This is a genomic window from Streptomyces sp. NPDC059785, from assembly GCF_042732375.1.
Taxonomy (GTDB): Bacteria; Actinomycetota; Actinomycetes; order Streptomycetales; family Streptomycetaceae; genus Streptomyces.
Genome location: NZ_JBHWHV010000066.1, coordinates 1 through 56,016 on the forward strand (window position 1 = coordinate 1; position 56,016 = coordinate 56,016).

Consider the following 56,016-nt stretch of genomic DNA (forward strand, 5'->3'; position numbering starts at 1 on the left):
TTGATAGGCCAGATATGGAAGCCCGGCAACGGGTGGAGTTGACTGGTACTAATAGGCCGAGGGCTTGTCCTCAGTTGCTCGCGTCCACTGTGTTGTTCCCAGACAACGAACGGTTGTGCTGGCTGAACAGTTTCACTAATCAATTGAAGAGTGTGCTTGTTCGCTGCCCGTTCAAGACCCCGCTGAGTTGTGGGGTGTCTGAAAGGGTTTCGGTGGTCATAGCGTGAGGGAAACGCCCGGTTACATTTCGAACCCGGAAGCTAAGCCTCACAGCGCCGATGGTACTGCAGGGGGGACCCTGTGGGAGAGTAGGACGCCGCCGAACAATATTTGGAGGACCCTTGGTCCCAGCGACTCGCTGGGACCAAGGGTCCTTTTTGTTTTTCCGAAGCGCGCCGGGTACCCGGCTGCGTGAGAATGACTTGCGGTACCGAAGACAGGAGTCACCATGTCCACCAACTCTCCCGACGAGCGACCGGAGCGCGATCAGCGCCGCCGGGACAGTGGTGACCGCGGCGGCTACCGCGGGGGACCGCGCCGTGACGACCGGGGCGACCGTCGTGACAACGACCGTCGTGACAGCGGCCGTGCCGGCTACGGCCGTGGTGGCTACGGTGGCGGACGCGACGACCGTCGTGAGGGCGACCGAGGCGGTGACCGCGGCGGTGACCGCGGCGGCTTCCGGGGTGGTTTCCGTCGCGATGACCGGCGGGATGACCGTCGTGGGGACGACCGCGGTGGCGACCGCGGTGGGTTCCGTCGTGATGACCGGGGTGACCGTGGTGGTTTCCGGGGTCGGGACGATCGGCGGGATGAGCGGCGTGACGATCGGTTCGGTGGGCCGCGGCGCGATGACCGGGACCGTGGTTTCCGTCGGGACGGGGATCGTGACCGTCCTGCCTTCCGTCGGGACGACGACCGTGGTGGTTTCCGCCGTGACGACCGGCGGGATGACCGTCGTGGGGACGACCGCGGTGGCGACCGCGGTGGGTTCCGTCGTGATGACCGGGGTGACCGTGGTGGTTTCCGGGGTCGGGACGATCGGCGGGATGAGCGGCGTGACGATCGGTTCGGTGGGCCGCGGCGTGACGACCGGGACCGTGGTTTCCGTCGGGACGGGGACCGTGACCGTCCTGCCTTCCGTCGGGACGACGACCGTGGCGGATTCCGCCGTGACGACCGCCGTGACGACCGGCGGGATGACCGTCGTGGGGACGACCGCGGTGGCGACCGTGGCGCGTTCCGTCGTGGTGATGACCGAGGCGACCGTGGCGGCTTCCGTCGCGACGACCGCGACCGTGGGGACCGCGGGGACCGTGGTGGTTACCGGGGTCGGGATGACCGGCGTGACGACCGTCGTGGCGACGACCGCGGCGGCGACCGTGGCGGATTCCGTCGTGACGACCGAGGGGACCGTGGTGGGTTCCGTGGACGTGACGACCGGCGCGACGACCGTGGGCGCGGGCCGCGTCGTGACGACCGGGGCGGGCGTCCCGGTGGGTTCCGGGGTCGCGATGACCGCCGGGACGACCGCCGTGGCGACGACCGGCGCGGCGACGACCGGCGTGGCGGTGGGCGCTTCCGTGACGAGCGGGACCGCGACCGCGACCGTGAGCCGATCAAGCGGCTGCCGATCCCCGATGACGTCACGGGCGAGGAGATCGACAAGGACGTACGGCAGGAGCTCCAGAGTCTGCCGAAGGGGCTTGCGGAGGACGTCGCCAGGAACCTGGTGATGGTCGCCCGGCTCATCGACGAGGACCCGGAGAGCGCGTACGGATACTCCAAGGTGGCTCTTCGGCTGGCGTCCCGCGTGGCCGCCGTCCGTGAGGCGGCCGGCTTCGCCGCGTACGCGAACCAGAAGTTCAGCGAGGCGCTCGCCGAGTTCCGGGCCGCGCGGCGGATGACCGGCAACACCGATCTGTGGCCCGTCATGGCGGACTGCGAGCGGGGCATGGGCCGGCCCGAGAAGGCGCTGGACATGGCCGGTGCGCCCGAGGTGCACAAGCTTGACAAGGCCGGCCAGGTCGAGATGCGGCTCGTGGCCGCGGGTGCCCGGCGGGACATGGGGCAGCTCGACGCCGCCATCGTGACCCTGCAGAGCCCCGAGCTGGCCTCCCACTCCGTGCAGCCGTGGACCGCGCGGCTCCGGTACGCGTACGCCGACGCGCTGCTCGCCGCCGGGCGGGAGGACGAGGCGCGGGAGTGGTTCGCGAAGGCCGTCGAGTCCGACAAGGACGGCAGCACGGACGCCTCCGACCGGCTCGCGGAGCTGGACGGCGTCGAGTTCGTGGACGCGCTTGTCGAGGACGACACGAAGCCCGCCGCCGGGCCCCAGGCCGACCGGGACGACGACACCGACGCCGTACGGGACGAGGAGCCCGAGCCGAAGTCGGAGACGGCCCCGGAGACGGAGACGGGGTCCGAAGGCCAGGGCGGCCGCGAGCAGTAGTCGCGACAAGCTGCAACAGCAGCGGTGATGGACGGGCGGGCTCCCTGGAGCCCGCCCGTCCGTATTTCAGAGGGTGAGGGTCCGCAGGACCAGGCCCGTCGCCGGCTTCGGGCCGAACGATGTCGACTTGCGGGGCATCTTGACGCCCTGGCGGGCCAGTTCGCGTACGACTTCCTCGCGGACCGGGTGCATCAGGACGGCCGTACCGCCGTCGCGTTCCGCCTTTTCGACCGTGGCGGCCGTGTCGTGGATGTACGCGATGTGCTCCGGTGAGTCCTCCGGGATGCCCCAGACGTGTTCGAGGAGCGTCGCGTGCAGGACCGCCGCGTCGAGGGTGCGCCAGGGCTCCGGGCGGTCGGCCGGGACCGTACGGGCGAGGAGGTCCGGGGCGGGGCGGTCGACGAGGTGGAAGGTGCCGTCGCCGGCCAGCAGGAAGGCGTTGCCCTCGGCTGCCGCCCCGGCGAGCGCGTCCAGCGCCTCGGCCAGGGGCGCCCGTACCTCGCGTACCCGGAAGAGGCCGGTGAGGGCGGCGCGGGCGGCGGCCGGGGGCAGGCGGTTCAGGAGACGGTGGATGGCGCGGACGCGGAGCGGGTAGCGGGCGGTGTCCACCAGGAGCACCAGGCCGTGGTCCCAGGCGCTCGGCGACGGGTGTTCGGCGCGCAGCCGCAGATAGGTGGCCCAGCGGTGGTGGCCGTCCGCGATGAGCGCCTGGTGGCGGTGGAGATCCGTCCGGATCCCGGCCAGCTCGGCGGGGTCGGTCACGGCCCACAGGCGGTGGCTGAAGCCGTCCTCCGTGGTGGTGGAGAGCAGCGGGGCGCGTTCGGTGACGCGTTCCACGACGGCGGCGGCGCCGGTCGCCCCGCCGTTGCTGCGGTAGGTCAGGAGCAGCGGTTCGAGATTGGCCGAGGTGGCCCGCATCAGGTCCGCGCGGTCCGCGACGATGTGCGGCATGACGTCCTCGTGCGGGAGCACCACGCCGTCCGCGGCCTCGGACAGGCGCAGGGCGCCGATGACACCGCGCTGGAGGATGCTCCCGTCGCGCTGTTCGTAGACGTACAGGCCGGGCTCGGCGTCGACGGCGAGTACGCCCTCGGCGAGCCAGCGGCGCAGGGTGTCGGCGGCCTGCTGGTTGCGGGCCGCGGGGTCGGCGTCCTGCGGCAGGATCAGCCGGACGATGTTGTGCGGGTCCGCGGACTCGAGGTGGAGCAGGCCGTCGGGCCGTACGACGACGTCGTACGGAGGAGAGGTCACGGCGGAGATGCTGCCGACCCGGTCGGGGTCGTAGCGCAGACCCCGGAACGGGGACAGGTCCAGGCCGTCGGACGTCGGTGTTTCCTCCACAGGACCTGCGTCATTCATTGAGGCATCGTAAGTGCGTCGGCGGCATGCGCGATGATCGGGGGAAAGGGATCGAACGAGGAGCGATGTGTAATGAGCCAGACCGTCAGGACGCGGCCCGACGCCGGCCGGCAGCCCCTGAGCGAGGCGTACGACACGGCGCTGCTCGACCTGGACGGGGTGGTGTACGCGGGCGGCAAGGCGATCACGCACGCCGTGGAGTCGCTGGGGACGGCGGCGGCGGGCGGCATGCACCTCGCGTACGTCACCAACAACGCGCTGCGGACGCCCGACGCGGTGGCCGCCCACCTCACCGAGCTGGGGATTCCGGCCGCCGCGGACGATGTGATCACCTCCGCGCAGGCCGTGGCCCGGCTCATCAGCGAGCAGGTGCCGGCCGGGGCCCGGGTGCTGGTCGTCGGCGGGGAGGGGCTGCTCGTCGCGCTGCGCGAGCGGGGACTGGAGCCGGTGGAGTCGGCCGACGACGATCCCGTGGCGGTCGTACAGGGGTACGGCGGACCGGACCTGCGCTGGGGGCGTTTCGCGGAGGCGAGCTACGCCGTCGCGCGCGGGGTGCCGTGGTTCGCGTCCAACACCGATCTGACGATCCCGAGCGACCGCGGTATCGCCCCGGGCAACGGTGCGGCGGTGGAGGTCGTACGCATCGCGACGGGGGCGGAGCCGCAGGTGGCGGGGAAGCCGTTGCCGCCGATGCACCGGGAGACGATCCTGCGGACCGGGGCCGAGCGGCCGCTGGTGGTCGGCGACCGGCTCGACACGGACATCGAGGGCGCGTTCAACGGCGGGGTGGACTCGCTCCTCGTCCTGACCGGTGTCACGGACGGCAGGCAGCTCCTCGCCGCGCCGCCGCAGCACCGGCCTACGTACGTCGACGCCGACCTGCGCGGGCTGCTGACGGGGCAGCCGGAGGTGGCCGAGGCGGGCGCCGGGTTCTCCTGCGGGGGCTGGACGGCGACGGCGGGTGCGGAGCGGGTGGAGCTGGAGGGTGAGGGGGAGCCTCTCGACGGGCTGCGGGCGCTGTGTGCGGCGGCTTGGACGGCGGCGGGGGGCGGGGGCTGCGAGCTGGATGGGGGGAAGGCGTTGGCTCGGCTGGGGCTGTGACGGTGGGGCATCGGCGGGGCATCGGCGGGGCATCGGCGGGGCATCCCGTCCGGGCGGCTGGTGGTCGGTGTCGGTCGTTCGGCCGGTGGGTGGACGCTCCTCCGGTGGGTGGGTCGGGGCCGTGCCGGTACATCCGCCCGTCGCTCCCGCGGTCACCTAAGGGGTTCCAAGGGTTCTGTGGGTGTGCGACCACGTGATCGACGGGCATTTGATGTACCGGCACGGCCCCTTCCGCGCGATGGCGGGTGCGGGTCCGCTGGGCAGCGGGCAGCGGGCAGCGGGCAGCGGGCAGCGGGCAGCGGGCAGCCGGCAGCCGGCAGAGGGCAGAGGGAGGGGGCCGGGGCCGGGGCCGGTGGAGAAGTTGCGCGGGAACCGGACAAGTTGGCAGGATAGGCTAACCTAACTGGGTGTTGGTCGACAGTCCTCCCGAACAGCGCGCGGAGACGGCACCCGCGCCCCCGACCCGCCGGGCGATACGGCCCCTCGGGCTGCTGGTCTCGCTGATCGTGCTGGTGCTCGTGGCGCTGGCGAGCATCGCGATCGGCGCGAAATCGCTGCCCATGGACCAGGTGTGGCACGGGCTCTTCCACGCTTCGGGCACCTACAGCGACGTCGTGGTCGACGAGCGGATCTCGCGTACCGTCCTCGGACTGCTCGCCGGTGCCGCGCTCGGCCTCTCCGGCGCCGTGCTCCAGGCGCTCACCCGCAATCCGCTGGCCGATCCCGGTCTCCTCGGGATCAACGCCGGGGCGTCCGCCGCGGTCGTCACCGCGATCACGTACTTCGGTGTGACCTCGCTGACCGGCTACGTCTGGTTCGCCTTCTTCGGGGCGGCGGCGGTGGGGGCGCTGGTGTGGTTCCTGGGCGGCAGCCGGGGGGCGACCCCGATGCGGCTCGCGCTCGCGGGGACCGCGATCAGCGCCGCGCTCTACGGCTATCTCCAGGCCGTGATGATCATGGACGACGCGGCGCTCGGCAAGATGCGGTTCTGGACCGTCGGCTCGCTGTCCTCGGCCAGTGACACGACGATCAAGCAGGTGGCGCCGTTCCTGGCGGTCGGCATGGTCCTCGCGCTCGCCCTGGCCCGGCCGCTGAACGCGATGGCCATGGGCGACGACACCGCCCGCGCGCTCGGCGCCAATCTGAACCGCACCCGCGCGCTGTCCATGCTCGCCGCCACCGTGCTGTGCGGCGCGGCGACCGCCGCCTGCGGTCCGATCGTCTTCGTCGGGCTGATGATCCCGCACGTCGTCCGCTCCTTCACCGGGCCCGACCTGCGCTGGATCCTGCCGTACGCCACCGTGCTGTCGCCGGTGCTGCTGCTCGGCGCCGATGTCGTCGGCCGGCTGGTCGCCCGCCCCGCGGAGCTCCAGGTCGGCATCGTCACCGCGGTGCTCGGCGGCCCGGTCTTCATCTTTCTCGTACGACGGCGGAGGACGGCGCAGCTATGAGAACCACACGTACCGCCGCCAAAACCGTACGGAACCCGGCCCTGCGTACCAAGGGCGGTCTGTCGCTCCGGCTCGATGTACGGGCGTTCACGGTCGTCGTGCTGCTGCTCCTGGCGCTGGTCGCCGCGAGCGTCGTGCTCATTGGCACGGGCGACTTCCCGATCCCGGCCGCCGACGTCCTCAAGACGCTGGTCGGCAACGGGGACGCGGGGCAGGAGTTCATCGTCACCGAGCTCCGGCTGCCCCGGGTCGTCGTCGGCATCCTGGTGGGCGCCTGCCTCGGTCTCGGCGGCGCGCTCTTCCAGTCCATCTCCCGCAATCCGCTGGGCAGCCCCGACGTACTCGGCCTCGGGCAGGGCGCCACGGCCGGCGCGCTCATCATGATCGTGCTCTTCTCGGGCAGTGCCACCGAGGTGGCCCTCGGCGCGCTCGTCGGCGGCCTGGTGACCGGGCTCGCCATCTATCTGCTCGCCTGGAAGCGGGGTGTGCACGGATACCGGCTCGTCCTGGTCGGCATCGGTGTCGCCGCGATCGTCACGGCGGTCAACGGCTATCTGCTGACCAAGGCCGACATCGTCGACGCGGCCCGTGCGGTGGTCTGGATGACCGGGTCGCTCAACGGCCGCGACTGGGCGCAGGTCTGGCCGCTCCTGGTCATGTGCGTCGTCCTCGTACCGCTCGTCCTGGGCAACGCACGCGGGCTGCGCATGATGGAGATGGGCGACGACGTCGCGTACGCGCTGGGGGTGCGGGTCGAGCGGACGCGGCTGCTGCTGATGCTGTGCGCCGTGCTGCTCACCGCGGGCGCCACCGCCGCCGCCGGTCCGGTCGGCTTCGTGGCGCTCACCTCGCCGCAGCTCGCCCGGCGGCTGACCCGCTCGCCGGGCCCGAACCTGGTCCCGTCGATGTGCATGGGCGCCACCTTGCTGATCGTCGCCGACTGGGCCTCGCAGCGGGCCTTCGGCGCCGACCAGCTGCCCGTCGGCGTCGTCACCGGGGTGCTCGGCGGTGTGTACCTGCTGTGGCTCCTGGTCACCGAGCGCAGGGCGGGCCGGATATGAGCGCCGACAGAAAGCCGGACACCAACCAGGGCGGGCCGACCGCGCACACCAAGAGGAGCACCAGCACTGTGAACCGCCTGTCCGCCGACAACGTCACCCTCGGCTACGACCAGCGCGTCATCGCGGAGAAGCTGTCGGTCGAGATACCCGACCAGTCCTTCACCGTGATCGTCGGCCCGAACGCCTGCGGCAAGTCCACGCTGCTGCGCGCCCTCTCGCGGATGCTGAAGCCGTCCGAGGGGCGGGTGCTGCTCGACGGGCAGACGATCCAGTCCATGCCCGCCAAGAAGGTGGCCAGGACCCTCGGGCTGCTGCCGCAGTCGTCCATCGCGCCCGACGGGATCACGGTCGGGGACCTGGTGGGCCGCGGCCGGTACCCGCACCAGGGCCTGCTGCGCCAGTGGTCGGCCGAGGACGAGCGGATCGTCCAGGAGTCGATGGCCTCCACCGGCGTCGCCGAACTGGCCGAGCGCTACGTCGACGAACTCTCCGGCGGCCAGCGCCAGCGCGTCTGGATCGCCATGGCGCTCGCCCAGCAGACGCCGCTGCTGCTGCTCGACGAGCCGACCACGTACCTGGACATCCAGCACCAGATCGACGTGCTCGACCTGTGCGCCGAGCTTCACGAGGAGCAGGGCCGCACGCTCGTCGCCGTGCTGCACGACCTCAACCACGCCGCCCGGTACGCCACCCACCTCATCGCCCTGCGCGGCGGCGAGATCATCGCCGAGGGCGCGCCCAACGACATCGTCACGGCGGAACTGGTCGAGGACGTCTTCGGGCTGCGCTGCCAGGTCATCGACGACCCGGAGACGGGTACGCCGCTGGTGGTGCCCGCGGCCCGGAAGGCGCGGGGCGCCACCGGGGCGGGCGGCGCGGTGAAGGCCGGTGGCTCCACGGACGCGGGCGGCGCCGCGAAGGCCGGAGCGGTGGCGCAGGCGGCCGAGGGCTGAGAAAGCGGAGGGCCCGGCGGCGCGCGGAGACCCGGGCCGCAGGGCCCTAGGGCGTGTTGCGAAAGTCCCGTCGTTCGCCCGAAGGGCGGGTCGCGCGGCGTCAGGTGCGTGCTCTCGGCGTGCCGGGCGGAAGCCCTCGTACTGGACGTACTCGGGCTTTCGCCGGGTGCGGCGAGAGGGCGTGCATGGCGTCGCGCGGCAGGCGGGACTTTCGCAACACGCCCTAGAGCAGGCTCCGCAGCCGGAACAGGTCCCTCAGGCCCGCCTCCAGCTTCACCCGGCCCGAACCCCACGCCTTCGCGAAGTTCAGGTCGCCGTCCACCAGCGCGACCAGGTCGTCGCCCGTCATCGCCAGCCGGATCTGGGCCTTCTCGCGGGGCGGGCCCGGGTAGGTGTCGAGCACCTCGATCCGACCGTCCTGGAGGCGGCCGGCGAAGGTGACGTCGGGATCGGTGATACGGCAGCTCAGCGAGCGGTTCAGGGATGCGGCGCTGCGCACGTCCCCGTCGGCGCCCGACAGGTTGTCCGAGAGCTTGTCGAGTGCGGCGCGGCACTCCTCAATCGTCGCCATCGTGATCGACGGTACCCCAGCGCTTCGCGGTAGCGTCGGGGCATGAGCGACTCAGTGCCCTGGGCCGGGGGCCCGCAGGACCCGGCCGCCGCCCCGGCCGCCCCCGGAGGGAAGACGGCCGCCGGTGCGGACGAGGTCTCCGGGCACGAGCCCGAGCGTCCGGATCCCCCCGCCGGCCCCGGGCCCGACCCGTCCGCCCCCGCCCCCCTGCACGTCCCCCGCACCCCCACCGGCAACGCCGACGTGGATGCGTACCTCGGCCGGCTGGCCGACGCCGACCACCTGGCGACGGACGGACACGTCGAGGTGTACGAGGATGTACACCGAGGGCTGCGCGACGCGCTCACCGCCCTCGACACCCGTCCGGGACCCCCGGGACCTCCAGGGCCTTCCGGATCTCCGAAACCGCCGTACGACCGCAGGAGCTGAACCGAAAGTGGCAGGAGTGGCACGCCGCCGCCTCGACGCCGAGCTGGTCCGCAGGAAGCTCGCCCGTTCCCGCGAGCACGCCGGCCAGCTGATCGCCGCCGGCCGGGTGAGCGTGGGCAAGACCCTCGCGACCAAGCCCGCCACACAGGTGGAGACCGCCGCCGCCATCGTGGTCGCCCAGGACGACAACGACCCCGACTACGTCTCGCGCGGCGGGCACAAGCTGGCCGGCGCCCTGGCCGCCTTCGTACCGCAGGGCCTGGTGGTCGAGGGACGGCGGGCGCTGGACGCGGGCGCGTCCACCGGCGGCTTCACCGATGTGCTGCTGCGCGCGGGCGCCGCCCACGTCGTCGCCGTCGACGTCGGCTACGGACAACTCGCCTGGTCTCTTCAGAGCGATGAACGCGTCACCGTCAAGGACCGTACGAACGTACGCGAGTTGACGTTGGAAGCGATCGATGGGGAGCCCGTGGATCTTGTGGTCGGAGATCTGTCGTTCATCCCGCTCGGACTGGTGCTGCCCGCTCTGGCGCGGTGCGCGGCGCCGGACGCCGATCTGGTGATGATGGTGAAGCCGCAGTTCGAGGTGGGTAAGGAGCGGCTGGGCAGCGGCGGTGTGGTCCGCAGCCCGGAACTGCGGGCCGGGGCCGTGCGCGGGGTGGCCGAGCGCGCCTGGGAGCTGGGGCTCGGGGTGCGCGGCGTGACCGCGAGCCCGCTGCCCGGACCCTCCGGCAATGTCGAGTACTTTCTGTGGCTGCGTGCCGGGGCGCCTCACCTCGACCCGGCCGACGTCGACCGAGCAGTGGCGGAGGGGCCGCGTTGACCGTAACCGGAGCTCGTACTGTTTTCCTGCTGGCCCACACGGGCCGGCCCGCGGCCATCCGCAGCGCCGAACTCGTCGTCGAGGGGCTGCTGCGCTCCGGGATCGGCGTGCGGGTCCTGGAGGCCGAGGCGGCCGATCTGCCGCTGCCGCCGACCGTGGACCTGGTCAAGGAGGCCACCCCGCAGTGCCTCGACGGGTGCGAACTGCTGATCGTGCTCGGCGGCGACGGCACGCTGCTGCGCGGCGCCGAGTTCGCCCGCGCGTCCGGCGTCCCGATGCTCGGCGTCAACCTCGGCCGGGTCGGCTTCCTCGCCGAGGCCGAGCGCGACGACCTCGACAAGGTCGTCGACCGCGTCGTGACCAAGGCGTACGAGGTCGAGGAGCGGATGACCGTCGACGTCGTCGTGCACCGCAACGGCGACATCGTGCACACCGACTGGGCGCTGAACGAGGCCGCCGTGCAGAAGGTGTCCGCGGAGAAGCTGCTCGAAGTGGTCCTGGAGATCGACGGGCGGCCGGTGACCGGCTTCGGCTGCGACGGCATCGTCTGCGCCACCCCGACCGGCTCCACCGCGTACGCCTTCTCCGCGGGCGGGCCCGTGGTGTGGCCCGAGGTGGAGGCGCTGCTCATGGTGCCGATCAGCGCCCACGCGCTGTTCGCGAAGCCGCTGGTGACCTCGCCGGACTCGGTGCTCGCGGTGGAGGTGCTGCCGCACATCCCGCCGGGCGTGCTGTGGTGCGACGGGCGGCGGACCGTGGAGCTGCCGCCCGGGGCGCGGGTCGAGGTGCGCCGCGGCGCCGTCCCGGTCCGGCTGGCCCGGCTGCACCACGCGTCGTTCACGGACCGGCTCGTCGCGAAGTTCGCGCTGCCGGTGGCGGGCTGGCGGGGCGCGCCGCACTGATCCCGGCCGGGCGGGCACGGGCGGGACGGCCCACTCCGGCGGGTGATACGGCATCGCGCAGGTCCCCCGCGACCTGCGCCTTCACGGCGTGTTCACCGAAGGAGGACAGGGCCCGTCGCACATCGGGTCCCTGACCTCGTAAGGTCGTGTCCGTGTTGGAGGAGATGCGGATACGGTCGCTCGGAGTCATCGACGACGCGGTCGTCGAGCTGTCGCCCGGCTTCACCGCCGTGACCGGCGAGACCGGCGCGGGCAAGACGATGGTGGTCACGAGCCTGGGGCTGCTGCTCGGCGGGCGCGCGGACCCGGCTCTCGTACGGATCGGCGCGAAGAGCGCGGTCGTGGAGGGGCGCATCGCCGTCCCCGAGGGCGGGACGGCGGTCGTACGCGCCGAGGAGGCGGGCGCCGAACTCGACGACGGGGCGCTGCTCATCAGCCGTACCGTTTCGGCCGAGGGGCGCTCGCGGGCGCATCTGGGCGGCCGTTCGGTGCCGGTGGGCGTGCTCGGCGAACTCGCGGACGAACTGGTCGCCGTGCACGGCCAGACCGACCAGCAGGGGCTGCTCAAACTGTCCCGGCAGCGGCAGGCGCTCGACCGGTACGCGGGCGACGCGGTCGCCGTGCCGCTGGCGAAGTACGCGGGCGCGTACCGGCGGCTGCGGGCGATCTCCGCCGAGCTGGAGGAGATCACCACGCGCGCGCGGGAGCGCGCCCAGGAAGCCGACATGCTCCGCTTCGGGCTCGATGAGATCGCGGCCGTCGAGCCGCGCGCGGGCGAGGACGTGGAGCTGGCCGCCGAGGCCGAGCGGCTGGGCCACGCGGAGGCGCTGGCGTCCGCCGCCACCGCCGCGCACGCCGCGCTCGCGGGCAACCCCGAGGACCCCGAGGGGATCGACGCGACGACGCTCGTCGCGGGCGCGCACCGGGCGCTGGAAGCGGTCCGCTCGCACGACTCCGCGCTCGCCGCGCTGTCCGGGCGGATCGGCGAGATCGGGATCCTGCTGGGCGACGTGGCCGGGGAACTGGCGGGTTACGCGGACGACCTCGACGCCGATCCGCTGCGGCTCGCGGCGGTCGAGGAACGCCGGGCCGCGCTGACCCAGCTCACCCGGAAGTACGGCGAGGACATCGACGCCGTGCTCGCCTGGGCCGAGCAGGGGGCCGCGCGCCTGACCGAGCTGGACGGCGACGACGAGCGGATCGGCGAGCTGACCGCCGAGCGGGATGCGCTGCGGGCCGAGCTGGGCGGGCTCGCCCAGGCGCTGACGGACGCGCGCACCGAGGCCGCCGAGCGTTTCGCGGCCGCGGTGACCGCCGAGCTGGCCTCCCTCGCCATGCCGCACGCGCGCGTGTCCTTCGCGATCCGGCAGACCGACGACCCGGAGGGCGTGGAGGTCGGCGGGCGGCCGGTGGCATACGGGCCCGCGGGCGTCGACGAGGTCGAGCTGCTGCTCGCGCCGCACCCGGGGGCACCGCCGCGGCCGATCGCCAAGGGCGCGTCGGGCGGTGAGCTCTCGCGCGTGATGCTCGCCGTGGAGGTCGTCTTCGCCGGGACCGACCCCGTCCCGACGTACCTCTTCGACGAGGTGGACGCGGGCGTCGGCGGCAAGGCGGCCGTCGAGATCGGCCGGCGGCTCGCCAAGCTGGCGAAGTCCGCGCAGGTCGTGGTCGTCACGCATCTGCCGCAGGTGGCGGCGTTCGCCGACCGGCAGCTGTTGGTCGAGAAGACGAACGACGGGTCCGTCACCCGCTCCGGCGTGAAGGTCCTGGAGGGCGAGGACCGGGTCCGCGAACTGTCCCGCATGCTGGCGGGCCAGGAGGACTCGGAGACGGCGCGGGCCCATGCGGAGGAGTTGCTGGCGGCGGCGCGAGGCGACGGGTAGCCCCCCGTCGGCCCGGACCGGCGTTGCGACGCGGCGCCGCCCCGGGCCGACGCCGCGACGGTTGCTCTGCGTGTGTCGACCGCGGCGTCGTCGTGCCCGGTCGCGCGGTTCCCCGCGCCCCTACGGGGGCGCCCTGACCGTGCTTCACAGGGGGAAGTTTGACCACAAGCATGTTTCCGAGTGCCGCCGCCTTCGTGCTCGCCGCCGGGCTCACCCGGGCCGCCGCCGTCGCGCTGCGCGCCGAGGCGCCCGGCGGACGGGACCGTTGGGAACGGACCAATCATGCGGGTCGGGTCGTCGAGCTGTACGCGGGGCCCGCTGCCGGGCTCGGGGCGGCGGTCGCGGTCGGGCGGTGGCACAGGGGTGCCGGGTTCGCCGTGCTGGCCGCCGGGGCGTGCGGTGCGTACGACGATGTCGCCGGGGCCCGTGACGGGCGGCGCGGGTTCCGGGCGCATCTGGGTGCCCTGCGGGCGGGCGAAGTGACCAGTGGCGCGGTGAAGTTGTCCGGTGTCTCGGCCGCGGGGCTGGTGGCGGGGGCGCTGCTGAAGGAGCGGGCCGTCGACAAGGTGCTGGCCGGGGTGGTGATCGCCGGCACCGCGCACCTCGTCAACCTCGTCGACGTACGGCCGGGCCGGGCGGCCGGAGCGGTGCTCGCCCTGGGAGTGCCCGGGCTGCTGCGCGGGGGTGGTGCGGCGGAGCTGTCCGGCGCGGCGATGGGCGCCGCCGCTGCCGTACTCCCGGACGACCTCGGTGAGCGCGCGATGATCGGCGACACGGGGGCGCACGCGCTCGGCGCCGCGCTCGGTGCGGGCATCGCGGCCGGCTGCGGCCGGGGCGGACTGGCCCTGCACGCCGCGGCGCTGGTCGCCGCCGCCGCGTACGGCGACCGGGTCAGCGCCCTGGCCCGTACGCCGCTCCCTGCCGGGTACGGGAACCGGGCCACAGCGCGCTGGCGCGCACACCGCTTCCCGCCGCGTCGCTGACGCGCACACCGCTCCCCGCCGCGTACGGCGACCGGGTCAGCGCATTGGCCCGCACGCCGCTCCCTGCCGGGTACGGGAACCGGGCCACAGCGCGCTGGCGCGCACACCGCTCCCTGCCGCGTACGGCGACCGGGTCAGCGCATTGGCCTGCTCGCCGCTCCCTGCCGGGTACGGGCACCGGGCCACAGCGCGCTGGCGCGCACACCGCTTCCCGCCGCGTCGCTGACGCGCACACCGCTCCCCGCCGCGTACGGCGACCGGGTCAGCGCCCTGGCCCGCACGCCGCTCCCTGCCGGGTACGGGCACCGGGCCACAGCGCGCTGGCGCGCACACCGCTCCCTGCCGCGTACGGCGACCGGGTCAGCGCATTGGCCCGCTCGCCGCTCCGAGCGCCGTGACGCGCCCGCTGAAGGGATGAACCCAAGCGCCTTCCGCGCCCACTGTGACGTGGCCTCCGCGTCTGTCGCGATGCGGCTTCCGTGTCCGCCGTGACGTGCCTCCGCCCGTCATAGCGCGGCCGGGCACGGCCCTTGCGCTGCCGCGGCGCGCTGTCTTCGCATTCACCGGGCGCGGTCGGGCGCAGCCCCTGCGCCTGCCATGGCGCGGTCGCCGCAGTTCATCGAGGGGCGGCCTCCGCGCCGGTCGTGACGCGGCCTCCGGGGCTGCCGGGCGCGGCTTCTGCGTCCGCCGTGGCGCGGCCCCGTGTCTGCCGGGCACGACGTCCGCTCCCGCCGTTGCGCGACCCCCGTCTCTGCCGGGCGCGGCCTACCCGCCCGCCATGGCGCCGCCTCCGCGCCTGCCGCGGCGCGGAGCCGCGTTCGTCAGGGCGCGCGGCCCCGCGGCCCCCGCAGCGCAGGGCCGCAGGCCCCCCGGCACGGGTTTCGCCAACGTGCGTGTCTCCTCTCGGTGTCTCTTCGGGTTCACTCGTGTGGGTGATTGCGTTCGTTGAGTTGTCCTGGATCGGCGTGGCGGTGGGGTCCCGGTGGTGCCCGAACGGCCGTCTGTCCTGGCATCCTTGGCCGTACAGCGCGGAGTACGACGTGCGGCACACCCCTCGCCGCACGAAGCTTCTGTACGTTTCTTCGTGACCGTCCGACGCCGAACCAGGAGCCCCGGCCACGTGAGCCTCGTGAGCAGCCACTCACCGAACGGGCAGTCGCCGCTGAGCACCGTGCAGGTACTCGGCGGCGGAAGCGCGGGCAGCAGCGCGCACGTGCGGTCGCTCGCGTCGGGTCTGGTCGCGCGAGGCGTACGGGTCACGGTGTGCGCCCCCGCCGAGGCCGAGCGGAACTACGACTTCACAGGGGTGGGCGCCCGGCACATCCCGGTGGCCCGCAGCAGCGACCCCGGCTCCGTGGCCGCCCTGCGGACCGCCTGCACCGGCGTGGACCTGGTGCACGCGCACGGGCTGCACGCCGCCCTGCGGGCCTCGCTCGCGCTCAGCGGCCGCTCCGTCCCGCTCGTCGTCACCTGGCACACCCGCGCGCACGCCGAGGGCGCCCGCGCCCATCTGCTCCGGCTGCTGGAACGGCGCGTGGCCAGGGCCGCCGCCGTCGTCCTCGGCACCTCCTCCGACCTGGTGGACCGGGCCCGCAGCAGGGGCGCGCGGGACGCCCGGCTCGCCGCCGTCGCCCTGCCGGCCCCCCACAAGCCCGCCGACCTCGACGACCCCGACCGGCTGCGGCACAAGGCACAGGCCGAACTCGGCGCCATCGGCCGTCCGTTGCTCATCACGGTCGGCTCCCTCGACCGGAACCGCGGCTACGAGACCCTGCTGGACGCGGCGCGCGCATGGCGCCGGCTCGTGCCGCCCCCGCTGCTGGTGATCGCGGGCGAGGGGCCGCTGCGGGCGGAACTCCAGGCCCGTATCGAGGAGGAGGAGCTGCCGGTCCGGCTCGCCGGGCGCCGCGACGACATCACGGAACTGCTCGCGGCCGCCGATCTCGCCCTGCTGCCCAGCAGCTGGGAGTCGCGTTCCGTCCTCGCGCAGGAGGCGCTCCACGCGCGCGTGCCGCTCGTCGCCACCCGTGTCGGCGGCATCCCCGAGCTGGTCGGCGACGCCGCCGAACTCGTCCCGTACGCGGACGCGGACGCGTTCGCCACCACCGTCGTACGACTCCTGGAGGACCCTGAGCGCCGGGAACTCCTCAAGGACCGGGGGACCCGGCAGGCGGCCACCTGGCCGAGCGAGGACGACACCGTCGCCCAAGTGCTCAGTGTCTACGACGAGTTGACGCAGCCCCGGCCGCTTCCCTGAGAGCCGTGAGGCAGGAGGTCAGGGGACGTGTCTGCGTGCTCTCAGCGCCAGGCTCAGGGCCAGGACCGTCTGCGGGTCGTCGAGGTCCGTGCCGAGGAGTTCGCCGATGCGGGCGAGGCGGTTGTAGAGCGTCTGGCGGTTGAGGTGCAGTTCGCGGGCGGTCTCCGCCTTGCGGCCCGCGTGCGCCAGATACGTCTCCAGGGTGGGCAGCAGCGGCGGCTTCGCCCGCTCGTCGTGGTCGCGCAGCGGGCCGATCGCCCGGTCCACGAACGCGGCCAGGTCCGGATGGTCGCGCAGCCGCCACAGCAGCAGGTCGGTGTCCAGGCGCCGGGCGTCGTACCAGGGGCGGTCCGGCAGGCCCTGGGCCGCGGTCGCCGTCTCCGCCGCGTGCCGCAGCCCCGCCGAGGCCGCCGCCCAGCCGCCCGCGACCCCGACCACCACCACCGGCGGCGGCGCGCCGGGCCGGCGCATGCCCGCGCGCTCCACCCCGGCGCGCAGCGCGTCCGCGACCCGGTCGGCCACCGCCGCGTGTTCGGCCTCCGCGCGCAGCCCGAGCAGCAGCGGCACCCGGCCCTCGACCGGCCGCACGCCCAGCAGAACCGGTACGCCCACCAAGGCCAGCTCCTCGGCGACCGCGCGGGCCAGGACGGCCCAGCCGCCGCCGGAGGAGGGGCCGTCCGCGAGCCGCATCACGACGGGCAGCAGCGGGCTGCGGCCCGGCTTGAAACCGAGGACCCGGGCCTGCGCAGGGGCGTCCTCGGCGCGGATGCGGCCCTCGGCGAGATCGGTGAGGAAGTCACCGCGCCCGCGCGCCGCGAGCTCCTCCTCCTGGCGGGCCTGCATCAGCACCACGGCGAGCACGCCCGCCGCCCGCTCCGCCGCGATCCGGTGCACAGGCGCGACGGGTCCGTTCACCGGCATGAGGACCAGGCGGGCGCGGACCGAGCCGGTACCGGGACCGCCGCCGGGCACGTCCACGAGCGTCGTCCCCGCGGGCGGGGCGTCCTTGTGCCGGCCGCGCAGCCCCTCCCAGACCTGAAGCGGGTCCGCGCCCGCGGGCCCGGCGCCCGCGGCGTACAGGAGCTGTCCCTCCGCCGTCTCCAGGAAGACCGGGTTGCCCCCGAACTCCGCGAGGATGCCGAGGACCTGCGGGACCCCGCCGCCGCCGAGCAGCGCCCCGGTGCAGCGCCGGTGCACCTCCTCGGCCTGCCGGAGCAGCGCGTAGTGCCCGTTGACGATCTCGGTGTGCACTTCCTCGGTGACCGTCACGAACGGCACCTCGCGGTGGAGCTGGACCAGGGGGAGGCCGGTGGCCCTGGCCGTCTCCACGAGGGCGGCCGGCAACCGTGCGAAGCGCGGCCCGAGCTCCACGACCAGGGCCGCGATGCCGCGTTCGGCGAGGGTGCGGACGAACGCCCGCTGCTCGGCGGGGCGGGTGCCGAGGCCGTACCCGGTGGTGAGCAGGAGTTCGCCGCCCTTGAGCAGGGAGGCGATGTTGGGGACCTCGCCCGCGTGCACCCAGCGGACCGTGCGGTGCAGCCGGTCGGCGCCCGCCACGATCTCCGGCAGACCGCTGCGCAGTCCGGGCAGTTCGAGCGCCCGCCGTACGGTGATGGAGGCGCCCTCAGAGTCGTGACGGCTGTTCATGCGGCGACGCTACCTGCGGGAACGGCGCCGGAACAGCGCCGGAGCGGCCGGGTCCGGACATGGGCCGGGGCCCGGCGGTCGCCGGGCCCCGGTACACCGCCGCCGGATCAGCCCCCGTACGCGCCGCTCGCCGTCAGACGCAGGGCCGTGTCGATCAGCGGGACGTGGCTGAACGCCTGCGGGAAGTTGCCGACCTGGCGCTTGAGGCGCGGGTCCCACTCCTCGGCGAGCAGACCGAGGTCGTTGCGCAGGGCCAGCAGCTTCTCGAAGAGCTTGCGGGCCTCGTCGACCCGGCCGATCATCGCGAGGTCGTCCGCCATCCAGAACGAACAGGCCAGGAAGGCGCCCTCGTCGCCGGGCAGCCCGTCCACGCCCGCGTCCTCGCCGTCGGTGGGGTAGCGCAGGATGAACCCGTCGGGGGTGGACAGCTCGCGCTGGATCGCCTCGATCGTGCCGATCACACGCTTGTCGTCCGGCGGCAGGAAGCCCATCTGCGGGATCAGCAGCAGCGAGGCGTCCAGTTCCTTCGAGCCGTAGGACTGGGTGAAGGTGTTGCGCTCGCGGTCGTAGCCCTTCTCGCAGACGTCGCGGTGGATCTCGTCGCGCAGCTCGCGCCACTTCTCCAGCGGGCCGTCGGCGTCCCCGGACTCGATCAGCTTGATGGTGCGGTCCACGGCGACCCAGGCCATCACCTTGGAGTGCACGAAGTGCCGGCGCGGGCCGCGCACCTCCCAGATGCCCTCGTCGGGCTGGTTCCAGTGGTCCTCCAGGTACCGGATCAGCTTGAGCTGGAGCAGCGAGGCGTAGTCGTTGCGCGACAGGCCCGTCATGTGCGCCAGGTGCAGCGCCTCGGTGACCTCGCCGTACACGTCGAGCTGGAGCTGGTGCGCGGCACCGTTCCCGACGCGTACGGGCGCGGAGTTCTCGTAGCCCGGGAGCCAGTCCAGCTCCGCCTCGCCCAGCTCGCGTTCGCCCGCGATGCCGTACATGATCTGGAGGTTCTCCGGGTCGCCCGCGACGGCGCGCAGCAGCCACTCGCGCCAGGCGCGGGCCTCCTCGCGGTAGCCGGTGCGCAGCAGCGAGGACAGGGTGATCGCGGCATCGCGCAGCCAGGTGTAGCGGTAGTCCCAGTTGCGGACGCCGCCGATCTCCTCGGGCAGCGAGGTGGTGGGCGCGGCGACGATGCCGCCGGTGGGGGCGTACGTCAGGGCCTTGAGGGTGATCAGGGAGCGGATCACGGCCTCCCGGTAGGGGCCGTGGTAGGTGCACTGCTCCACCCACTCGCGCCAGAACTCCTCGGTGAGTTCGAGGGACTGCTCCGGCTCGGGCAGCGGGGGCGGCTCCTTGTGCGAGGCCTGCCAGGAGATGGTGAACGCGATCCGGTCGCCCGGCGCCACCGTGAAATCGGCGTAGGTGGTCAGGTCCTTGCCGTACGTCTCGCAGGCCGTGTCGAACCACACGGAGTCGGGTCCGGCGACGGCCACCGTCCGCTTGTCGTGCCGGTGCACCCAGGGCACGACCCGCCCGTACGAGAACCGCATCCGCAGCGCCGAGCGCATCGGCACCCGGCCCGTGACGCCCTCGACGATGCGGATGAGCTGCGGCGCGCCCTCGCGCGGGGGCATGAAGTCGGTCACCCGAACGGTGCCGCGCGGTGTGTCCCACTCGGATTCGAGGACGAGCGAGTCGCCGCGGTACGTACGGCGGGCCGCGGTGGGCGGTTCGGAGTCGGCGGCATGGGCCGGGCCGAGCCGCCAGAAGCCGTGCTCCTCGGTGCCGAGCAGGCCCGCGAAGATGGCGTGCGAGTCGAAGCGGGGCAGGCACAGCCAGTCGACTGTGCCGTCCCGGCAGACCAGCGCCGCTGTCTGCATGTCTCCGATGAGTGCGTAGTCCTCGATGCGCCCGGCCACGTGCATCTCCAGTCGAACGGCCACGTCGCCCCTCGCGGGGCGGTCGCTCTTGCGGTCAAGGGATCGTTGTAAAGCGTCGTTGCGAAACGGACTGCCGAGCTCTCGTGTACCGGTTACGGGCTGGGGTGATGCCGTGTGCCGGCCGGGGTCGGCAGCGAGTGTCCGAGCAGGATACGACGCACCTCGATGATCCGCGCGCCGCTCCCGGCAACCCGTATGAGCCGAACGAGTGAGCACCGGGTGACCGTACGGTGAGCGGTGTGCGCGTCGATGCGATCTTCGTGACCGGGTGTGCGCGGAGCGTGGCCGGAAGCGGCCCTGTCCTGTCGCTGATACCCTGGTAGCCCGTGGACCGGTGGGCGAGAAACCCCCGAACCGCAGCGACGGCGCCTCCAGAGAACTCGGCACTTTCCCGGGTCGGACAGCCGGTACGCACACCAGACCGCGACCACGGGAGCCCCCTCTTGGCCATGCCGCCCAGTGCTTTTCGAAACAGCACAGCCACGACGACCAAGCACATCTTCGTCACCGGGGGTGTCGCCTCCTCCCTCGGCAAGGGCCTCACCGCCTCCAGCCTGGGCATGCTGCTCAAGGCCCGGGGTCTGCGCGTAGTGATGCAGAAGCTCGACCCGTACCTGAACGTCGACCCGGGCACGATGAACCCCTTCCAGCACGGTGAGGTGTTCGTCACCAACGACGGCGCCGAGACCGACCTGGACATCGGCCACTACGAGCGGTTCCTCGACGTCGACCTGGACGGCTCCGCCAACGTCACCACGGGCCAGGTCTACTCGACGGTCATCGCCAAGGAGCGGCGCGGCGAGTACCTGGGCGACACCGTGCAGGTCATCCCGCACATCACCAACGAGATCAAGCACCGCATCCGCCGCATGGCCACCGACGACGTGGACGTCGTCATCACCGAGGTCGGCGGCACGGTCGGCGACATCGAGTCGCTGCCGTTCCTGGAGACGGTCCGTCAGGTCCGTCACGAGGTGGGTCGCGACAACGTCTTCGTCGTGCACATCTCGCTCCTTCCCTACATCGGACCTTCCGGTGAACTGAAGACGAAGCCGACGCAGCACTCGGTTGCGGCGCTGCGCAACATCGGTATCCAGCCCGACGCGATCGTGCTGCGCTGCGACCGCGAGGTGCCGACCGCGATCAAGCGCAAGATCTCGCTGATGTGCGACGTCGACGAGGCGGCCGTGGTGGCCTGCCCCGACGCGCGGTCCATCTACGACATTCCGAAGGTGGTGCACTCCGAGGGTCTTGACGCCTACGTCGTCCGCAAGCTGGACCTGCCGTTCCGCGACGTGGACTGGACGACCTGGGACGACCTGCTCGACCGCGTCCACCAGCCGGCTTACGAGATCACCATGGCGCTGGTCGGCAAGTACATCGACCTGCCCGACGCCTATCTCTCGGTCACCGAGGCGCTGCGCGCCGGCGGCTTCGCCAACAAGGCCCGCGTGAAGATCAAGTGGGTCACCTCCGACGACTGCAAGACCCCGTCGGGCGCCGCCAAGCAGCTCGGCGACGTCGACGCGATCTGTATCCCCGGCGGCTTCGGCGACCGCGGCGTCTCCGGCAAGGTCGGCGCGATCCAGTACGCCCGCGAGAACCGGATCCCGCTGCTCGGTCTCTGCCTGGGCCTCCAGTGCATCGTGATCGAGGCCGCGCGCAACCTGGCCGGCATCCCGGACGCCAACTCCACCGAGTTCGACGCCGCCACCGGCCACCCGGTCATCTCGACCATGGCCGAACAGCTCGACATCGTCGCGGGCGAGGGCGACATGGGCGGCACGATGCGACTGGGCATGTACCCGGCCAAGCTCGCCGAGGGCTCCATCGTGCGCGAGGTGTACGACAACAAGGAGTACGTCGAGGAGCGTCACCGCCACCGCTACGAGGTGAACAACGGCTACCGCGCCGAGCTGGAGAAGAAGGCCGGTCTCCAGTTCTCCGGGACGTCCCCGGACGGCAAGCTGGTGGAGTACGTCGAGTACCCGCGCGACCTCCACCCGTACCTGGTGGCGACGCAGGCGCACCCCGAGCTGCGCTCGCGGCCGACCCGCCCGCACCCGCTCTTCGCGGGTCTGGTGAAGGCGGCCGTCGAGCGGCAGCAGGAGGCGCACAAGACCGGCAAGTGATCGATGGGTTGTACGGTTGCCGGGGTGCGCGTCTTTCGAGGCGCGTGCCCCGGTTTCCGTATGTCTGCGGTGTATGTGGGAGGAACAGGGCGACATGACGATCAAGGACATCCCCGAGGAGTGGGAGGTCAGGGCGAGCGAGACCCCGTTCGTCGGCAACAAGACCTCCGTCCGCGCCGACGACGTGGTCATGCCCGGCGGCTCGGTGGCCCGCCGCGACTACCAGGTCCATCCCGGTTCCGTGGCCGTCCTCGCCCTCGACGACCAGGACCGGGTGCTGATCATCCGGCAGTACCGCCACCCCGTGCGGCACCGGCTCTGGGAGATCCCGGCCGGCCTGCTCGACATCCCCGGCGAGAACCCGCTGCACGCGGCCCAGCGCGAGCTGTACGAGGAGGCCCATGTCAAGGCCGAGGACTGGCGGGTGCTGACCGACGTCTACTCCACGCCCGGCGGCTGCGACGAGGCCGTGCGCATCTTCCTCGCCCGTGAGCTGTCCGACGCCGAGGGGCAGCGGTTCGAGGTCGAGGACGAGGAGGCCGACATGGAGCACGCCCGGGTCCCCGTCGACGAGCTCGTCCGCGGTGTCCTCGCCGGCGACCTGCACAACAACTGTCTGACCGTGGGCGTGCTGTCGCTGGTCGCGGCCCGGTCCGGAGACGGTCTCGACGCGCTGCGCCCGCCCGAGGCACCCTGGCCCGCGCGGCCCTTCGAGTCCTGAGCGGACGCTACGGCCCCGAAGGATCTGCGATGTGACGATCGCCTGATCCGATCGGGGGACGTGCCCGCCGTGCTCCGCAGGGATCGTCGCACAGCGTGAACTAGGCTCTGGAAAAGGCCTGACCGGAGTCCCGGCGGGCTTGCGCGCGCAGTGGGACGGGAGTGTGGCCCGTGACGGATCAGGCGGTGGACACCGGCGGTACGGACCTGTCGGCTCAGGAGCGGTGGCCGGCGGCCGAGCCGAATCCCACGGAGAGTCAGTTCCTCGGGCGTACCCGAGAGTTGAAGGAACTCCGGGTCGACATCGAGCGCGCGGGCCTGGACACCCTCTCCGGCCGGAAGGCGCCCCGCGCGCGCGTGCTGCTCATCGCGGGACGGCCCGGTTTCGGCCGTACGGCACTCGCCGAGGAGCTCGTCCGGCAGGTCGCCCAGAGTTACCCCGACGGGGTGCTGCGGGCCCGGCTCACCGAACCCGACGGGACGCCGGTGCCCACCGAGCGCACAGCGCGGCATCTGCTCGGCGCGCTCGACGAGCACAGCCCGCCCGGCGCCGACGAGGACGAGCTGTCCGAGGCGCTGCGCGGCGCGCTGGCCGACCGCCGCGCCCTGCTCCTGCTCGACGACGCGGCGACCGCCGAGCAGGTCGACGCCCTGCTCCCGGACACCCCCGGCTGTCTGGTCGTCGCGGTCTCCGGCGGCCCGCTCACCGGTATCGCCGACGTCCGCCCCTGCACCCTGGGCGGCCTCGACACCAAGTCCGCCCTGGAACTGCTCGCCCGGCTCACCGGCTCGGTGCGCATCACCGTCGACCCGCGCGCCGCCGAGGGCCTGGTGGAGGAGTGCGGCGCGCAGCCCGCCGCCCTGGCGCTGGCCGGCGGCTGGCTCGCCGCCCGGCCCCAGGCCGCCGTCGCCGACCTGGCCAAACACCTGCGGACCGAGGCCGAGGAGGGCACGGCACTGGCACGTGTCTTCCGGCTCGTGTACACCTCGCTGCCCAGCGGTGCCGCCCGGATACTGCGACTGCTGTCGCTGGCCCCCGCCGGACTCGTCGACCCGCAGACCGCCTCCGCGCTGGCCGGCTGCTCGATCCACGCCGCCCGCAGCACCCTGGACGACTTCACCGGACTCGGCCTGCTGCACCGCGTCGACTCCTCGCTGCCGCAGTACGAGGTGCCCGGCTGTCTGCACCCGCTGCTGCGCGCCCTGGCCGAGTCCCAGGACCGGCCTGCCGAACTCCAGCTCGCCCGTGCCCGGATGCTGGAACGGACCGTCCGGCTTCTGGTCTCCTGCCGCGCGATCACCGAGACCGACAGCTCGCCCGCCCGCGAGAAGCTCGCCGGCCTGCCCCGGGCGCTGCGCTTCCCGCACCCCCGGGCCGCCGCGGACTGGCTGACCGCCCGGCAGCCCGCGCTGCTCGCCGCCGCCCGCCTCGCGGTGGCCGACGGCGACCTCGACACGCTGGCCCGCCGGCTGATGGCCGCGCTGGTGCGGGCGATGGTCGCGCACATCGGGATGCGGGCCGCCGCACCCGAGCTGTACGGCATCCATCAGCTCGTCCTGGACGTCGCCGAGCGCCGGAACCTGCCGCGCGAGCGGGCCGCCGCCCTGCTGAACCTTGCCGACCTGGACGCACAGACCGGCCGCACGGCCGAGGCGCTGGTCCGCTACCGGGCCGCGCTCGACGCCGGACGCGAGGCGAACGACCCGTACGCGACCGGGCGCGCGATGGAATCCGTAGGCGGTGCCCACCAGGAGCTCGGGGACTACGACCGGGCCGCCGACTGGTACGGCAGGGCGCTCGCGCAGCGCCTGGCGCGCGAGGAGCGCGCCGACGCCGCCCGGCTCTACGGGCGGATCGCCACCGTGCACACGTACGCGGGCCGCTACGGCGAGGCGCTGCGCAACTGGCGCTCGGCGGTCACCGGGCACCGCAGGAACGGCGACGTGGCGGCCCAGGCGCGGGCGCTGAGCGAGCTGGCCCGGGTGCAGGAGTACGCGGGGCGGCCCGAGGACTCGCTGCGCACCTGCCACGAGGCGGTGGAGTGGGCCCGCCGGGCCGACGACGTACGCCTCCAGGCCGCGCTCCAGCTCCGCCTCGCCGACACCCTGGACCGGCTCGGCGACCCGGTCGCGGCCCGGCTGCACCGGAGCCGGGCCGAGCGCATGCTGGGAGAGGAGTTCCCCGACGGCGGGGACGGTGACCACGGGGACGGCGAGGGCGGCGAGGGCGGTGACGACCGTGACGACCGTGACGACGGCGGTGACCGGCGCGACAGTGCTGACAGCGGCGACAGCGGCGACAGCGGCGACAGCGGCGACGGCGGCGGAGCGGGCGCGCAGCGCACAGAAGCTACGGAACAAGGCGCTAACACCTGCGAAATCCGTAGTACATCTGCCGACGATTGATGCATTGAAAGGCTAGACAGAGAGAATCCCTTCATTAGACTGGCTCCGCCGCGTTCTTTCGTGGTGTCTCCCGGTGTGCCGCCTTGCATCCCGGTACGACATGCATTGCCCCGAGGTGTGTACCGCCCTGGCATGCACAACACCAGAACCCTCTGAGCCAAGGACCGTGATCGACGTGAAGGTCGGCATCCCCCGCGAGGTCAAGAACAACGAGTTCCGGGTGGCCATCACCCCGGCCGGTGTGCACGAGCTGGTGCGCCACGGCCACCAGGTCTTCATCGAGCGGAACGCCGGGGCGGGCTCCTCGATCACGGACGACGAGTACGTCTCGGCCGGCGGGCGCATCCTGGCCACCGCGGACGAGGTCTGGGCCACCGCCGATCTGCTGCTCAAGGTCAAGGAGCCGGTCGCCGAGGAGTACCACCGCCTGCGCAAGGACCAGACGCTCTTCACCTACCTGCATCTGGCCGCGTCCAAGGAGTGCACGGACGCCCTCCTGGAGTCCGGCACCACAGCGATCGCGTACGAGACGGTCGAGCTGCCGAACCGGGCGCTGCCGCTGCTCGCCCCGATGTCGGAGGTCGCGGGCCGGCTCGCCCCGCAGGTCGGCGCCTACCAGCTGATGCGCGCCAACGGCGGCCGCGGCGTCCTGCCGGGCGGGGTCCCCGGGGTGCTCGCCGCCCGGGCCGTCGTCATCGGCGGCGGCGTCTCCGGCTGGAACGCGGCGCAGATCGCCATCGGCATGGGCTTCCACGTGACCCTGCTCGACCGCGACATCAACAAGCTGAAGGAAGCGGACAGGATCTTCGGTACGAAGATCCAGACCGTCGTCTCCAACGCCTTCGAGCTGGAGAAGGCCTGCCTGGAGGCCGACCTCGTGATCGGCGCCGTGCTCATCCCGGGCGCCAAAGCCCCGAAGCTGGTCACCAACGAGCTCGTCTCGCGGATGAAGCCGGGAAGTGTTCTTGTCGACATCGCCATCGACCAGGGCGGCTGCTTCGAGGACTCGCGTCCCACCACGCACGCCGAGCCGACCTTCCGGGTCCACGACTCGGTCTTCTACTGCGTCGCCAACATGCCCGGCGCGGTGCCCAACACCTCGACCTACGCGCTGACCAACGCCACGCTGCCCTACATCGTGGAGCTCGCGGACCGCGGCTGGGTGGAGGCGCTGCGCCGCGACCCCGCGCTCGCCAAGGGGCTCAACACGCACGACGGCAAGGTCGTTTACCGCGAGGTCGCCGAGGCCCACGGTCTGGAGCACGTCGAACTGGACAGTCTGCTCGGCTGAGTTCGCCGGCACCGCCAGGAGTCGACTTTCCGGGCGGCCACCGACCCGTGGGAGCGCGCCCGCGACCGGCAAAAGGCGATACGTCAACACAGGTCGTCAACATCACGCACCCGGCCGGACCTTGCCCGACAAGGTCCGGCCGGTGTGTGTCCGGTCACTTTGCGACACACGTTCAACTCGCCTCGAACGTAACTCTTCCACCGATTCGCACACCCGTGAATCCTGCTGTGCGACGGCCTTACGCCCTTGACAGAGGGTTGTTCGGTTGCCGACACATCGGGCCGGGTCCGGTGGATTGTGTTGCTGCGGACCGGTGACACGCCATAGAGTCGCCAACCGTCGGCATGGTGCCACGCTGACCTATCTAGAAGTTTCCTGGTCACCAAGGAGGTAAGACGACTTGTGAATGAGTCGACATTTACTCCCGGGGGTGGTCAACCAGGAGCGCCGGCACAGGGCCAGAGCTCGACGGGGCCCGAGGTTGTCGGCTCCGTCGCTGTCCGCACCTTCGCAGCCCACCGAAGTCACCACAAAGCAGGGCTGACCCAGCCAGCACACCAAAGCATGGATGGCCATCACGTGAACGCCATGGCCGGCAACGGAAGTGGCGAGAACCACACCCACTTCGCCGACTACGACGAACTGCCCGAAGGGCACTTCTACGACCCCGACGCAGAGTACGAGCCCGACCCCGAGTACGCGGCCACGCTCGCGCCCGACGCCGCGCGCCAGCGCCGCGAGCGCATCGGCCCGACCGGCCGCCCGCTGCCGTACTTCCCGATCCCGGGCCCGCTGACCGACCACGGTCCCGCGAAGATCATCGCGATGTGCAACCAGAAGGGCGGCGTCGGCAAGACGACGTCGACCATCAACCTGGGCGCCGCGCTCGCGGAGTACGGACGCCGGGTCCTGCTCGTCGACTTCGACCCGCAGGGCGCGCTCTCGGTGGGCCTCGGCGTCAACCCCATGGAGCTCGACCTCACCGTCTACAACCTGCTCATGGAGCGGGGCATGGCGGCCGACGAAGTGCTCCTGAAGACGGCGGTCCCGAACATGGACCTGCTGCCGAGCAACATCGACCTCTCCGCCGCCGAGGTGCAGCTCGTCTCCGAGGTCGCGCGCGAGTCCACCCTCCAGCGGGCGCTCAAGCCCCTGATGGCCGACTACGACTACATCGTGATCGACTGTCAGCCCTCGCTCGGCCTGCTCACCGTGAACGCCCTGACGGCGGCCCACAAGGTGATCGTGCCGCTGGAGTGCGAGTTCTTCGCGCTGCGCGGTGTCGCGCTGCTCACCGAGACCATCGAGAAGGTCCAGGAGCGGCTCAACCCCGAGCTGGAGCTCGACGGCATCCTCGCCACCATGTACGACTCGCGCACGGTGCACAGCCGTGAGGTGCTCGCCCGCGTCGTCGAGGCCTTCGACGACCACGTCTACCACACGGTGATCGGCCGCACGGTGCGCTTCCCGGAGACCACGGTCGCCGGTGAACCGATCACGACGTACGCCTCCAACTCCGTCGGTGCCGCCGCCTACCGCCAGCTCGCCAGGGAGGTGCTCGCCCGGTGTCACGCCGAGTGAGTCTGCCGGGGGCCGACGAACTGTTCCGTACCACCGGGGGAATGGCGCTCCAGGCGTCCACGCCCTCGCGCCGGACCAATGGCGAGGCCAGGGTGCCGGCACCCGCGGGGGAGAGCGACCCGGCAGCGGCGGCGGAGGACGCGCCGCACTCGGTGCCCGTACAGGGCGGCGACGGCGAGGGCGACGAACACGTCGCCGCCGAGGCCGAGACGACCGACGCGGGCGAGTCCCGCAGCCGCCAGGCGGCCCCGGAACGCTCCGGACGGCGCCAGGCGCCGCAGGAGGGCTCCGGAGCCGCCCAGCCCCGCACCAAGCGCGGCAGGGCCGCCGCGCGCCGCCCGAGCGGCCGCGAGCGGCACGACGAGAAGATCACGGTGTACGTCTCCGCCGAGGAGCTCATGGACCTGGAGCACGCCCGGCTGGTGCTCCGCGGCGAGCACGGTCTCGCCGTCGACCGCGGGCGCATCGTCCGCGAGGCGGTCGCCGTGGTCCTCGCCGATCTGGAGTCCCGCGGGGACGCGAGCATCCTCGTACGACGGCTTCGCGGGCGGTAGCGGTAGCCTGCGACGGCTATGACCTCGAACGACGCCTCTGTCCCGGCCCCCGGTCCGTCCGGCCGCCGGCGCGTGCTGGGGCGGGGCCCGGGAGCCGCGCTTCCCGCTCCGGTCGCCCGGCCGCCGGCATCGACCGCCGAGGTACCCGCTCCGGAGGCGCCCGCTCCCGAGGTGCCTGTCCCCGAGACGCCCGTTCCGGAGACGCCCGTTCCGGAGGTGCCCGCTCCGGAAGTGCCCTCTCCGGTTCTTGAGACAGTCACGGCTCCTGACGAGAGCGACGACGACGCCGGTGACGACGACGCCGGTGACGGTGTCTTCAAGGTGCGGCTGTCGAACTTCGAGGGGCCGTTCGACCTGCTGCTCCAGCTCATCTCGAAGCACAAGCTGGACGTCACCGAGGTCGCCCTGTCCAAGGTGACCGACGAGTTCATGGCGCACATCCGGGCGATGGGCCCCGACTGGGACCTCGACCAGACGACCGAGTTCCTGGTCGTCGCCGCCACGCTGCTCGACCTCAAGGCCGCACGGCTGCTGCCCGCCGCCCAGGTCGAGGACGAGGCGGACCTGGCCCTCCTGGAGGCGCGGGACCTGCTGTTCGCGCGGCTCCTTCAGTACCGCGCGTACAAACGGATCGCGGACATCTTCAACGGGCGGCTGGCGGAAGAGGCCCGCCGCTACCCGCGTACCGTCGGTCTCGAGCCCCAGCACGCCGCCCTGCTCCCCGAGGTCGTCATCAGCATCGGCGCCGAAGGGTTCGCGAGACTCGCGGTCAAGGCGATGCAGCCCAAGCCCAAGCCGCAGGTGTACGTCGATCACATCCACGCGCCGCTGGTCAGCGTGCGCGAGCAGGCGGAGCTCGTGGTCGCGCGGCTGCGGGAGCTGGGAGAGGCGAGTTTCCGGGTGCTGGTCGAGGACACCGACGACACCCTGACCGTCGTCGCCCGGTTCCTCGCCCTGCTGGAGCTGTACCGGGAGAAGGCGGTGGCCCTCGACCAGGAGGACGCCCTCGGGGAGCTGCTGGTGCGCTGGACCGGCGGGGACGGCGACGAGCAGCCGAAGGTGACCGACGAGTTCGACCGGCCGCCGGAGGACCCCGAGGCGGCCGGACGGGACGGGAAGCGGGACGGGAAGCGGGACGGGAAGGGCGAGAAGGCGTGAGCGAGCTGACCGGCGGGGCGAGCGGGGCCGGCGGGGCGCCGGCGGAGGCGGACGGGGTCGCGGCCCTCGATCTCCGGGGCGCGCTGGAGGCCGTCCTCATGGTCGTGGACGAGCCCGCGACCGAGGAGCACCTCGCGAAGATCCTGGAGCGGCCGAAGCGGCAGATCGCGGACGCGCTGCGCGAGCTGGCCGACGAGTACACCGTGCAGGGGCGCGGCTTCGAGCTGCGGCTCGTCGCGGGCGGCTGGCGGTTCTACACCCGGCCCGCGTACGCCACCGCCGTGGAGCGCTTCGTGCTGGACGGCCAGCAGGCCCGGCTCACCCAGGCCGCCCTGGAGACGCTCGCGGTGGTCGCCTACCGCCAGCCGGTCAGCCGCTCCCGGGTGTCGGCCGTGCGCGGGGTGAACTGCGACGGCGTGATGCGCACCCTCCTCCAGCGGGGTCTGGTCGAGGAGGCGGGCACGGAACCCGAAACAGGTGCGATCCTGTACACGACGACGAACTACTTCCTGGAGCGGATGGGCCTGCGCGGTCTTGACGAGCTCCCCGAGCTCGCGCCCTTCCTCCCCGAGGCGGACGCGATCGAGGCCGAGACGCAGGAAGGCGTTCCGTCGTTCGATCCGGACGCGCCCGATGCGCCGGGGACAGACGACGCAGACGACCAGACGGAACTTTGATGCGAAGCAGCGGCAGCGGTAGCGGCAGGAACAGCAGCGGACGCGGGAACTACCGGGGGGCCGGGAACCAGCGCGACGACAAGCAGAAGCGCGCCGGGAAGCCCCGCCCCGAGGAGCGCCGCTACGACGTGGGCCCCGGCGGCACCCAGGACGGACCCAAGTCCGGGCGCGGCGGCTCCGCGCGCGGCGGCGCCAAGGGCGGCCCCAAGCAGAGCCGGCAGGGCGGCGGCCGTACGACGCCCTCGCGCTCCCGCGAGTACGAGGCGCGGACCGAGGAGCGCAACCGGGAGCGGTACGCGGACAAGCAGGACGTGAAGACGCCGAAGACCTTCCCGGGCGCCGAGCAGGAGGGCGAGCGGCTTCAGAAGGTGCTGGCCCGCGCGGGCTACGGTTCGCGGCGCGCCTGCGAGGAACTGGTCGAGCAGGCCAGGGTCGAGGTCAACGGCGAGATCGTCCTCGAGCAGGGGCTGCGCGTCGACCCCCGGAACGACGAGATCAAGGTCGACGGGCTGACGGTGGCCACGCAGTCGTACCAGTTCTTCTCGCTGAACAAGCCCGCGGGCGTCGTCTCCAGCATGGAGGACCCGGAGGGGCGCCAGTGCCTCGGCGACTACGTGACCAACCGGGAGACCCGGCTCTTCCACGTCGGGCGGCTCGACACCGAGACCGAGGGCGTCATCCTGCTCACCAACCACGGTGAGCTGGCCCACCGGCTCACCCACCCGAAGTACGGCGTGAAGAAGACCTACCTCGCGCACATCGTCGGGCCCATCCCGCGCGACCTGGGCAAGCGCTTCAAGGACGGCATCCAGCTCGAGGACGGCTACGCGCGCGCGGACCACTTCCGGGTCGTCGAGCAGACCGGCAAGAACTACCTGGTCGAGGTGACCCTGCACGAGGGCCGCAAGCACATCGTGCGGCGCATGCTGGCGGAGGCCGGCTTCCCGGTCGACAAGCTGGTCCGTGTCGCCTTCGGGCCGATCACCCTCGGCGACCAGAAGTCGGGCTGGCTGCGCCGGCTGTCGAACACCGAGGTCGGCATGCTGATGCGCGAGGTCGATCTGTAGTCGCCTGCGGGCGCCACGGGCGCCACGGGCGCAGAGACGCCATCCTTCGGCCGGTTCCGGGACTGCCCCGGGACCGGCCGACGGCTTTCTGCGGTCGCGAGGCCGTGAGGGCGGACGAGGCGGGCGCGGAGCGCCTGGGGTGCCGTACGGGGCCCGCCCCGTCCCGCGGGCCGGGAGAAGCGCGTGTGGGGGCTCTCCCGGCCCGGTCGCGGGTGACGTCCTGATGCCCGGCCCGAATTTCCGGGCCCGAAGGCTTGTGCCCGTACGGCATTCTCTTTATAGTCGAGATGACTATTGGTCACTCTGACTATTAAGCGGGAGGTGGGCGGCGTGCGTACCTGGGAGGGGCTGGTGTCCGACGGCAGCGCGCCCGAGGGCTACGACAAGTACGCGTTCGAGCCCTTCGCCGTCACCGTCGACCTCGCCGTCTTCACGATCCGCGCGGGTGTGCTCCAGGCACTGCTGATCGAGCGGGGCCAGGAACCGTACGCGGGCTGCTGGGCGCTGCCCGGCGGCTTCGTCCTGCCGCACGAGTCGGCCGAGGCGGCGGCCCGGCGCGAGCTCGCCGAGGAGACCGGCCTGGCGGACGTCTCCGGACTCCACCTGGAGCAGCTGCGCACGTACAGCGAGCCCGGCCGCGACCCGCGGATGCGCGTCGTCTCCGTGGCCTTCGCCGCGCTGCTGCCCGACCCGCCCGAGCCGCGCGGCGGCGGTGACGCCGCGCTGGCCCGCTGGCTGCGGTTCGACTCCCTCGGCCCGCTCGCCTTCGACCACGACACGATCCTCGCCGACGCCCACGACCGCGTCGGCGCCAAGCTCGAATACACCACCCTCGCCACGACCTTCTGCCCGCCCGAGTTCACCCTCGGCGAGTTGCAGCAGGTCTACGAGACCGTGTGGGGCACCGTGCTCGACCGGCCCAACTTCCGGCGGAAGGTCCTCGCCACGCCGGGCTTCGTCGAACCGGTGCCGGGCGCCGCGCGCCTGACCGGCGGCCGCGGAAAGCCGGCCGCGCTCTACCGCGCGGCCGGCGCCACCGCACTGCATCCGCCCCTGCTGCGTCCCACACCGGAAGGACGGCACTCATGACCACGACGACGACCCGGACGCTCACCAAGCGCGGTGCCACCGGTTCCCTGCTCGGCCTCGCGCTCGGCGACGCCCTCGGCTTCCCGACCGAGTTCAACTCGGTGCCCGCCATCCTCGCCAAGTGCGGGCCCTGGCGGCAGATGCGGCTGCCCGAGCCCGCGCTCGTCACGGACGACACCCAGATGACGCTGGCGCTGGCCCGCGGGCTGCGTACGGCGATGGACCGCGGGCCGCTCGGCGCCGAGTCCCTGGAGCGGGCCGTGCGCCGGGAATTCGTCGCCTGGTCCGTGTCCCCGGAGAACAACCGCGCGCCCGGCCGCACCTGCCTGGTCGCCTGCGACCTGCTCGCCGAGGAGCGCCTGCCCTGGCAGTACGCCAGCCAGATCAACTCCAAGGGCTGCGGGGCGAACATGCGCGTCGCGCCGCTGGGCCTCATCAAGGGGCTGAGCGACGAACAGCGCTCGGGCGCCGCCCAGTTGCAGGCCGCGCTCACCCACGGACACCCGACGGCGCTCGCCGCCTCCGACCTCACCGCGCACGCGGTACGGCTGCTGGTGCAGGGCGTCGAGCCGCTGGGCCTGGTCGGACGGCTGCGCTCGTACGCCTACGAGAACCGCACCCGCTACCGCGCCCGCTGGCTCGGTGACCTCTGGAACCGCTCCCAGGACCCCACGCCGGAGCACTTCATCTCCCGTGGCTGGGACGAGTGCCTGGACGCGCTCGACCAGCTGCGGCACGCCCTGGCCACCGTCTCGCCGGAGAGCGACCCGTGCCTGGCCACCGGCGGCGGCTGGATCGCGGAGGAGGCCCTGGTCACCGGGTTGCTGTGCTTCCTCCAGTTCGTCGACGAACCCGTCACCGCGCTGCGGCGGGCCGCCTGCACCTCGGGCGACTCCGACTCCATCGCCTGTCTGACGGGCGCGTTCGCGGGCGCGTACCACGGCTCGGACGCCTGGCCGCGCGAGTGGGCCGACCGGATCGAGTACCAGAGCGACCTGATGTCGCTGGGCGCGCTCTGGGACTCCTGAGCCGCGACGGATACGAGTGAGAAGCCACGACTGGCCCGCCGGAGGACACAGGGGAGCCCCTCCGGCGGGTCGTCACTCCGGGGGGCGTCCCTCCGGGAGCCGGCCGCGCACCCGCCGGCTCCCGGAGGACGACGCCCCGCACGGGATCCACGGTTTCTTCAGCGGACCGAGGCGCGCCGCGTGCGGAACAGGAAGTCCTCCACGCGCGCGTGGTCGGGCTCCGCGGGCAGCGGGCTGCGCCCGGCCGCCTCGTCGGCCTCCGCCGCGAGGCGGGACATCCAGGTCTCGCACCGCGACCACGGGACCTCGCCGCGCTTGACCGCGAGCAGCGGCTCGCGCTGCTCGCCGACGTCGACCGTCAGGGTGCCGGTGCGCAGCAGGTCGCGGCAGCTCATGAGCAGCCGCAGCAGGTGCATGGCGTGCTTCCAGCGCGGCGCGCCGTACTGGCGGACGTCGGCCTCCAGCTTCCGGCGCTGGCCCCACGCGTACCGGACGAAGGTCTCGTGGGCGCGGCGCGAGAGGAAGGCCCCGCGCAGGGAGAGCAGTTCGCGGCCCGTGTCGTCGATCCGCTCCACGAGCGGGGAGTGCAGGCACTCCAGGATGTTGGGGTTGGCGCGCAGGGCGAGCTCGCAGAACCGCTCCAGTTCCCAGCTGAACTGTTCCTCGGCCGGACCCTCGACATGGGTCGGCGGCTTCTCGAACCGCCAGTAGAGCGGCGCGGGCGCGAGGAACACGCCCCGGCGGTCCGTGTCGCTGCCGTCCGTGGCCAGGCCGAAGGCGCGGGAGCCGGCCACGCACGCGTAGACGGTGTGGTCACGCACAAGATCCTCGGGTCGCATGGTCGGGAGGGTATGCGCCCGTTCACGCCCGGCGAATCGAATTTCCGCTCACCGTGATCCGCTCCGGTGGCAGCGGGCGCGGGGCCGGGCCCCCGGCCACCGAGGCGTCGTCGAGGCGGTACTTGCTGCCGTGGCAGGGGCAGTTGATGGTGCCGCCCGAGACGCTGTCCACCGTGCAGCCCGCGTGCGTGCAGACCGCCGAGAAGGCCCTGAACCGGCCCGCCTCCGGCTGGGTGACCACGATCTTCCGCTCCTTCAGGACGGTGCCGCCGCCGACCGGGACGTCGTCGGTCCTGGCGATCTCCTCACCGGCGGGGCTGCCGGAGGCGCCCCCGGACGGTTCGGCGGGCGGCGCCGGCCGGCTGTCGCCCTCCTCGTCGCCGTACTCGCTGCATCCCGCGCATCCGGCGAGCAGGGCCGCGGCGCCCGCCGCGAGCACCGCCCGCCGCCGCGCCGGTCGGATCGGTGAGTCCGTCATGTCGTCACCCCGAACGTCATGTCGTCACCCCGAACGTGCGGAAGAACCAGAGCGCCGACGTCAGCCAGACCACCGTGAGCACGGTGAAGACCAGCCCGCCGACGACCGGCAGCAGCCAGCCGGGCAGCCGCTCCGAGCGGAGCAGCAGCATCTTGGCGCTGAACGCGCCGAAGAAGAAGCAGCCGAGCAGCGAGTGCCACAGCACCCGCGGCTCGTGGTCCTGGTAGCCGAAGGCGTAGAGGCAGTGCACGGCGACCGGCACCGCCAGCAGGAACGCCGCCCGGCCCGACCAGCGGTGCAGCGCCGGTGCCCAGCCCGGGCCCGGCAGTCTGCCGTACAGCATGAGGGCCGAGACCACCTGGACCACCGCGCAGCCGGTCGCCGCCGTCGCCAGCCACGACTTCACCGCGCCGGTACTGCTGAACCCGGCGAGATTGAAGGCGGTGCCGGCCGGGTCGTGGACCTTGCCGTAGACGCCGAGCCCGACCGCGACCGCGGCGGCGACCAGGGCCGGGACGAGATAGCGGGCCGCCCCCGGTTCGCGGCGTGCGGGCTCGGGCGAGGGGAAGTCCTGCGTGGCGGCGTTGGGGTCCACGGTCATCGACGGCTCCCTGCGGGAGAACGGACGGACGGATGGGCGGTGTGCGGGCGGATGGACGTCGTACGGGCGGACGGGCGTCGTACGGGCGGACGGGCGGTGTCGGTCAGGGGGTGACGGGGCGGGCCGTGAGCCGTTCGCCGTCGATCGTCACGGCGCCGGTCTCCGGGTCGATCCTCGGCGCGGGCCCCGGCCTGCCGTCGCGCTTGGTGATGCCCACCTGGCCGCCGCCGGGCAGCACCACCCAGCCGCTGTCGACCAGCGCGCCGCGCACGGTGGCGGTCGCCCGGTACAGCCCGGACGGCTTGATCGCCTTGTCGGCGGTGAAGCCGTACCGCGTGCCGTTCAGGTCCACGGTGCCGCGGATGCGCCTGCCCTCCTCCAGCGTGCCGTTCAGCACGCCGCCGTTCTTGCCGGTGAGCCGCATGCCGCCGTCGTCCTCGACGTCGCCCTTCAGCCAGGACTCCTGGTCGCGGCCGTCGCAGAAGTAGGCGATCGCCCGGCCGCCGCGCATCGAGACCGCGACCGCCGAGGTGTCGTCGTCGGTGCGGCCCGCGTAGTCCGCGTTGGCCGGAACGCTCCGCGACGGGGACGCGCTCCCTGAGGGTGAGGCCGCCGGACTCCGGGACGCCGCCGGACTCCGGGACGCCGCCTGGCCCGGCGACGCCTCCCGCGCGGACGACGAGGCTCTGGTCCCCGTCGTCGCGTTGAGCGTCAGCAGCACCAGGCCGAGCACCAGTCCGGTGAGCAGGGTGAGAAGGGGTGCGGAACGTCGCATGGATATCCCCCCGGTCGGACCGTGCGCCGCGGGCGGGGCCGCGCGCTCACCCGCCACAAGCCTCCTGCCATGACAGCGGACGCGGGCCCCGGAGTCCAGAGGCGCACGGACGCGTTCCCGTCACAAGTGGCGGAAGCGGATGTTCCAGGCGAATCGGCGGACCGGGCCCGGCGGACGGGCGGCCGGCTCGTGCGGGCCGGCGGTCCCGGTCGCCGTCTCGGCAGGCGGGCGCCCCGCCCCGGCCCCCGGCGGGCTGACTACGCTGGTGGGCGAGTCGTGTACGTACATCAGCGAGGAGCATCACCGTGGCGGTACGAGCGGTCCGGGGCGCCGTGCAACTCGAGCGGGACGAGGCCGGGCACATGGACGAGCAGGTCAGCGAGCTGCTCACCGCCATCCTCGAACGGAACGGGCTGACCGCGGACGACCTGATCAGCATCTGGTTCACCGCGACACCCGATCTGCACAGCGACTTCCCGGCCGCCGCCGCCCGCAAGCTCGGCATCGTCGACGTGCCGCTGATCTGCGCCCAGGAACTGGACATCGCGGGCGCCATGCCCCGGGTTGTACGGGTCCTCGCGCACATCGAGTCCGACCGGGCGCGCGCCGACATCGCCCATGTCTACCTGGGCGCCGCGGGCGCCCTGCGCAAGGACATCGCCCAGTGAGAACCGCGCTCGTCATCGGAACCGGCCTGATCGGCACCTCGGCGGCGCTCGCGCTGGCCCGGCGCGGTGTCGTCGTCCACCTCGCCGACCACGACCCGGAGCAGGCCAGGACGGCCGCCGCGCTGGGCGCGGGAACGGACGAGGCGCCCGAGGGCCCCGTCGACCTCGCGATCGTCGCCGCGCCGCCGGCCCACGTCGCCGCCACGCTCGCGGACGCCGTGCGGCGCGGCGCCGCCCGCGGCTACCTCGACGTGGCCAGCGTCAAGGGCGGACCGCGCCGCGAACTGGAGACGCTCGGCCTCGACCTGTCCGCGTACATCGGCACGCACCCCATGTCGGGCCGCGAGAAGTCGGGTCCGCTGGCCGCCACCGCCGACCTCTTCGAGGGGCGCCCCTGGGTGCTGACGCCGACCCGCGAGACGCACACCGACGTGCTCAACCTCGCCCTGGAGCTGGTGTCGCACTGCCGGGCCGTCCCGGTCGTCATGGACGCCGACGCCCACGACCGGGCGGTGGCGCTGATCTCGCACATGCCGCACCTGGTCGCCAACATGGTCGCCGCCCGCCTTCAGCACGCCGAGGAGTCGGCGGTACGGCTGTGCGGGCAGGGCATCCGCGACGTGACCCGCATCGCCGGCTCGGACCCCGCGATGTGGATCGACATCCTGTCCGCGAACCCGGGCCCGGTCGCCGACGTCCTCGCCGACGTCTCCGCCGACCTCGACGAGACGGTCCGCGCGCTGCGCGCCCTGCAATCCTCCGACGAGGCCAAGCGCCAGGAGGGCGTCACCGGCATCGAGGACGTCCTGCGCCGGGGCAACGCGGGCCAGGTCCGCGTCCCCGGGAAGCACGGTTCGGCGCCGCGCGCGTACGACGTCGTGGTCGTCCTCATCGACGACCAGCCCGGCCAGCTCGCCCGGATCTTCGCGGACGCGGACCGGGCCGGGGTCAACATCGAGGACGTGCGCATCGAGCACGCCACCGGTCAGCAGGCCGGTCTGATGCAGCTCATGGTGGAGCCGCAGGCGGCACCGGTGCTGAGCGCGGCCCTGCGGGAGCGGGGCTGGGCGCTGCGGCAGTAGCGGTCGCCCGGGACGCCTGCCCGGCCGCGCCCGGCGCGGGGCCCCTGGGACGGCCCGGCCCGGCGGGGGCCCTGGGACGGGCCGTGAGGAGGGGGCGGCGGAGCCAGTAACCTTGTGCGGGGCGCGTTCGTGCCCCGCACAGACCTCCACCCCGTACCAGGAAGGTGTCCGCCACCGTGGAAAGCGCCGCCCGGACCGCCCCGGCAGTGATTGTCGCCATCGACGGCCCCTCCGGCACGGGCAAGTCGAGCACCTCGAAGGCCGTGGCCGCGCAGCTGGGGCTGAGCTACCTGGACACCGGCGCCCAGTACCGGGCGATCACCTGGTGGATGGTGGCCAACGGGATAGACATCACCGACCCCACCGCGATCGCCGCCGTCGCCGGGAAGCCGGAGATCGTCTCCGGTACCGACCCGTCCGCGCCGACCATCAGCGTCGACGGCACCGACGTCGCCGGACCGATCCGCACCCAGGAGGTCACCTCCAAGGTCAGCGCGGTCAGCGCGGTGCCCGAGGTGCGGACCCGGGTCACCGAGCTCCAGCGCTCGATCGCCGCCGCCGCACCGGCCGGGATCGTCGTCGAGGGCCGCGACATCGGTACGACGGTGCTCCCCGACGCCGACCTGAAGATCTTCCTCACCGCCTCCCCGGAGGCGCGGGCCGCCCGCCGCAGCGGCGAGCTGAAGGGCGCCGACGTCCAGCAGACCCGCGAGGCGCTGCTCAAGCGCGACGCGGCCGACTCCACCCGCAAGACCTCTCCGCTCGCCAAGGCGGACGACGCGGTCGAGGTGGACACCTCCGACCTCACGCTCCAGCAGGTCATCGAGTGCGTCGTCACCCTCGTCGAGGAGAAGCGGGCCGCGAAGTGAGCGGTCGCGAAGGGCGCGGCCGCGCGGCGGGCGACGCTCCTTCCGTGCGGGGCGCCGAGGTCGGGCGCCGCATCGGCGTCGGCCTGATGTACGGGCTGTGGAAGCCGCGCGTCCTGGGCGCCTGGAAGGTGCCCGCGACCGGCCCGGCGATCCTGGCCGTGAACCACTCGCACAACATCGACGGCCCGATGGTCATGGGCGTGGCGCCCCGGCCGACGCACTTCCTGATCAAGAAGGAGGCGTTCGTCGGCCCGCTCGACCCCTTCCTGCTCGGCATCGGGCAGGTCAAGGTGGACCGGACGGGCACCGACCGCACCGCGATCACCCGGGCCCTCGGCGTCCTCGACCAGGGCGGGGTCCTCGGCATCTTCCCCGAGGGCACCCGGGGCGAGGGCGACTTCGCCTCGCTGCGGGCCGGTCTCGCCTACTTCGCCGTGCGCAGCGGCGCCCCGGTCGTCCCCGTGGCGGTGCTGGGAAGTTCCGGGCGCGGCGGCCGGTTGATAAAGGGGCTGCCGCCGCTGCGGAGCCGGGTCGACGTCGTCTTCGGCGACCCGTTCGACGCGGGCGACGGCAGCGGACGGCGTACGCGCAAGGCGCTGGACGAGGCGACCCTGCGCATCCAGAAGCGGCTGAGCACGCACCTGGACCACGCCAGAGGCCTGACGGGCCGCACGGAGACGGACCGCACGGGACCGGAGACGGACCGCACGGAAAAGGCCGGGCGCCCCGACGGGCACTGAGCGACACTTGAGTAGTGGATCACCCGGGATGTCCGGACCGTCCGGCCCGGCCTCCGGGGCGCTCCACCGATCACCACGATGAACGACGAGGTACGCACTTCATGAACGACCACATCCAGCCCGACGGCTCGGCTGAGCACGAGCACGGGGCACTTGGCGACGCCGAGTACGCGTCGTTCATGGAGCTCGCCGCCGAAGAGGGCTTCGACATCGAGGACGTCGAGGGCGCGATCGAGGAGGCCGGCCACGGGCCGCTCCCGGTGCTCGCCGTCGTCGGCCGCCCGAACGTCGGCAAGTCGACCCTGGTGAACCGCATCATCGGCCGCCGCGAAGCCGTCGTCGAGGACAAGCCGGGCGTCACCCGCGACCGTGTCACCTACGAGGCCGAGTGGGCGGGCCGCCGCTTCAAGGTCGTCGACACCGGCGGCTGGGAGCAGGACGTGCTGGGCATCGACGCCTCCGTCGCCGCCCAGGCCGAGTACGCGATCGAGGCGTCCGACGCGGTCGCCTTCGTCGTCGACTCCAAGGTCGGCGCCACGGACACCGACGAGGCCGTGGTCCGGCTGCTGCGCAAGGCGGGCAAGCCCGTCGTGCTCTGCGCCAACAAGGTCGACGGCCCGAGCGGCGAGGCCGACGCCTCGTACCTGTGGTCGCTGGGCCTCGGCGAGCCGCACCCGGTCTCCGCGCTGCACGGCCGCGGCACCGGCGACATGCTGGACGCCGTCCTGGAGGCGCTGCCCGAGGCGCCCGCGCAGACCTTCGGCGGCGCGGTCGGCGGCCCCCGCCGCATCGCCCTGATCGGCCGCCCGAACGTCGGCAAGTCCTCGCTGCTGAACAAGGTGGCGAACGAGGAGCGCGTCGTCGTCAACGAGCTCGCGGGCACCACCCGCGACCCGGTCGACGAGCTGATCGAGCTCGGCGGGATCACCTGGAAGTTCGTCGACACGGCCGGCATCCGCAAGCGGGTCCACCTCCAGCAGGGCGCCGACTACTACGCCTCGCTGCGCACCGCCGCCGCGGTCGAGAAGGCCGAGGTCGCGGTCATCCTGCTGGACGCCAGCGAGACCATCTCCGTCCAGGACCAGCGCATCGTCACCATGGCCGTGGAAGCCGGCCGCGCGGTCGTCCTCGCCTTCAACAAGTGGGACACCCTGGACGAGGAGCGCCGCTTCTACCTGGAGCGGGAGATCGAGACCGAGCTCGGCCAGATCGCCTGGGCGCCCCGGGTCAACGTCTCGGCGCGCACCGGACGGCACATGGAGAAGCTCGTCCCCGCCATCGAGACGGCGCTCGCCGGCTGGGAGACCCGCGTTCCGACGGGCCGCCTGAACGCCTTCCTCGGTGAGCTGGTCGCCGCCCATCCGCACCCGATCCGGGGCGGCAAGCAGCCCCGCATCCTCTTCGGTACGCAGGCGGGCACCAAGCCCCCGCGGTTCGTGCTCTTCTCCTCCGGCTTCATCGAGCACGGCTACCGGCGGTTCATCGAGCGCAGGCTCCGCGAGGAGTTCGGCTTCGAGGGCACGCCGCTGCACATCTCCGTGCGGGTGCGCGAGAAGCGCGGCGCCAGGAAGAAGTAGCGCGGCGGTGCGCGCGGGACCGAGGCCTGAGGTACGGTCCCGCGCGCGCCGGCCGCCGGCTCAGAGCTCCCGGCGGGGCGCCGGGGGCAGCGCGGCCGGGACATGGTGCGCGCTGTTGCCGCGCTGCCGGGCGTTCGGCTGCCAGATCGCGGTGGCCGACACCGTGTGGCCGGGCTGCGCGTCGTGCCCGGCGGCCCGGTTCCCGTGCCCGTGTCCGTGTCCGTGCTGATGCCCGTGCTGGTGCTGTGCGCCGGCCTGGCGCGCGGAGTGCGCGCCCGCGCTGTAGGCGCTGTACGAGCTGTAGGAGTGGTGCGGGTGGTACGAACCCGTGCCGTACGGGCGGTGGCCGAAGGCCGTGAAACCCAGCTCCTCCTCGCCCTGCCGGTCGCCGGGCAGCGCCCGGAAGGACCTGACCCACTCGGCGTACAGAGCGTCGTAGATCGGTGTGGCCGAGGAGACGCCCGAGGAGTCCTGGGACGGTCGCGCGGACGGGATCGGCTGGAAGGGACGGCGGCGGGAGGAGTCGTAGGTGTGCACGTAGGTGCCAACGACCCCGCCGCCCAACGGATGCGGCCGCCGGCCCGCATTCGCAGGTCAGCCGGATCGTGGGCGGGGCGTACGGGGGAGCGGGGCGCGTGCTCTCGCGGGAGCGGCCGGTTCTCGCGGGAGCGGCCGGGCGGCCGGAAGAGTCCTGTGCGAAGCGCTCTGCTGCCGCCCTGTGCCGCCCGGGTGCCCGAGCGCGACGGCTCCCCCGGCGCGCGTGCCGGGGGAGCCGTGGGTGTGTCCGCGCGCGGGGCGCGGTAGGCTCAGGTGCCCGCGAGGGGCATCGCCACGGCGACCAGCTGACCGTTGGCGGCGGCCTTGTCGAGGGCGTCGCGCAGCAGGTCCTCGCGGGGCTGGCGGCCGATCGAGCCCGCCGGGGCCGCGAACAGCAGCACCTGCTGGTGCTTGTTGGCGGCCGACCGCCAGCTCTCGGTGACCTGGAGCGGCTGGTGCGCCTGCCACCAGGCGACCGGTGAACCGCCGCCGGTGCCCGGCTGGAGCACGGCGTGGAGCTGGCCCATGGCGAGCAGCACCGACCAGCCGTGCAGCACGGACGGCACCGAGGCCAGCCCGGTCAGCGGCATGAAGCCCTGCTCGATGAGGAGCGGCAGGAAGTCGTCGCCGGTGCCGGTCGTGCCCGGGCGCACGATGGGCCCGGTGGGCTCGACCACGAGCGCCGGGTGCAGCTCGCCGTTGATCAGCACGAGCCCGCTGGTGACCCCGAGCACGGCCTGCTCGGGCACGGCCTTGACGGGCGCGCCCGCGACCCGGCCCTGGTCGGGGGCGATGGAGCGGACGGCGCCCTGGAGCTGCTCCTCGGTGACCTGGACGACCTGGGAGGGCAGACAGGTGGCGTGGGCGAAGGCGAGGACTGCGGTCTCGTCGCCGATGAACAGGACCGTGCTGGTGCGCTCCTGTTCCGAGTCGCCCGGGGTGCGGCAGGACGTGCAGTCGTAACTGCCCGGGGCGTTCTCTCCGGCGAGCAGCCGGTCGGCTTCTTCGTCGCCGATCTCGGCGCGTACGTCGTCGCTGACGTCGAGCATGCGCGGCACGGGTGGCTCCTCGGGATGCGGTGCGTGGGGAGGCCGGGTGGCTCCCGGCCCATGAACGCGGGGGATTCCCGGTTCATGAAGATGACAACGGGCGATCTGTGGCCGGAGTCACGCTCGACGGCGAACGGAATCGAACCATCCGGCGCGCAGCGTGAGGGCGGACCCGGAATCCGTCACTCCATGCCAACTACTCGGACTGTCAAGGAAGTTGAGACGGTGACCTCAGTCACAGATCGGCGGGTGAGCGGGCCGACAAATCCGGAAATCAGGCAATGAAGTGGGTGGCCGGAAGCTGACGATACCCCCGGTAATCGCGGATTGGCCTGGGCCGACGATGAGTTGGTTGTCGCCCACCCGCCGTGTCCTTAAATTCCTCCGCCGTGTGCAACGAGCACCGCTCGGGAACGTCCGCCGACCACGGCACAGCCGGCTCTCTCGCACCACGCCCGGCGGACGGGACGGAGCGCGACGACCGCGTCGTACGCGACGGGACTCGCGCTTTCGTTCTGGGGGGACCCCGGGTCCTTCGAGAGGGAGTTACATGTCCGAATGTGCCGAGAACACTCATAAGGCTCGTACGACTCGTACGACGGCGGTCCTCGCCGGTGCGGCACTGCTCGCTCCGCTCGGACTGCTTGCCGCGACCGGCGACGCCGCCGCGGCCGACAGCGGAGTGTGGGACCGCATCGCCCAGTGCGAGAGCGGTGGTAACTGGCACATCAACACCGGAAACGGCTACTACGGAGGGCTTCAGTTCTCCGCCGCCACCTGGCGGGGGTTCGGCGGCACGGCCTACGCGTCGAGGGCGGATCAGGCGTCCAGGTCCGCCCAGATCGCCGTCGCCACCAAGGTGCAGCGCGTGCAGGGGTGGGGCGCGTGGCCGGTCTGCTCGGTCCGGGCGGGGGCGTACGGGAGCGCGCCCGCCGCCTCGGGGGCCGGAGCGGTGAAGAAGGCGGTGCCCAAGTCGGCACCGGTGCAGGCGCCGACGCGGTCGCAGGGGCACACCGACCGCGGCGCGTCGCGCGGCGACTACACGGTCCGCCACGGCGACACGCTGAGCGGCATCGCGGCACGGTACGGGACGAGCTGGCGCGCGCTCTACGGCGCCAACCGGACGGTCGTCGGCGCCGATCCCGATCTGATCGTCCCGGGGCAGCGGCTCGACGTCTGAGCCGTTCCCCCTCCGCCCCGGGGGCTCGGGGCCCCGCCCGGTCCTCCCGCCGGACGGGGCCCTGACCGGGGCACACGGAGGCTGCGGCCTCCCACGGAACGGCCCGTACGGCCCCGACCGCACCGGGAGCAGCCACGGGCCGGCGCGGACCGGCCGAACCCGGGCCCGCGACGCCTTTCACCCGGCCGTTTCCCGGCCGTGGCCGGGCCCGCGTCCCGGCCGGTCCCCGTCCGCCGTCCCCGGCGGGCCCACCGTCCCCGGCAGCCCCGCCGCCCGGGCCGCCGCGGTCGCTTCGGCCGCCTCGCCGCTGAACACCACCGCCCCACGGCTCAGTTCATGGACGTACGTCGTCGGGCGCGCGGCCCCGCGCAGGGCGGGCGGCAGCCGCTGTTCCGCGACGACGACACAGGCGTCCAGCGCCCGCAGCAGCTCGTACGTGCGGGCGGCGACCGCCGGGGACATGCCCTGGGCGGGCTCGTCGACGAGCACCACGCGCGCGTGCGACAGCAGGGCACGGCACAGGGCGAGCATGCGCCGCTCGCCACCGGAGAGGGTGCCGGCGCGGCGGGGGAGCAGCGGCCCCAGCTCCGGATAGGCGGCGAGGGCGGCCCCGGGGGCCCGCGTGCCCCGTCCGCCCGCCGCCAGTTCCAGGTTCTCCCGGACCGTGAGCGAGCCGAAGACGGCCTGCCGTTCCGGTACCAGACACAGCCCGCGGCGCGCCCGGACGTGCGGCGGCAGCCGGGTCACGTCGACACCGTCCCAGACGACGGACCCGCCGGACAGCGCCACGGTCCCGGCCAGCGCACGCAGCACGGTCGTGCGGCCGGAGCCGTTGCGGCCCAGCAGCACGGTGAGTCCGGGGTCCGGTGCGGTGAGGGAGATGCCGTGCAGGGCTTCCAGGGGGCCGTAGCGCACGCGCGCGTGGAGCAGAGCGAGAGCGATGGTCACGGCTTCGCCGCCGTCGCGAGGCTTTCGACCACTCGGTCGGCCGGGCCCGAGGTCACGATCCGGCCCGCCGTCATGACGTGCACCGTGTCGGCCAGGCCGGCGACCAGGTCGAGGTCGTGCTCGACCACGAGCAGTGCCGTGCCGTCCGCGGCGAGCGCCCGCAGCAGCCGGGCCAGGGCGGCCACCTCGTCGGCGTCGAGCCCGGCGGCGGGCTCGTCCAGGAGCAGTACCCGGGGCGAGCCGGCCAGCGCCCGGGCCAGCTCCACCCGGCGCAGGGTGCCCGTCGGCAGCCCCGCCGCGGGCCGGTCGCGCACCGGTCCGTCGAGGCCGAGCAGCCGCAGCGTACGGCCGACGGCCGCCGGATCGCTCACGCGTCCGTGCTCCGCGCCCACCCGCACGTTCTCGGCCACGGTCAGCGTCGGGAAGACGGCCAGGCGCTGGAAGGTCCGTGCGAGGCCGAGGCGCGTGCGGGCGTGCGCCGGGAGCCGGGTGATGTCCCGTGCGCCGTACAGCACGCTTCCCGCGCCCGGCCGCACGGTCCCGGCCAGGCAGTGGAACAGCGTGCTCTTCCCGGCCCCGTTGGGCCCCACGACGGCCGTGACTTGCCCGGACCGCACCTCGAGATCGACTCCGCCGAGCGCGCTGAGACCCCCGTACCGCACCTGGAGACGGCGGGCGCGCAGGACGACGCCCGGGGGAGCGGGTGGGGGCGGCAGCAGGAGTACGGGGTGCGGCGGCGGGGGCGATGGAGGCCCGTCGCCCCCACCGCCGGGTGCCTTGGCGTCCGCCGGGCAGGCCGGCCGCGGTTGCGAAAGGCCGGGCAGGCGGTCGTGCAAGTGGTCGCGCAGGCGTTCACCGCGGGGCGTCAGAGCGGGTTCCCGCGGTGGGGCGAGGCGGGCCGCCGCGGTGCGCAGGGCACCGTACAGGCCGTCGGGGAAGCGGCCGGTCAGGAGCGCGAGGAGGCCGATGACGGCGGCCGCGACGCCGCCTCGGGTACCGGCGTCCAGGCCGACCACCAGGGCCGCGGCGAGCAGCGCCCCGAGGACGTCGTCGGCGCCGAGGACGACGACCGCGGCGAACCAGAGCAGGCCGCGGACGGGGTCGTAGGCGCCCGGGTCGAAGGCGCGCAGACCCATGCCGAGCATCCCGCCGCCCAGCGCGGCGAGCGCGGCGCCCGTGACGAAGGCCGTCAGCTTCAGGGCGGGCACGGGCACCCCCGCCGCCGACGCGCCCTCCTCGTGGTCCCGCAGCGCGGCCAGGGCGCGGCCAGCCCGCCCCCGGCGCAGACCGAGCACGACGAGCAACGCGGCGGTGAGCAGGGCCAGTTCGAGCAGATAGAAGGCGCGGTCACCGTCGAAGCCCGCCGGGCGGCCGAGTGCGAGCCCGGCCGTCGCATACGGCTGGGCGAGGACGAAGCGGCTCACGCCCACCCCGACGGCGAACGTGGCCAGCGCCAGGGCGAGCCCGCGGCGGCCGATCGCCGGCCGGCCGGTGAGCAGGCCCAGCGGGGCGACCAGGAGGACGGCGGCGGCGAGCGCGCCCAGTTCGGGCAGGCGCGGCAGACCGGGGAAGCGGCCCGCCGCGAGCAGCGCCGTGAACAGGGCGCCCAGACCCGCGTACGCGGCCTGCCCCAGGGAGATCTGGCCGCCGCGGCCGGTCACCACGACCAGGGAGAGCAGTGCCACCCCGAGCGCCGGCACCTGTAGCGACGTGTGCAGGTCGGAGCCCGCGAAGCCGAGCGGCAGGAGGAAGAGGACCGCGGCGACCGGCCACACCCAGGACGGCGTCCCCGCGCGCGCGGAGGCGCTGCGCGGAAGGCCGTCGCGCTCGCCGGTCCCGGGCCGGCCACCGGTCCCGGGCTGGCCACCAGTCCTGGGCTGGCCACCAGTCCTGAGCCGGTCGCCGATGCCGGGCCGCTCGCCGGTCCCGGGCCGGCTGTCGGTCCCGGGGCGGCTGTCGGTCCCGTGCCGGCCACCAGTCCCGTGCCGGTCACCGATGCAGTGCCGGTCACCGGTCCCGGGCCGCTCACCGCCCCCGAGCCTGCCACCGCCCCCGGGCCGCTCACCGCCCCCGGGCCGCTCACCGCCCCCGAGCCTGCCACCGCCCCCCGGCCGACCACCGCCCCCCGGCCGTTCGCCGCCTCCCGGCCGTTCGCCCACGCCCGGCAGGGCGAGGGCGGTGACGAGCAGTGCGACCACGAAGAGGTTCGCGCCGATGGCCTGGAGCAGCGGTTCCGCGTGGCCCTGCGGGTGCAGCCGGGTGAGCTGGCTCTGCGCGATCCCGATGCCCAGGGCCACCGCCACGACGACCGGCAGACTGCGCATCCGCGCGGCCACCGCCACCGCGACCACCTCCATGACGAGCAGCGGCAGGCCGTACGGGTCGAGACGCACCTGGGAGGCGAGCAGCACGCCCGTCAGACCGGCCGTGAACGAGCCGAACGCCCAGCCCGCGGCGGCCACCCGGTCCGCGTCGACGCCGCTGAGCGAGGCGAGCGCCCGGTCGTCGACGACGGCCCGCAGCTGACGCCCGAAGCGCGTGCGGCGGGTGACCGCCCCGACGCCCGCCGCGAGGAGCACGACCGCGGCGAGCTGGGCCCACGGCTCCCACGGCCGCCCGGGCAGCAGCGCCGGCGCGTCGTCGCGCGCCCCGGTGCCCCACACCAGCACCGCCCCGCCGACCAGCAGCACGAAGACGCCGAGGGAGGCGACCAGGGTCCGGCCCGGATCGCCGCCCAGGACGGACAGCGGGCGGAAGACGAAGCGCTCCAGGGCGACGCCGATGCCGGGCGCCACCAGCAGCAGCGTCACCGCCGCGGCGAGCCCGAGCGGCCAGTGCCACTCGACCGTCAACTGCCGCAGCAGGTACGCGCAGACCATGGCGACGGCCCCGTGCGCAAGGTTGAGCACGCCCGTCGCCCGGTAGGTGACGACGAGTCCGATGCCGGTGAGGGCGGCGGCGGCCCCCACCGAGAGCCCGGCCAGCGTGAGGTCGTACGTCAGGGACCCCATCAGCCTTCCCGGCCGGGTCCGGGCGGTTCGCAGATCGGGCAGGGCCGCAGCTCGCCGCCCGCGAGCACCCCCGAATCCACCGGGACCGCCTCGGGCTTGCCGCTGACCAGGGGGCAGTCCGCGCGGTGCCAGAGCGTCCCGCCGGGCACCATCGCCAACTCGGCGCTGACGGCCACCGCAGCGGTCACCGGCGGCTCCGCCTCGCCGGACCCGGCGGGTCCGGCCGCCACCAGCAGTCCGTACAGCTCCTCGGCGCGCGCCGCGGCCGCCGCGCCGCGTCCCTGGGCGAGCAGCACCGCGCCCGCGACGATCAGGGCCGCACCGGGCACCGTGCAGGAGGCCAGGTAGGGCACCTGCCGTTCGGCGAAGCGCTCGCCGGAGACGCCGTACCAGCCGAGGACGCACAGCACCGCGCCAGCGGTGAGCGCGGCGCATCCGGCCCAGAGCACGGGGTGCGCGGTCCGCGATCGAGCTGTCCGCATCCGGCCGCTCCTAGGTCGGGTCCCGGTCCGTGCCGGCCAATGGCTTGCACTATGCCTACTGGAAGCCGACCCTGAAAGGCCTACTGGAAGCTGGCCTCGAAAGCTCCGGGCGCGCCCGGCCCGGACCGACACCCGGTGGTGAGCCAGATGGTTCTCGGGAGCGACGTCAGGCGGGGGACCGGCCGTGCGGCGCCGGCGCTGGTGGTACTGGCCCTGGCCGCGGCCCTCACGGCGTGCGGCGACGACAGCGGAGGCGACGAGTCCGCCCCGCCGGCCTCCGCTTCCTCCGAGGACACCGCCGGTTCGGCGCCGGGCACCGCCACGGCCGGCGCGACGGCTCCGGCCGACACCGCGAAGGCGGAGCGCGAGATCAGGCGGAACTGGGAGAGGTTCTTCGACCCTTCCGTCTCCCTGAAGGACAAACAGGCCGTCCTGGAGAACGGCGCGGCGATGAGCGCGGTCCTCAAGGGTTTCAGCGGGGACGAGCGCGGCGGCCAGGTGGCGGCCGAGGTGCAGAAGATCGTGTTCACCTCGCCCACCGGCGCCGACGTGGCCTACGCGCTGACCCTCAAGGGCACCACCGCCCTCCCGGACGCCTCGGGGACGGCCGTCGAGCAGGACGGCACCTGGAAGGTGTCGGTCAGGACGCTGTGCGCGCTGGTCCTGCTCAGCGGCGACAAGTCCCCCGGACCCGGCTGCTGACCGGCCGTGCACACGGTGCGCTCCGTGCTCGCGGAAAGGGCGCCGGCGGCGCTCGCGGGAAGGGCGCTCGCCGCGGGGCTGCTGCTCCTGCCGGCCGCCGCCTGCGGCAGCCGGCTGCCCGAGCGCGACTTCGAGAACCGTGCGACACCGGCCCCGCAGGGCGGCGCTCCCGTCCGGGTCGGAGTGATCACCAGTGCGACCAGCCCGGTCGGCGGCTCCGCGTTCACCGGACCGCGCGACGGCGCGAAGGCGTACTTCGACCGGCTCAACGCGCGCGGCGGCATCGCGGGCCGCACCGTCGAGGTGCGCACCTGCGACGACGGCGGCAGCGGCGTCGGCAACAACGCATGCGTGCACCGGCTCGTGACCGAGGACGAGGTCGTCGCCCTGGTGGCCACCACCGTCCTCGACTACGCCGGCGCCTTCGAGGTGTCCCGCGCGCGCGTGCCCGACGTCGGCGGCCAGCCCGTCGGCCCCGCGTACGACACGTATCCGCACCTGTACGGGATCTACGGCAGCCTCGCGCCGCGCGAGGGCACCCCCGGCTGGGGCGGGAAGCTCTACGGCGGCACGGAGGTCTACCGCTACTTCAAGCGCGAGCACGGCGCCCGTACGGCGGCCGTCGTCTCCTACAACCAGCCCGCGTCGGCCGCGTACGCCCGGCTCGTCATCCGCGGCCTCGAGGCCGAGGGCTACCGCGTCGTCACCGAGCAGGTCGACTTCGCGCTGCCCAACTTCCGCGCCGTGGCGGCCGACCTGAAGGAGCGGGGCGCCGACCTCGTCTTCGACGCCCTGGACACGCACGGCAACGCCCGGCTGTGCGAGGCCATGGACGAGGCGGGCGCGGACGTCGTCGCGAAGGTGACCAACGTGCAGAACTGGACGTCCACCGTCCCGGAGGACTACAGACACGCGCCGCGCTGCCGCAACGCCCTGTGGGCGACCGGTGCCAGCCGCAACTACGACGACACGCGGAACGCGGCCGTACGGGAGTTCCGCGCGGCCACCGAGGGGCTGGCCACGCACTCGCAGTGGCAGCTCGAGGGCTGGGCAGCCGCCCGCTGGTTCACCGACGCGGCGAGATCCTGCGCACCGGGCGGCATCACGCGCGCGTGCGTCGACGGTTACCTGAACAGAGGCACCCCGTACACCGCGGGCGGCCTGCTGCTCCCGGTGACCTACGCGCACCTGGAACGGCCCCCGGGCACCCGACGCACCTGCGTCTCGGTCGCCCGCTGGCGGGACCGCGCGGGCTGGGTCACCCAGGGCGACATGAACCGCAACTGCTTCCGCGTACCACAACTCGCCTACCGGCCCTGATGCGAGAACGCGCGGATCGGTTGCGCGAATCGCCTACCGATCGCGCAACCGTTCGGGAACAACACGGTGATGGCGCCCAACCCTGATCCTGTGCGGCCGGTCTAACCATCAGGTAGGGGGACGAGGCAGTGGATGACAGGGGATTCGGGGACGCATGCAGATTTCTTTCCTGATACACAACGCGTACGGAATCGGGGGGACGATCCGGACGACGTACAACCTGGCCAACACACTCGCCCAGCAGCACGACGTCGAGATCGTGTCGGTCTACCGCCACCGCGACGAGCCGGTCTTCGCACCGGACGCGCGCGTGCGGGTGCGCCACCTCGTCGACATCCGCGAGCACGGCCCGGGTTATCAGGGCGACGACCCCGACTACCGCCGTCCCGCCGAGGTCTTCCCGCGCGCCGAGGGCCGCTACGAGCAGTACAACGCCCTGACCGACCGGCGCATCGCCGAGCACCTGGGGTCCGTCGAGGCCGATGTCGTGGTCGGCACCCGGCCCGGTCTGAACGTGCACCTGGCCCGCCAGACCCGGCGCGGCCCGCTCCGCGTCGGCCAGGAGCACCTCACCCTCGACAGCCACTCCCCGGCCCTGCGCACCCACCTGCGCGGCGTCTACCCGCGGCTCGACGCCGTCACCACGACCACCGAGGCCGACGCCCGCGCCTACCGCCGCAAGATGCGGCTGCCCGGCGTCCGGGTGCAGGCGCTGCCCAACCCGGTGCCGGCCCCGGCCATCGAGCCCGCCGACGGCTCCGGCAAATGGGTCGTCGCGGCCGGCCGGCTCGCCCCCGTCAAACGCTACGACCTGCTGATCAAGGCGTTCGACCGGGTGCGCGAGCAGCGGCCCGACTGGCGGCTGCGGATCTACGGCGGCGGCCGGCAGAAGGACAAGCTGCGCGGCCTCATCGACCAGCTCGGCCTGTACAACCACGTCTACCTGATGGGCCCGGCCAACCCCATCGAGCCGGAGTGGGCCAAGGGCTCCATCGCCGCCGTCACCTCCAGCCTGGAGTCGTTCGGCATGACCATCGTGGAGGCCATGCGCTGCGGACTGCCCGTGGTCTCCACCGACTGCCCGCACGGCCCCGGCGAGATCATCGACGACGGGGTGGACGGCCGGCTCGTCGAGGTCGGCAACACCGAGGCCATCGCCAGGGGCCTGCTCGAGCTGATCAACGACGACGAGAAGCGGCTGCGGATGGCCGGCGCCGCGCTCAAGGATTCCGAGCGCTTCGACCCCGCCCGCATCGCCGAGCGGTACGAGTCCCTCTTCGCCGAGCTGGCGGGGCACGGCGGCGGGAGCCCGGGCGGCCGGTTGCGCGGTTCCCTGCACCGCGCCCGGGGCGCGCTGCTCGGCGGGGCGTACGCGGTCCGGGACGCCGGGCGCGCCGCACTCAAGAAGGGGCGCACCGCGTGATGCCCCTGGCACCGCGGACCACCGGACCGCTCGGCGATCCGCACAAGGCCCCGCCCGCCGTCCCGCACCCGAAACCGAATCCGCACACCCACGAGGACACCGCCATGCCGCCGCGTGCCGACTGCATCGCCGACTCCGCGGGCGGGCTGACCTTCGACGTCACCGAGACCGGTGAGCCGGGGGACGCCTTCCTGGTGCTGCGCCGCCGCGAGGGCGACGAGGAGGTCAGTCTGCCGCTGGCCCCGGCCGGGGACGGCCGGCTGCGCGCCGCGCTGCCCAGCAACGTCGCCCTGCCCGAGGGGCGCTGGGACGCCTACGCCCGGGTCGCGGGCGGCGAGCCGCAGCGCCTCGTCCCCGGCGTCAACGACCTGCGCTCGCTCGTCGACCGGGCCCCCAGCGGCTCCCTCGGCCACGTCGCCGTCCGCATCCCGTACGCCACCAAGCACGGCAACCTCACCGTGCGGAGCTGGCTGCGCGCCCCGCACGCCGAGGCCGGTGAACTGCGCATCGAGAAGGACGAGCTGACCGTCGCCGGCCGGGTGTACGGCTCCCGGCCCGGCCCCGGCGCCTTCGCCGAACTGCGCGTCCGGCGGGACGCCGGTGCGGCGCCGGTGCGCGCCGAGGTTACCGGCGGCCAGAGCGAGTTCGCCTTCACGGTGGCCTACGGGACGCTGGCGCCGGGCGTCTGGGACCTGTGGCTGTACCCGGCGGGCGAGGCCGGGCCCCGGGTGCGGATCGCCCGGCTCCTGGACGACATCGCCGACAAGAAGCCGATCTTCACCTACCCCAGGACCGCCCTGGAGGGGGAGCACGGGCCGGTGCGCGCGGGCCCGTACTACACGCAGAACAACGACCTGTCGGTCACGGTCACCGCGGCGGACTGAGCCGCTGCGCTGCCAGAACCCTTGCGGACGCGGGCTGTCCGCAAGGGGTGGCAGACTCCGCACCATGTTGGAGACCTCGGCGCGCCTGCTGCGCCTGCTGTCACTGCTCCAGGCCCACCGGGAGTGGTCGGGGGCCGACCTGGCGGAGCGGCTCGGGGTCACGCCCCGCACCGTCCGCCGGGACGTGGACCGGCTGCGCGGACTCGGCTACCCGGTCAACGCCAGCCCGGGCACCGGCGGCGGCTACCAGCTGGGCGTGGGCGCCGAACTGCCGCCGCTGCTCCTGGACGACGACGAGGCGGTGGCCGTCGCGGTCGGCCTGCGCCAGGCCGCGGGCCAGGGCATCGACGGCATCGGCGAGACCTCCGTACGCGCCCTGGCCAAGCTGGAACAGGTGCTGCCGCACCGGCTGCGCCGCCGGGTGGGCGCCCTGAACGCCTTCACCGTGCCGATGCTGCGCGGCCCGGGTGCCGCCGCGGTCGACCCCGCCGTGCTCACCGAGCTCGCGCACGCCTGCCGCGACTGCGAGCGGCTGCGCTTCGACTACCTCGACCACGCGGGCGCGCCGACCCGCCGCACGGTCGAACCGCACCGCCTGGTCTGCTCGGAGCGCCGCTGGTACCTGGTCGCCTGGGACGTGGAGCGCGAGGGCTGGCGTACGTTCCGCGTCGACCGGATCACGCCCGCGCCGCCGCACGGACCGCGGTTCGTGCCCCGCGACCCGCCCGCCGAGGACCTCGCCGCCTACGTCTCCAAGGGGGTGTCCACGCGCGTGTACGCCGAGCAGGCGGTGGTCCGGCTCCTGGTGCCGGTGGAGGTGGCGGCGGAGAAGGTGTCGCCGTCCGCCGGGGTGCTCGAGGCGGAGAGCGGGCGGAGCTGTCTGCTGCGCACCGGGGCCGGCAGCCTCGACATCATGGTGGTCCACGTGGCGCTGCTGGGCCTGGAGTTCGAGGTGCTGGAGCCCGCCGGGCTGACCGGCGCGATCAGGGCGACGCGGGACCGGCTCAGCCGGGCTCTCGACCGGTCCGGGTCTGCGGCGGCTGCACCGCCGCGAAGTCGGGATGGTGCAGGTCGAACGCCGGAGCCTCCGAGCGGATCCGGGGCAGCGTGACGAAGTTGTGCCGCGGCGGCGGACACGAGGTCGCCCACTCCAGGGAACGCCCGAAGCCCCAGGGGTCGTCGACGGTGACCTTCTCGCCGTACTTGGCCGTCTTCCAGACGTTGTAGAGGAACGGCAGCGTCGACATGCCGAGCAGGAAGGCGCCGATCGAGGAGACCGTGTTGAGCGCCGTGAAGCCGTCGGCGGCCAGATAGTCCGCGTACCGCCGTGGCATGCCCTCGACGCCCAGCCAGTGCTGCACCAGGAACGTGATGTGGAAGCCGACGAACAGCGTCCAGAAATGGATCTTTCCGAGCCGTTCGTCGAGCATCTTCCCGGTGAACTTGGGCCACCAGAAGTAGAAACCGCCGAAGGTCGCGAAGACGACGGTGCCGAAGACGACGTAGTGGAAGTGCGCCACCACGAAATAGGTGTCCGAGACGTGGAAGTCCAGCGGCGGCGAGGCGAGGATCACCCCGGTCAGACCGCCGAACAGGAACGACACCAGGAATCCGGTCGCCCACAGCATCGGTGTCTCGAAGGACAGCGAGCCCTTGAGCATGGTGCCGGTCCAGTTGAAGAACTTCACCCCGGTGGGCACCGCGATCAGGAACGACATGAACGAGAAGAACGGCAGCAGCACGGCGCCGGTGACGAACATGTGGTGCGCCCACACGACGATCGACAGACCGGTGATCGCCATCGTCGCGGCCACCAGCGTGGTGTAGCCGAAGATCGGTTTCCGGCTGAAGACCGGAATGATCTCCGTGATGATCCCGAAGAACGGCAGCGCGATGATGTAGACCTCGGGATGCCCGAAGAACCAGAAGAGGTGCTGCCACAGCAGCGCCCCGCCGTTGACCGCGTCGAACACCGTCGAGCCGAACCGCCGGTCGGCCTCCAGGACCAGCAGCGCCGCCGCGAGCACCGGGAACGCGAACAGGATCAGGATCGAGGTGAAGAGCGTGTTCCAGGTGAAGATCGGCAGCCGGAACATGGTCATGCCGGGCGCGCGCATCCCGACGATGGTCGTGATGAAGTTGACCGCGCCGAGGATCGTGCCGAAGCCGGCCAGCGCCAGCCCCATGATCCACAGGTCGGCGCCGACGCCCGGCGACCGCTCCAGGCTGTTCAGCGGCGCGTAGGCGAACCAGCCGAAGGCCGCGGGCCCGCCGGGCACGATGAGCGAGCCGAGCACGATCAGGCCCCCGAACAGGAAGAACCAGTACGAGAGCATGTTGAGCCGGGGGAACGCCACGTCCGGTGAGCCGATCTGGAGCGGCATGATCTCGTTGGCGAAGCCCGCGAAGGTCGGGGTGGCGAAGAGCAGCAGCATGATCGTGCCGTGCATGGTGAACAGCTGGTTGAACTGGTTGTTGTCCACCAGTTGCAGGCCCGGCCGGGCGAGCTCGGCGCGCATCACCAGCGCCATGAGACCGCCGATCAGGAAGAAGACGAACGACGTGATCAGGTAGAGATGGCCGATCTTCTTGTGGTCGGTGGTGGTCAGCCAGTCCACCACCAGCCGCCCGGGTCGCCTCACCGGTAACGGTCGCGCTGCCGCCTGCGCGGTCTCCGTGCCCATCGCTCGCCCCTTCGCTCGTCGCGCCCTGGGCCTGCCGAAGCTCACGCCATGATGCTCGCCCTCCCCGGCGCTCCGACAGGGGGCGTGCGGCGGTCCTGTGCGGAAACCGTGTATTTCTTATGCGGCGTCAGCTTCCGCAATGGCCCGCGCATTCGACCGGAAACGTTATTGCGGGGCGGCGGCCGGTGTTTCTCCGGGCGGCCGAATCGGCGTCTGGGAACGCGGTACGGAATTCGCCGGGCGAGGGTTTCGGGCCACCGCGGAAACCGCTCGTACGTGTGACGGCTTTAGGCCGAGACGCGTGTCGTGATCCTGTGACAGAAGTGTGACCGGAGGGGTACGCGTCACGCATGGTGTCGGGACCGGGCTTCCCCGGCCGCGGCGCGCCGCCTAACGTGGCGGTCATGGCACCCATTCCCACTCCTTCCGCAGAACCCCAGGACAGCCCGGAGAGTTACGTCGGACTGGACGCGTCAGGGGCCGAGCGCCGCGCCCGCGAGCGCGGCTGGTCCACGGTGCGCTCGCTGCCGCCGGGGTCGGTCATCACGATGGAGTACCGCGTGGGGCGGCTCAACTTCGAGGTCTCCGACGGCAGGGTGACCCGCTGCTGGAAGGGCTGAGCACGCCCGCGGTACGGCGAAGGCCCCGGCTCCTTCAGGAG

49 protein-coding genes and 1 rRNA gene are annotated in these 56,016 nt (G+C 73.2%); 36 read left to right on the forward strand and 14 right to left on the reverse strand.

Annotated elements, in window-relative coordinates; genetic code table 11:
- The first annotated feature begins 208 nt into the window (after window positions 1-208).
- The 3 genes from rrf (at window position 209) to ACFV6E_RS35390 (ending at window position 2,452) form a co-directional block, all read left to right on the forward strand.
- A 5S ribosomal RNA gene (gene rrf / locus ACFV6E_RS35380) occupies window positions 209-325 on the forward strand.
- Window positions 326-539: 214 nt separating this feature from the next.
- Window positions 540-1,736, forward strand: a complete 1,197-nt coding sequence (locus ACFV6E_RS35385; RefSeq protein WP_385467376.1) for a hypothetical protein — start codon at window positions 540-542, stop codon at window positions 1,734-1,736.
- The gene (locus tag ACFV6E_RS35390) at window positions 1,628-2,452 is read left to right on the forward strand and encodes a tetratricopeptide repeat protein (RefSeq protein ID WP_385467368.1); all 825 of its coding nucleotides are present in this window, start codon (window positions 1,628-1,630) and stop codon (window positions 2,450-2,452) included. The genes ACFV6E_RS35385 and ACFV6E_RS35390 overlap by 109 nt, the downstream gene beginning before the upstream one ends.
- 66 nt (window positions 2,453-2,518) lie before the next feature.
- Here the strand turns inward: ACFV6E_RS35390 and ACFV6E_RS35395 are convergent, their stop codons facing one another.
- Window positions 2,519-3,811, reverse strand: coding sequence for a DUF1015 family protein (locus ACFV6E_RS35395; protein ID WP_385467312.1), 1,293 nt, complete (start codon window positions 3,809-3,811; stop codon window positions 2,519-2,521).
- 72 nt (window positions 3,812-3,883) lie between these two features.
- On the opposite strand from ACFV6E_RS35395, the gene ACFV6E_RS35400 reads away from it, so the two are divergent.
- The 4 genes from ACFV6E_RS35400 (at window position 3,884) to ACFV6E_RS35415 (ending at window position 8,377) form a co-directional block, all read left to right on the forward strand.
- Complete coding sequence (locus tag ACFV6E_RS35400; protein ID WP_385177278.1) at window positions 3,884-4,912, forward strand: HAD hydrolase-like protein; 1,029 nt, start codon at window positions 3,884-3,886, stop codon at window positions 4,910-4,912.
- A gap of 407 nt (window positions 4,913-5,319) precedes the next feature.
- On the forward strand, window positions 5,320-6,363 hold the full coding sequence (locus ACFV6E_RS35405) for a FecCD family ABC transporter permease (RefSeq protein ID WP_385467315.1): 1,044 nt from the start codon (window positions 5,320-5,322) through the stop codon (window positions 6,361-6,363).
- Window positions 6,360-7,424, forward strand: a complete 1,065-nt coding sequence (locus ACFV6E_RS35410) for a FecCD family ABC transporter permease (RefSeq protein ID WP_385177282.1) — start codon at window positions 6,360-6,362, stop codon at window positions 7,422-7,424. The genes ACFV6E_RS35405 and ACFV6E_RS35410 overlap by 4 nt, the downstream gene beginning before the upstream one ends.
- On the forward strand, window positions 7,421-8,377 hold the full coding sequence (locus ACFV6E_RS35415) for an ABC transporter ATP-binding protein (protein ID WP_385467318.1): 957 nt from the start codon (window positions 7,421-7,423) through the stop codon (window positions 8,375-8,377). The genes ACFV6E_RS35410 and ACFV6E_RS35415 overlap by 4 nt, the downstream gene beginning before the upstream one ends.
- Window positions 8,378-8,600: 223 nt before the next feature.
- Here the strand turns inward: ACFV6E_RS35415 and ACFV6E_RS35420 are convergent, their stop codons facing one another.
- On the reverse strand, window positions 8,601-8,948 hold the full coding sequence (locus ACFV6E_RS35420) for an SCP2 sterol-binding domain-containing protein (protein ID WP_385168377.1): 348 nt from the start codon (window positions 8,946-8,948) through the stop codon (window positions 8,601-8,603).
- Window positions 8,949-8,990: 42 nt separating this feature from the next.
- Here ACFV6E_RS35420 and ACFV6E_RS35425 point away from each other — a divergent pair, with 42 nt between their 5' ends.
- The 6 genes from ACFV6E_RS35425 to ACFV6E_RS35450 all read left to right on the forward strand — a co-directional run bounded on the left by ACFV6E_RS35425 (window position 8,991) and on the right by ACFV6E_RS35450 (window position 16,225).
- Window positions 8,991-9,377 carry a hypothetical protein gene (locus ACFV6E_RS35425; RefSeq protein WP_385168374.1) on the forward strand — a complete coding sequence of 129 codons (387 nt, stop codon included), beginning with the start codon at window positions 8,991-8,993 and terminating at the stop codon, window positions 9,375-9,377.
- 7 nt (window positions 9,378-9,384) lie between these two features.
- Window positions 9,385-10,200, forward strand: coding sequence for a TlyA family RNA methyltransferase (locus tag ACFV6E_RS35430; RefSeq protein ID WP_385467321.1), 816 nt, complete (start codon window positions 9,385-9,387; stop codon window positions 10,198-10,200).
- Complete coding sequence (locus tag ACFV6E_RS35435; RefSeq protein ID WP_385168369.1) at window positions 10,197-11,102, forward strand: NAD kinase; 906 nt, start codon at window positions 10,197-10,199, stop codon at window positions 11,100-11,102. Before ACFV6E_RS35430 ends, ACFV6E_RS35435 begins: the two co-directional genes overlap by 4 nt.
- 164 nt (window positions 11,103-11,266) lie before the next feature.
- Window positions 11,267-12,985 (forward strand): DNA repair protein RecN, encoded by a 1,719-nt coding sequence (gene recN, locus ACFV6E_RS35440; protein ID WP_385168391.1) that lies wholly within the window; start codon window positions 11,267-11,269, stop codon window positions 12,983-12,985.
- 170 nt (window positions 12,986-13,155) lie between these two features.
- Window positions 13,156-13,968: a hypothetical protein gene (locus ACFV6E_RS35445; protein WP_385467324.1), complete on the forward strand. Its 813-nt coding sequence runs from the start codon at window positions 13,156-13,158 to the stop codon at window positions 13,966-13,968.
- 1,120 nt (window positions 13,969-15,088) lie between these two features.
- Window positions 15,089-16,225: a glycosyltransferase family 4 protein gene (locus ACFV6E_RS35450; RefSeq protein ID WP_385168363.1), complete on the forward strand. Its 1,137-nt coding sequence runs from the start codon at window positions 15,089-15,091 to the stop codon at window positions 16,223-16,225.
- Window positions 16,226-16,243: 18 nt separating this feature from the next.
- Here ACFV6E_RS35450 and ACFV6E_RS35455 read toward each other — a convergent pair whose 3' ends face one another.
- Together ACFV6E_RS35455 and ACFV6E_RS35460 are read right to left on the reverse strand one after the other, a co-directional pair.
- Window positions 16,244-17,872: a PucR family transcriptional regulator gene (locus ACFV6E_RS35455; protein ID WP_385467327.1), complete on the reverse strand. Its 1,629-nt coding sequence runs from the start codon at window positions 17,870-17,872 to the stop codon at window positions 16,244-16,246.
- Between the two features lie 107 nt (window positions 17,873-17,979).
- Window positions 17,980-19,782, reverse strand: a complete 1,803-nt coding sequence (locus ACFV6E_RS35460; RefSeq protein WP_385168388.1) for a glycoside hydrolase family 15 protein — start codon at window positions 19,780-19,782, stop codon at window positions 17,980-17,982.
- 470 nt (window positions 19,783-20,252) lie between these two features.
- On the opposite strand from ACFV6E_RS35460, the gene ACFV6E_RS35465 reads away from it, so the two are divergent.
- The 11 genes from ACFV6E_RS35465 (at window position 20,253) to ACFV6E_RS35515 (ending at window position 33,506) form a co-directional block, all read left to right on the forward strand.
- The gene (locus ACFV6E_RS35465; protein ID WP_385467330.1) at window positions 20,253-21,935 is read left to right on the forward strand and encodes a CTP synthase; all 1,683 of its coding nucleotides are present in this window, start codon (window positions 20,253-20,255) and stop codon (window positions 21,933-21,935) included.
- A gap of 94 nt (window positions 21,936-22,029) precedes the next feature.
- Window positions 22,030-22,656 carry an NUDIX domain-containing protein gene (locus ACFV6E_RS35470; RefSeq protein ID WP_385168356.1) on the forward strand — a complete coding sequence of 209 codons (627 nt, stop codon included), beginning with the start codon at window positions 22,030-22,032 and terminating at the stop codon, window positions 22,654-22,656.
- Window positions 22,657-22,826: 170 nt separating this feature from the next.
- Window positions 22,827-25,061 carry a tetratricopeptide repeat protein gene (locus ACFV6E_RS35475; protein ID WP_385467333.1) on the forward strand — a complete coding sequence of 745 codons (2,235 nt, stop codon included), beginning with the start codon at window positions 22,827-22,829 and terminating at the stop codon, window positions 25,059-25,061.
- A gap of 175 nt (window positions 25,062-25,236) precedes the next feature.
- Window positions 25,237-26,352, forward strand: a complete 1,116-nt coding sequence (gene ald / locus ACFV6E_RS35480; protein WP_385168385.1) for an alanine dehydrogenase — start codon at window positions 25,237-25,239, stop codon at window positions 26,350-26,352.
- Window positions 26,353-26,754: 402 nt separating this feature from the next.
- A complete protein-coding gene (locus ACFV6E_RS35485) occupies window positions 26,755-27,933 on the forward strand; it encodes a ParA family protein (protein WP_385168351.1) in 1,179 nt (392 codons plus the stop codon).
- Window positions 27,918-28,487, forward strand: a complete 570-nt coding sequence (locus ACFV6E_RS35490) for a hypothetical protein (protein WP_385467336.1) — start codon at window positions 27,918-27,920, stop codon at window positions 28,485-28,487. Before ACFV6E_RS35485 ends, ACFV6E_RS35490 begins: the two co-directional genes overlap by 16 nt.
- An 18-nt stretch (window positions 28,488-28,505) precedes the next feature.
- Window positions 28,506-29,645, forward strand: coding sequence for a segregation/condensation protein A (locus ACFV6E_RS35495; protein ID WP_385467339.1), 1,140 nt, complete (start codon window positions 28,506-28,508; stop codon window positions 29,643-29,645).
- Window positions 29,642-30,322: an SMC-Scp complex subunit ScpB gene (gene scpB, locus ACFV6E_RS35500; RefSeq protein WP_385467342.1), complete on the forward strand. Its 681-nt coding sequence runs from the start codon at window positions 29,642-29,644 to the stop codon at window positions 30,320-30,322. The genes ACFV6E_RS35495 and scpB overlap by 4 nt, the downstream gene beginning before the upstream one ends.
- On the forward strand, window positions 30,322-31,389 hold the full coding sequence (locus ACFV6E_RS35505; protein ID WP_385168343.1) for a pseudouridine synthase: 1,068 nt from the start codon (window positions 30,322-30,324) through the stop codon (window positions 31,387-31,389). The genes scpB and ACFV6E_RS35505 overlap by 1 nt, the downstream gene beginning before the upstream one ends.
- Window positions 31,390-31,719: 330 nt before the next feature.
- Entirely contained in the window at window positions 31,720-32,478 is a 759-nt protein-coding gene (locus tag ACFV6E_RS35510) for an NUDIX domain-containing protein (protein ID WP_385168340.1), read from the forward strand.
- Window positions 32,475-33,506, forward strand: a complete 1,032-nt coding sequence (locus ACFV6E_RS35515) for an ADP-ribosylglycohydrolase family protein (protein WP_385168338.1) — start codon at window positions 32,475-32,477, stop codon at window positions 33,504-33,506. The genes ACFV6E_RS35510 and ACFV6E_RS35515 overlap by 4 nt, the downstream gene beginning before the upstream one ends.
- A 158-nt stretch (window positions 33,507-33,664) precedes the next feature.
- On the opposite strand, the gene ACFV6E_RS35520 is transcribed toward ACFV6E_RS35515, so the two are convergent.
- From ACFV6E_RS35520 to ACFV6E_RS35535, 4 genes are all read right to left on the reverse strand, one after another.
- A complete protein-coding gene (locus ACFV6E_RS35520) occupies window positions 33,665-34,345 on the reverse strand; it encodes a DNA polymerase beta superfamily protein (RefSeq protein ID WP_385467345.1) in 681 nt (226 codons plus the stop codon).
- Window positions 34,346-34,367: 22 nt separating this feature from the next.
- Window positions 34,368-34,823: a Rieske (2Fe-2S) protein gene (locus ACFV6E_RS35525; RefSeq protein ID WP_385168335.1), complete on the reverse strand. Its 456-nt coding sequence runs from the start codon at window positions 34,821-34,823 to the stop codon at window positions 34,368-34,370.
- A 16-nt stretch (window positions 34,824-34,839) separates the two neighbouring features.
- The gene (locus ACFV6E_RS35530; RefSeq protein WP_385168332.1) at window positions 34,840-35,424 is read right to left on the reverse strand and encodes a DUF6529 family protein; all 585 of its coding nucleotides are present in this window, start codon (window positions 35,422-35,424) and stop codon (window positions 34,840-34,842) included.
- A gap of 103 nt (window positions 35,425-35,527) precedes the next feature.
- A complete protein-coding gene (locus ACFV6E_RS35535) occupies window positions 35,528-36,199 on the reverse strand; it encodes a hypothetical protein (RefSeq protein ID WP_385467348.1) in 672 nt (223 codons plus the stop codon).
- A 305-nt stretch (window positions 36,200-36,504) separates the two neighbouring features.
- Here ACFV6E_RS35535 and aroH point away from each other — a divergent pair, with 305 nt between their 5' ends.
- The 5 genes from aroH (at window position 36,505) to der (ending at window position 41,135) form a co-directional block, all read left to right on the forward strand.
- Window positions 36,505-36,867 (forward strand): chorismate mutase, encoded by a 363-nt coding sequence (gene aroH / locus ACFV6E_RS35540; protein WP_385168327.1) that lies wholly within the window; start codon window positions 36,505-36,507, stop codon window positions 36,865-36,867.
- The gene (locus ACFV6E_RS35545) at window positions 36,864-37,949 is read left to right on the forward strand and encodes a prephenate dehydrogenase (RefSeq protein ID WP_385168325.1); all 1,086 of its coding nucleotides are present in this window, start codon (window positions 36,864-36,866) and stop codon (window positions 37,947-37,949) included. The genes aroH and ACFV6E_RS35545 overlap by 4 nt, the downstream gene beginning before the upstream one ends.
- A gap of 176 nt (window positions 37,950-38,125) precedes the next feature.
- Window positions 38,126-38,818: a (d)CMP kinase gene (cmk, locus tag ACFV6E_RS35550; RefSeq protein ID WP_385168322.1), complete on the forward strand. Its 693-nt coding sequence runs from the start codon at window positions 38,126-38,128 to the stop codon at window positions 38,816-38,818.
- Entirely contained in the window at window positions 38,776-39,558 is a 783-nt protein-coding gene (locus ACFV6E_RS35555; protein ID WP_385168319.1) for a lysophospholipid acyltransferase family protein, read from the forward strand. Before cmk ends, ACFV6E_RS35555 begins: the two co-directional genes overlap by 43 nt.
- A 101-nt stretch (window positions 39,559-39,659) precedes the next feature.
- The gene (gene der, locus ACFV6E_RS35560; RefSeq protein ID WP_385467351.1) at window positions 39,660-41,135 is read left to right on the forward strand and encodes a ribosome biogenesis GTPase Der; all 1,476 of its coding nucleotides are present in this window, start codon (window positions 39,660-39,662) and stop codon (window positions 41,133-41,135) included.
- Window positions 41,136-41,195: 60 nt separating this feature from the next.
- Here der and ACFV6E_RS35565 read toward each other — a convergent pair whose 3' ends face one another.
- Both ACFV6E_RS35565 and ACFV6E_RS35570 read right to left on the reverse strand, forming a co-directional pair.
- A complete protein-coding gene (locus ACFV6E_RS35565) occupies window positions 41,196-41,672 on the reverse strand; it encodes a hypothetical protein (RefSeq protein ID WP_385467354.1) in 477 nt (158 codons plus the stop codon).
- Between the two features lie 269 nt (window positions 41,673-41,941).
- Window positions 41,942-42,730, reverse strand: a complete 789-nt coding sequence (locus tag ACFV6E_RS35570; RefSeq protein ID WP_385168311.1) for a hypothetical protein — start codon at window positions 42,728-42,730, stop codon at window positions 41,942-41,944.
- Between the two features lie 541 nt (window positions 42,731-43,271).
- Between ACFV6E_RS35570 and ACFV6E_RS35575 the strand changes: the two genes are divergently transcribed.
- Window positions 43,272-43,901, forward strand: coding sequence for a transglycosylase family protein (locus tag ACFV6E_RS35575; RefSeq protein ID WP_385168309.1), 630 nt, complete (start codon window positions 43,272-43,274; stop codon window positions 43,899-43,901).
- Window positions 43,902-44,078: 177 nt separating this feature from the next.
- Here the strand turns inward: ACFV6E_RS35575 and ACFV6E_RS35580 are convergent, their stop codons facing one another.
- Genes ACFV6E_RS35580 through ACFV6E_RS35590 form a run of 3 tightly spaced genes read right to left on the reverse strand, consistent with a single transcriptional unit; the run spans window position 44,079 to window position 48,342 of the window.
- Window positions 44,079-44,843, reverse strand: a complete 765-nt coding sequence (locus tag ACFV6E_RS35580) for an ABC transporter ATP-binding protein (protein ID WP_385467371.1) — start codon at window positions 44,841-44,843, stop codon at window positions 44,079-44,081.
- A 2-nt stretch (window positions 44,844-44,845) separates the two neighbouring features.
- The gene (locus ACFV6E_RS35585; protein ID WP_385467357.1) at window positions 44,846-47,860 is read right to left on the reverse strand and encodes an ATP-binding cassette domain-containing protein; all 3,015 of its coding nucleotides are present in this window, start codon (window positions 47,858-47,860) and stop codon (window positions 44,846-44,848) included.
- Window positions 47,860-48,342 carry a hypothetical protein gene (locus ACFV6E_RS35590; protein ID WP_385467360.1) on the reverse strand — a complete coding sequence of 161 codons (483 nt, stop codon included), beginning with the start codon at window positions 48,340-48,342 and terminating at the stop codon, window positions 47,860-47,862. The genes ACFV6E_RS35585 and ACFV6E_RS35590 overlap by 1 nt, the downstream gene beginning before the upstream one ends.
- A gap of 147 nt (window positions 48,343-48,489) precedes the next feature.
- Between ACFV6E_RS35590 and ACFV6E_RS35595 the strand changes: the two genes are divergently transcribed.
- From ACFV6E_RS35595 to ACFV6E_RS35615, 5 genes are all read left to right on the forward strand, one after another.
- Window positions 48,490-49,044, forward strand: a complete 555-nt coding sequence (locus ACFV6E_RS35595; RefSeq protein WP_385467362.1) for a hypothetical protein — start codon at window positions 48,490-48,492, stop codon at window positions 49,042-49,044.
- Between the two features lie 24 nt (window positions 49,045-49,068).
- On the forward strand, window positions 49,069-50,364 hold the full coding sequence (locus ACFV6E_RS35600; protein WP_385176450.1) for an ABC transporter substrate-binding protein: 1,296 nt from the start codon (window positions 49,069-49,071) through the stop codon (window positions 50,362-50,364).
- A gap of 154 nt (window positions 50,365-50,518) precedes the next feature.
- Window positions 50,519-51,787 carry a glycosyltransferase family 4 protein gene (locus ACFV6E_RS35605; RefSeq protein ID WP_385467365.1) on the forward strand — a complete coding sequence of 423 codons (1,269 nt, stop codon included), beginning with the start codon at window positions 50,519-50,521 and terminating at the stop codon, window positions 51,785-51,787.
- A 104-nt stretch (window positions 51,788-51,891) separates the two neighbouring features.
- Window positions 51,892-52,671 carry a hypothetical protein gene (locus ACFV6E_RS35610; protein ID WP_385467373.1) on the forward strand — a complete coding sequence of 260 codons (780 nt, stop codon included), beginning with the start codon at window positions 51,892-51,894 and terminating at the stop codon, window positions 52,669-52,671.
- 64 nt (window positions 52,672-52,735) lie between these two features.
- Complete coding sequence (locus ACFV6E_RS35615) at window positions 52,736-53,782, forward strand: helix-turn-helix transcriptional regulator (protein WP_385176444.1); 1,047 nt, start codon at window positions 52,736-52,738, stop codon at window positions 53,780-53,782.
- Here ACFV6E_RS35615 and ctaD read toward each other — a convergent pair.
- Window positions 53,676-55,355, reverse strand: coding sequence for a cytochrome c oxidase subunit I (gene ctaD / locus ACFV6E_RS35620; protein ID WP_385176442.1), 1,680 nt, complete (start codon window positions 55,353-55,355; stop codon window positions 53,676-53,678). The genes ACFV6E_RS35615 and ctaD overlap by 107 nt on opposite strands.
- A gap of 404 nt (window positions 55,356-55,759) precedes the next feature.
- On the opposite strand from ctaD, the gene ACFV6E_RS35625 reads away from it, so the two are divergent.
- Complete coding sequence (locus tag ACFV6E_RS35625) at window positions 55,760-55,975, forward strand: I78 family peptidase inhibitor (protein WP_385176439.1); 216 nt, start codon at window positions 55,760-55,762, stop codon at window positions 55,973-55,975.
- Window positions 55,976-56,016 lie beyond the last annotated feature (41 nt).

Bases quoted from the DNA above. Each gene is read 5' to 3' on its own strand.
- ACFV6E_RS35605 (WP_385467365.1), top strand. From the start codon at position 50,519: ATGCAGATTTCTTTCCTGATACACAACGCGTACGGAATCGGGGGGACG.
- ACFV6E_RS35530 (WP_385168332.1), bottom strand. From the start codon at position 35,424: ATGACCGTGGACCCCAACGCCGCCACGCAGGACTTCCCCTCGCCCGAG.
- ACFV6E_RS35425 (WP_385168374.1), top strand. From the start codon at position 8,991: ATGAGCGACTCAGTGCCCTGGGCCGGGGGCCCGCAGGACCCGGCCGCC.
- ACFV6E_RS35445 (WP_385467324.1), top strand. From the start codon at position 13,156: ATGTTTCCGAGTGCCGCCGCCTTCGTGCTCGCCGCCGGGCTCACCCGG.
- ACFV6E_RS35495 (WP_385467339.1), top strand. From the start codon at position 28,506: ATGACCTCGAACGACGCCTCTGTCCCGGCCCCCGGTCCGTCCGGCCGC.
- ACFV6E_RS35515 (WP_385168338.1), top strand. From the start codon at position 32,475: ATGACCACGACGACGACCCGGACGCTCACCAAGCGCGGTGCCACCGGT.
- ACFV6E_RS35395 (WP_385467312.1), bottom strand. From the start codon at position 3,811: ATGAATGACGCAGGTCCTGTGGAGGAAACACCGACGTCCGACGGCCTG.
- ACFV6E_RS35410 (WP_385177282.1), top strand. From the start codon at position 6,360: ATGAGAACCACACGTACCGCCGCCAAAACCGTACGGAACCCGGCCCTG.
- ACFV6E_RS35575 (WP_385168309.1), top strand. From the start codon at position 43,272: ATGTCCGAATGTGCCGAGAACACTCATAAGGCTCGTACGACTCGTACG.
- ACFV6E_RS35615 (WP_385176444.1), top strand. From the start codon at position 52,736: ATGTTGGAGACCTCGGCGCGCCTGCTGCGCCTGCTGTCACTGCTCCAG.
- ctaD (WP_385176442.1), bottom strand. From the start codon at position 55,355: ATGGGCACGGAGACCGCGCAGGCGGCAGCGCGACCGTTACCGGTGAGG.
- ACFV6E_RS35595 (WP_385467362.1), top strand. From the start codon at position 48,490: ATGGTTCTCGGGAGCGACGTCAGGCGGGGGACCGGCCGTGCGGCGCCG.
- der (WP_385467351.1), top strand. From the start codon at position 39,660: ATGAACGACCACATCCAGCCCGACGGCTCGGCTGAGCACGAGCACGGG.
- ACFV6E_RS35625 (WP_385176439.1), top strand. From the start codon at position 55,760: ATGGCACCCATTCCCACTCCTTCCGCAGAACCCCAGGACAGCCCGGAG.
- ACFV6E_RS35585 (WP_385467357.1), bottom strand. From the start codon at position 47,860: ATGGGGTCCCTGACGTACGACCTCACGCTGGCCGGGCTCTCGGTGGGG.
- ACFV6E_RS35465 (WP_385467330.1), top strand. From the start codon at position 20,253: ATGCCGCCCAGTGCTTTTCGAAACAGCACAGCCACGACGACCAAGCAC.
- ACFV6E_RS35400 (WP_385177278.1), top strand. From the start codon at position 3,884: ATGAGCCAGACCGTCAGGACGCGGCCCGACGCCGGCCGGCAGCCCCTG.
- ACFV6E_RS35415 (WP_385467318.1), top strand. From the start codon at position 7,421: ATGAGCGCCGACAGAAAGCCGGACACCAACCAGGGCGGGCCGACCGCG.
- ACFV6E_RS35455 (WP_385467327.1), bottom strand. From the start codon at position 17,872: ATGAACAGCCGTCACGACTCTGAGGGCGCCTCCATCACCGTACGGCGG.
- ACFV6E_RS35520 (WP_385467345.1), bottom strand. From the start codon at position 34,345: ATGCGACCCGAGGATCTTGTGCGTGACCACACCGTCTACGCGTGCGTG.
- recN (WP_385168391.1), top strand. From the start codon at position 11,267: ATGCGGATACGGTCGCTCGGAGTCATCGACGACGCGGTCGTCGAGCTG.
- ACFV6E_RS35525 (WP_385168335.1), bottom strand. From the start codon at position 34,823: ATGACGGACTCACCGATCCGACCGGCGCGGCGGCGGGCGGTGCTCGCG.
- ACFV6E_RS35610 (WP_385467373.1), top strand. From the start codon at position 51,892: ATGCCGCCGCGTGCCGACTGCATCGCCGACTCCGCGGGCGGGCTGACC.
- ACFV6E_RS35590 (WP_385467360.1), bottom strand. From the start codon at position 48,342: ATGCGGACAGCTCGATCGCGGACCGCGCACCCCGTGCTCTGGGCCGGA.
- ACFV6E_RS35470 (WP_385168356.1), top strand. From the start codon at position 22,030: ATGACGATCAAGGACATCCCCGAGGAGTGGGAGGTCAGGGCGAGCGAG.
- ACFV6E_RS35505 (WP_385168343.1), top strand. From the start codon at position 30,322: ATGCGAAGCAGCGGCAGCGGTAGCGGCAGGAACAGCAGCGGACGCGGG.
- ACFV6E_RS35420 (WP_385168377.1), bottom strand. From the start codon at position 8,948: ATGGCGACGATTGAGGAGTGCCGCGCCGCACTCGACAAGCTCTCGGAC.
- ACFV6E_RS35535 (WP_385467348.1), bottom strand. From the start codon at position 36,199: ATGCGACGTTCCGCACCCCTTCTCACCCTGCTCACCGGACTGGTGCTC.